This window comes from Mesorhizobium sp. WSM4847, from assembly GCF_055811335.1.
The window spans coordinates 308,149-363,835 of sequence record NZ_JBVVPY010000003.1 but is presented as its reverse complement, the minus strand read 5'-3'; the positions used below and the strand labels follow the sequence as shown (position 1 = coordinate 363,835).

The 55,687-nt window shown below is 63.3% G+C and carries 54 protein-coding genes, 1 tRNA gene and 4 pseudogenes (1 of these 59 cut by a window edge); 17 read left to right on the top strand and 42 right to left on the bottom strand.

Features of this window, described 5'->3' with window-relative positions; genetic code table 11:
* From AC0L28_RS06295 to msrB, 3 genes are all read left to right on the top strand, one after another.
* On the top strand, positions 1-359 hold the 3' end of the coding sequence (locus AC0L28_RS06295) for a vWA domain-containing protein (protein ID WP_473476240.1). Its footprint begins 832 nt before the window's first position; only the last 359 of its 1,191 coding nucleotides appear in the window; the start codon falls outside the window, past its left edge; it ends in the stop codon at positions 357-359.
* Entirely contained in the window at positions 360-1,181 is an 822-nt protein-coding gene (locus AC0L28_RS06290; protein WP_473476236.1) for an MBL fold metallo-hydrolase, read from the top strand.
* A gap of 108 nt (positions 1,182-1,289) precedes the next feature.
* Complete coding sequence (gene msrB, locus AC0L28_RS06285; protein ID WP_473476233.1) at positions 1,290-1,694, top strand: peptide-methionine (R)-S-oxide reductase MsrB; 405 nt, start codon at positions 1,290-1,292, stop codon at positions 1,692-1,694.
* Positions 1,695-1,754: 60 nt separating this feature from the next.
* On the opposite strand, the gene AC0L28_RS06280 is transcribed toward msrB, so the two are convergent.
* Positions 1,755-2,099, bottom strand: a complete 345-nt coding sequence (locus AC0L28_RS06280) for a hypothetical protein (protein ID WP_287050848.1) — start codon at positions 2,097-2,099, stop codon at positions 1,755-1,757.
* A 217-nt stretch (positions 2,100-2,316) separates the two neighbouring features.
* Here AC0L28_RS06280 and AC0L28_RS06275 point away from each other — a divergent pair, with 217 nt between their 5' ends.
* Entirely contained in the window at positions 2,317-2,826 is a 510-nt protein-coding gene (locus tag AC0L28_RS06275; RefSeq protein WP_473476231.1) for an arsenate reductase ArsC, read from the top strand.
* A 22-nt stretch (positions 2,827-2,848) separates the two neighbouring features.
* Here AC0L28_RS06275 and AC0L28_RS06270 read toward each other — a convergent pair whose 3' ends face one another.
* From AC0L28_RS06270 to AC0L28_RS06215, 12 genes and pseudogenes are all read right to left on the bottom strand, one after another.
* Positions 2,849-3,304: a hypothetical protein gene (locus AC0L28_RS06270; RefSeq protein WP_027152867.1), complete on the bottom strand. Its 456-nt coding sequence runs from the start codon at positions 3,302-3,304 to the stop codon at positions 2,849-2,851.
* 48 nt (positions 3,305-3,352) lie between these two features.
* On the bottom strand, positions 3,353-3,613 hold the full coding sequence (locus AC0L28_RS06265; protein WP_023800031.1) for a DUF2312 domain-containing protein: 261 nt from the start codon (positions 3,611-3,613) through the stop codon (positions 3,353-3,355).
* Between the two features lie 160 nt (positions 3,614-3,773).
* On the bottom strand, positions 3,774-7,232 hold the full coding sequence (gene pyc, locus AC0L28_RS06260) for a pyruvate carboxylase (RefSeq protein ID WP_473476228.1): 3,459 nt from the start codon (positions 7,230-7,232) through the stop codon (positions 3,774-3,776).
* 239 nt (positions 7,233-7,471) lie between these two features.
* Positions 7,472-8,590, bottom strand: a complete 1,119-nt coding sequence (locus tag AC0L28_RS06255; RefSeq protein ID WP_023800033.1) for a branched-chain amino acid ABC transporter substrate-binding protein — start codon at positions 8,588-8,590, stop codon at positions 7,472-7,474.
* Between the two features lie 139 nt (positions 8,591-8,729).
* Positions 8,730-9,077, bottom strand: a complete 348-nt coding sequence (locus tag AC0L28_RS06250; protein ID WP_027152865.1) for a DUF6867 family protein — start codon at positions 9,075-9,077, stop codon at positions 8,730-8,732.
* Between the two features lie 17 nt (positions 9,078-9,094).
* The gene (locus AC0L28_RS06245) at positions 9,095-9,823 is read right to left on the bottom strand and encodes an ABC transporter ATP-binding protein (protein WP_027152864.1); all 729 of its coding nucleotides are present in this window, start codon (positions 9,821-9,823) and stop codon (positions 9,095-9,097) included.
* A 17-nt stretch (positions 9,824-9,840) separates the two neighbouring features.
* A pseudogene (locus tag AC0L28_RS06240) lies at positions 9,841-10,971 on the bottom strand (ABC transporter ATP-binding protein); the annotation flags it as partial.
* Positions 10,971-12,464: pseudogene (livM, locus tag AC0L28_RS06235) on the bottom strand (high-affinity branched-chain amino acid ABC transporter permease LivM); the annotation flags it as partial. The pseudogenes AC0L28_RS06240 and livM, both read right to left, overlap by 1 nt.
* Positions 12,465-12,570: 106 nt before the next feature.
* Positions 12,571-13,473, bottom strand: coding sequence for a branched-chain amino acid ABC transporter permease (locus AC0L28_RS06230; RefSeq protein ID WP_023800038.1), 903 nt, complete (start codon positions 13,471-13,473; stop codon positions 12,571-12,573).
* Between the two features lie 337 nt (positions 13,474-13,810).
* Entirely contained in the window at positions 13,811-14,812 is a 1,002-nt protein-coding gene (locus AC0L28_RS06225; RefSeq protein ID WP_473476225.1) for a 4-hydroxyproline epimerase, read from the bottom strand.
* 12 nt (positions 14,813-14,824) lie between these two features.
* Complete coding sequence (locus AC0L28_RS06220; RefSeq protein ID WP_473476224.1) at positions 14,825-16,162, bottom strand: NAD(P)/FAD-dependent oxidoreductase; 1,338 nt, start codon at positions 16,160-16,162, stop codon at positions 14,825-14,827.
* 48 nt (positions 16,163-16,210) lie between these two features.
* The gene (locus tag AC0L28_RS06215; protein ID WP_027152859.1) at positions 16,211-17,104 is read right to left on the bottom strand and encodes a dihydrodipicolinate synthase family protein; all 894 of its coding nucleotides are present in this window, start codon (positions 17,102-17,104) and stop codon (positions 16,211-16,213) included.
* Between the two features lie 69 nt (positions 17,105-17,173).
* Between AC0L28_RS06215 and AC0L28_RS06210 the strand changes: the two genes are divergently transcribed.
* Positions 17,174-17,866: a GntR family transcriptional regulator gene (locus tag AC0L28_RS06210; RefSeq protein WP_473476222.1), complete on the top strand. Its 693-nt coding sequence runs from the start codon at positions 17,174-17,176 to the stop codon at positions 17,864-17,866.
* A 67-nt stretch (positions 17,867-17,933) separates the two neighbouring features.
* Here AC0L28_RS06210 and AC0L28_RS06205 read toward each other — a convergent pair whose 3' ends face one another.
* The 3 genes from AC0L28_RS06205 to AC0L28_RS06195 all read right to left on the bottom strand — a co-directional run bounded on the left by AC0L28_RS06205 (position 17,934) and on the right by AC0L28_RS06195 (position 20,669).
* Positions 17,934-18,248, bottom strand: a complete 315-nt coding sequence (locus AC0L28_RS06205) for a hypothetical protein (RefSeq protein WP_473476220.1) — start codon at positions 18,246-18,248, stop codon at positions 17,934-17,936.
* A gap of 293 nt (positions 18,249-18,541) precedes the next feature.
* Complete coding sequence (locus tag AC0L28_RS06200) at positions 18,542-18,841, bottom strand: hypothetical protein (RefSeq protein WP_128171137.1); 300 nt, start codon at positions 18,839-18,841, stop codon at positions 18,542-18,544.
* Positions 18,842-19,172: 331 nt separating this feature from the next.
* Positions 19,173-20,669: a CoA-acylating methylmalonate-semialdehyde dehydrogenase gene (locus AC0L28_RS06195; RefSeq protein ID WP_027152855.1), complete on the bottom strand. Its 1,497-nt coding sequence runs from the start codon at positions 20,667-20,669 to the stop codon at positions 19,173-19,175.
* A 370-nt stretch (positions 20,670-21,039) separates the two neighbouring features.
* Between AC0L28_RS06195 and AC0L28_RS06190 the strand changes: the two genes are divergently transcribed.
* Positions 21,040-21,921, top strand: a complete 882-nt coding sequence (locus tag AC0L28_RS06190; RefSeq protein ID WP_473476218.1) for a LysR family transcriptional regulator — start codon at positions 21,040-21,042, stop codon at positions 21,919-21,921.
* A 95-nt stretch (positions 21,922-22,016) separates the two neighbouring features.
* On the opposite strand, the gene AC0L28_RS06185 is transcribed toward AC0L28_RS06190, so the two are convergent.
* From AC0L28_RS06185 to rsfS, 8 genes are all read right to left on the bottom strand, one after another.
* Positions 22,017-23,273: a D-amino acid dehydrogenase gene (locus AC0L28_RS06185; protein WP_473476215.1), complete on the bottom strand. Its 1,257-nt coding sequence runs from the start codon at positions 23,271-23,273 to the stop codon at positions 22,017-22,019.
* A 148-nt stretch (positions 23,274-23,421) separates the two neighbouring features.
* Positions 23,422-24,570, bottom strand: a complete 1,149-nt coding sequence (gene alr, locus AC0L28_RS06180) for an alanine racemase (protein ID WP_473476212.1) — start codon at positions 24,568-24,570, stop codon at positions 23,422-23,424.
* 90 nt (positions 24,571-24,660) lie between these two features.
* A complete protein-coding gene (locus AC0L28_RS06175) occupies positions 24,661-25,182 on the bottom strand; it encodes an RNA pyrophosphohydrolase (protein WP_023800048.1) in 522 nt (173 codons plus the stop codon).
* A gap of 2 nt (positions 25,183-25,184) precedes the next feature.
* Complete coding sequence (locus tag AC0L28_RS06170) at positions 25,185-26,396, bottom strand: divergent polysaccharide deacetylase family protein (protein ID WP_023800049.1); 1,212 nt, start codon at positions 26,394-26,396, stop codon at positions 25,185-25,187.
* 130 nt (positions 26,397-26,526) lie between these two features.
* Complete coding sequence (locus AC0L28_RS06165) at positions 26,527-27,852, bottom strand: S41 family peptidase (RefSeq protein WP_023800050.1); 1,326 nt, start codon at positions 27,850-27,852, stop codon at positions 26,527-26,529.
* A 1-nt stretch (position 27,853) separates the two neighbouring features.
* The gene (locus tag AC0L28_RS06160) at positions 27,854-29,260 is read right to left on the bottom strand and encodes a murein hydrolase activator EnvC family protein (RefSeq protein WP_287260517.1); all 1,407 of its coding nucleotides are present in this window, start codon (positions 29,258-29,260) and stop codon (positions 27,854-27,856) included.
* Positions 29,261-29,406: 146 nt separating this feature from the next.
* Positions 29,407-29,889 carry a 23S rRNA (pseudouridine(1915)-N(3))-methyltransferase RlmH gene (gene rlmH, locus AC0L28_RS06155; protein WP_023800051.1) on the bottom strand — a complete coding sequence of 161 codons (483 nt, stop codon included), beginning with the start codon at positions 29,887-29,889 and terminating at the stop codon, positions 29,407-29,409.
* A 79-nt stretch (positions 29,890-29,968) separates the two neighbouring features.
* Positions 29,969-30,346 (bottom strand): ribosome silencing factor, encoded by a 378-nt coding sequence (rsfS, locus tag AC0L28_RS06150; RefSeq protein ID WP_023800052.1) that lies wholly within the window; start codon positions 30,344-30,346, stop codon positions 29,969-29,971.
* Positions 30,347-30,586: 240 nt separating this feature from the next.
* Here rsfS and AC0L28_RS06145 point away from each other — a divergent pair, with 240 nt between their 5' ends.
* On the top strand, positions 30,587-31,444 hold the full coding sequence (locus tag AC0L28_RS06145; protein ID WP_473476208.1) for a mechanosensitive ion channel family protein: 858 nt from the start codon (positions 30,587-30,589) through the stop codon (positions 31,442-31,444).
* Between the two features lie 7 nt (positions 31,445-31,451).
* Positions 31,452-31,680 (top strand): annotated as a pseudogene (locus AC0L28_RS06140) (sigma factor-like helix-turn-helix DNA-binding protein); the annotation flags it as partial.
* Between the two features lie 168 nt (positions 31,681-31,848).
* Here AC0L28_RS06140 and AC0L28_RS06135 read toward each other — a convergent pair.
* The 5 genes from AC0L28_RS06135 to obgE form a co-directional block, all read right to left on the bottom strand.
* A complete protein-coding gene (locus tag AC0L28_RS06135) occupies positions 31,849-33,147 on the bottom strand; it encodes an MFS transporter (RefSeq protein ID WP_473476205.1) in 1,299 nt (432 codons plus the stop codon).
* Between the two features lie 160 nt (positions 33,148-33,307).
* Positions 33,308-33,895, bottom strand: a complete 588-nt coding sequence (locus AC0L28_RS06130) for a nicotinate-nucleotide adenylyltransferase (protein ID WP_027152843.1) — start codon at positions 33,893-33,895, stop codon at positions 33,308-33,310.
* Positions 33,896-34,160: 265 nt separating this feature from the next.
* Complete coding sequence (locus AC0L28_RS06125) at positions 34,161-35,447, bottom strand: glutamate-5-semialdehyde dehydrogenase (RefSeq protein WP_023800057.1); 1,287 nt, start codon at positions 35,445-35,447, stop codon at positions 34,161-34,163.
* A 3-nt stretch (positions 35,448-35,450) separates the two neighbouring features.
* The gene (gene proB / locus AC0L28_RS06120; RefSeq protein ID WP_023800058.1) at positions 35,451-36,647 is read right to left on the bottom strand and encodes a glutamate 5-kinase; all 1,197 of its coding nucleotides are present in this window, start codon (positions 36,645-36,647) and stop codon (positions 35,451-35,453) included.
* A gap of 2 nt (positions 36,648-36,649) precedes the next feature.
* A complete protein-coding gene (gene obgE / locus AC0L28_RS06115; protein ID WP_128168566.1) occupies positions 36,650-37,678 on the bottom strand; it encodes a GTPase ObgE in 1,029 nt (342 codons plus the stop codon).
* Between the two features lie 147 nt (positions 37,679-37,825).
* Between obgE and AC0L28_RS06110 the strand changes: the two genes are divergently transcribed.
* Positions 37,826-38,695: an endonuclease/exonuclease/phosphatase family protein gene (locus AC0L28_RS06110; RefSeq protein WP_473476201.1), complete on the top strand. Its 870-nt coding sequence runs from the start codon at positions 37,826-37,828 to the stop codon at positions 38,693-38,695.
* A gap of 10 nt (positions 38,696-38,705) precedes the next feature.
* On the opposite strand, the gene AC0L28_RS06105 is transcribed toward AC0L28_RS06110, so the two are convergent.
* The 3 genes from AC0L28_RS06105 to AC0L28_RS06095 all read right to left on the bottom strand — a co-directional run bounded on the left by AC0L28_RS06105 (position 38,706) and on the right by AC0L28_RS06095 (position 40,462).
* Complete coding sequence (locus AC0L28_RS06105; protein ID WP_128173597.1) at positions 38,706-39,293, bottom strand: GNAT family N-acetyltransferase; 588 nt, start codon at positions 39,291-39,293, stop codon at positions 38,706-38,708.
* 116 nt (positions 39,294-39,409) lie between these two features.
* On the bottom strand, positions 39,410-39,679 hold the full coding sequence (gene rpmA, locus AC0L28_RS06100) for a 50S ribosomal protein L27 (RefSeq protein WP_023678077.1): 270 nt from the start codon (positions 39,677-39,679) through the stop codon (positions 39,410-39,412).
* Positions 39,680-39,778: 99 nt separating this feature from the next.
* On the bottom strand, positions 39,779-40,462 hold the full coding sequence (locus AC0L28_RS06095) for a 50S ribosomal protein L21 (RefSeq protein ID WP_023800062.1): 684 nt from the start codon (positions 40,460-40,462) through the stop codon (positions 39,779-39,781).
* Between the two features lie 319 nt (positions 40,463-40,781).
* On the opposite strand from AC0L28_RS06095, the gene AC0L28_RS06090 reads away from it, so the two are divergent.
* Together AC0L28_RS06090 and AC0L28_RS06085 are read left to right on the top strand one after the other, a co-directional pair.
* A tRNA-Ser gene (locus AC0L28_RS06090) sits at positions 40,782-40,871 on the top strand.
* 468 nt (positions 40,872-41,339) lie between these two features.
* Entirely contained in the window at positions 41,340-42,056 is a 717-nt protein-coding gene (locus AC0L28_RS06085) for a pentapeptide repeat-containing protein (RefSeq protein ID WP_023800063.1), read from the top strand.
* Between the two features lie 182 nt (positions 42,057-42,238).
* Here the strand turns inward: AC0L28_RS06085 and AC0L28_RS06080 are convergent.
* Positions 42,239-42,515 (bottom strand): annotated as a pseudogene (locus AC0L28_RS06080) (hypothetical protein); the annotation flags it as partial.
* Between the two features lie 201 nt (positions 42,516-42,716).
* Here AC0L28_RS06080 and AC0L28_RS06075 point away from each other — a divergent pair.
* The 3 genes from AC0L28_RS06075 (at position 42,717) to AC0L28_RS06065 (ending at position 45,334) form a co-directional block, all read left to right on the top strand.
* On the top strand, positions 42,717-43,829 hold the full coding sequence (locus AC0L28_RS06075; protein WP_128168571.1) for an alpha/beta hydrolase: 1,113 nt from the start codon (positions 42,717-42,719) through the stop codon (positions 43,827-43,829).
* Between the two features lie 66 nt (positions 43,830-43,895).
* Positions 43,896-44,306 (top strand): cyclophilin-like fold protein, encoded by a 411-nt coding sequence (locus AC0L28_RS06070; RefSeq protein WP_128168572.1) that lies wholly within the window; start codon positions 43,896-43,898, stop codon positions 44,304-44,306.
* A gap of 134 nt (positions 44,307-44,440) precedes the next feature.
* The gene (locus tag AC0L28_RS06065) at positions 44,441-45,334 is read left to right on the top strand and encodes a LysR family transcriptional regulator (protein ID WP_128173599.1); all 894 of its coding nucleotides are present in this window, start codon (positions 44,441-44,443) and stop codon (positions 45,332-45,334) included.
* A 121-nt stretch (positions 45,335-45,455) separates the two neighbouring features.
* Here the strand turns inward: AC0L28_RS06065 and AC0L28_RS06060 are convergent, their stop codons facing one another.
* The gene (locus tag AC0L28_RS06060; RefSeq protein ID WP_023800068.1) at positions 45,456-46,436 is read right to left on the bottom strand and encodes a Tim44 domain-containing protein; all 981 of its coding nucleotides are present in this window, start codon (positions 46,434-46,436) and stop codon (positions 45,456-45,458) included.
* A 188-nt stretch (positions 46,437-46,624) separates the two neighbouring features.
* Between AC0L28_RS06060 and AC0L28_RS06055 the strand changes: the two genes are divergently transcribed.
* Positions 46,625-47,518 carry an alpha/beta fold hydrolase gene (locus AC0L28_RS06055; protein ID WP_128168574.1) on the top strand — a complete coding sequence of 298 codons (894 nt, stop codon included), beginning with the start codon at positions 46,625-46,627 and terminating at the stop codon, positions 47,516-47,518.
* A 78-nt stretch (positions 47,519-47,596) separates the two neighbouring features.
* Entirely contained in the window at positions 47,597-47,920 is a 324-nt protein-coding gene (locus AC0L28_RS06050; RefSeq protein WP_473476194.1) for a hypothetical protein, read from the top strand.
* Positions 47,921-48,024: 104 nt separating this feature from the next.
* On the opposite strand, the gene AC0L28_RS06045 is transcribed toward AC0L28_RS06050, so the two are convergent.
* Positions 48,025-48,270: a type II toxin-antitoxin system PemK/MazF family toxin gene (locus AC0L28_RS06045; RefSeq protein ID WP_473476193.1), complete on the bottom strand. Its 246-nt coding sequence runs from the start codon at positions 48,268-48,270 to the stop codon at positions 48,025-48,027.
* Positions 48,271-48,372: 102 nt separating this feature from the next.
* Between AC0L28_RS06045 and AC0L28_RS06040 the strand changes: the two genes are divergently transcribed.
* Entirely contained in the window at positions 48,373-48,576 is a 204-nt protein-coding gene (locus AC0L28_RS06040) for an SEC-C metal-binding domain-containing protein (RefSeq protein ID WP_473476192.1), read from the top strand.
* A 36-nt stretch (positions 48,577-48,612) separates the two neighbouring features.
* Here the strand turns inward: AC0L28_RS06040 and recQ are convergent, their stop codons facing one another.
* From recQ to AC0L28_RS06005, 7 genes are all read right to left on the bottom strand, one after another.
* Positions 48,613-50,457 (bottom strand): DNA helicase RecQ, encoded by a 1,845-nt coding sequence (recQ, locus tag AC0L28_RS06035; RefSeq protein ID WP_473476190.1) that lies wholly within the window; start codon positions 50,455-50,457, stop codon positions 48,613-48,615.
* Positions 50,458-50,879: 422 nt separating this feature from the next.
* On the bottom strand, positions 50,880-51,218 hold the full coding sequence (locus AC0L28_RS06030; RefSeq protein WP_128173604.1) for a cupin domain-containing protein: 339 nt from the start codon (positions 51,216-51,218) through the stop codon (positions 50,880-50,882).
* A gap of 28 nt (positions 51,219-51,246) precedes the next feature.
* Positions 51,247-52,014, bottom strand: coding sequence for a 2-dehydro-3-deoxy-D-gluconate 5-dehydrogenase KduD (gene kduD / locus AC0L28_RS06025; protein WP_128173605.1), 768 nt, complete (start codon positions 52,012-52,014; stop codon positions 51,247-51,249).
* Positions 52,011-52,868, bottom strand: a complete 858-nt coding sequence (gene kduI / locus AC0L28_RS06020; RefSeq protein ID WP_287224973.1) for a 5-dehydro-4-deoxy-D-glucuronate isomerase — start codon at positions 52,866-52,868, stop codon at positions 52,011-52,013. Before kduI ends, kduD begins: the two co-directional genes overlap by 4 nt.
* Before the next feature lie 27 nt (positions 52,869-52,895).
* The gene (locus AC0L28_RS06015; RefSeq protein ID WP_473476187.1) at positions 52,896-53,672 is read right to left on the bottom strand and encodes a FadR/GntR family transcriptional regulator; all 777 of its coding nucleotides are present in this window, start codon (positions 53,670-53,672) and stop codon (positions 52,896-52,898) included.
* 9 nt (positions 53,673-53,681) lie between these two features.
* Positions 53,682-54,962, bottom strand: coding sequence for a TRAP transporter large permease (locus AC0L28_RS06010; protein WP_473476184.1), 1,281 nt, complete (start codon positions 54,960-54,962; stop codon positions 53,682-53,684).
* 4 nt (positions 54,963-54,966) lie between these two features.
* Positions 54,967-55,494, bottom strand: coding sequence for a TRAP transporter small permease (locus tag AC0L28_RS06005; protein WP_031255309.1), 528 nt, complete (start codon positions 55,492-55,494; stop codon positions 54,967-54,969).
* Positions 55,495-55,687: the final 193 nt, after the last annotated feature.

Genomic DNA, 55,687 nt, shown 5'->3' with positions numbered 1-55,687 from the left:
AGGGCGTGTGGAAGGACAATCGCCGCCGCCATGCGGAGGTGATTCCGACTTTCGACCTGCTCCACAAATACGGTCCGGACTACAAGGTGATCGTCGTCGGCGATGCCTCGATGAGCCTCTATGAGATCCAGCATCCCGGCGGCTCGGTCGAGCACTGGAATCCGGAGGCCGGCGTCGTCTGGCTCGGCCGTCTGCTGCAGCAATGGCCGAACGCGGTATGGCTCAACCCCGAAAGCGAAAAGCACTGGGGTTTTACCCATTCGATCGCCATGATCCGCGACATCTTTGGCGGCCGCATGTTTCCGCTGACGCTCGCCGGGCTCGAGGCCGCGACGAAACAGCTTTCAAGGAAGCACTGAATGGATCCACGCAAAACAGGACGGCCGACCTGTTTCCTCTGCCTGCAATGTGGCGTCCAGTTCGCGGCGGCAGCGACGCCGCCGCAACATTGCCCGATCTGCGAGGACGAGCGGCAATATGTGCGCTGGGAGGGCCAGGCCTGGATCACGCCGCAAGAGCTCGCCGCCGGGCATCGGATCGTGATGAAGGACGACGCCGGCGTGCTCGCCTTCGGCATCGAGCCGCGCTTCGCCATCGGTCAGCGGGCGCTGCTGGCACAGACGCCGCACGGCAATGTGCTGTGGGACTGCATCTCGATGGTCAGCGACGAGGCGGTGGCCGAAATCAACCGACGAGGCGGTCTGGCCGCGATCGCCATTTCGCACTGCCATTATTATTCGGCGATGGTCGAGTGGAGCGAGGCGTTTGGCGGCGTGCCGATCTATCTGCATGCCGATGACCGCAAGTGGATCATGCGGCCGCATCCGGCTGTTGTCAGTTGGCAGGGCGAGACGCGCGCCCTCAACCCCTCGCTGGCACTTATCCGTTGCGGCGGTCACTTTGCCGGTGGCCAGGTGCTGCACTGGAAGCGCGACGGCGACGACGCCATCCTGGCCGGTGACATCTTGCAGGTGACGCCAACCCGCCGCCATGTCAGCTTCATGTACAGCTACCCGAACTACATCCCGCTCAATGCGCCGAAGGTACTCCACATCGCGTCGGCACTGGAGCCTTTCGCGTTCGACCATATCTATGGCGCATGGTGGAACCAGAACGTCATCGGCGATGCAAAGACGGCATTTGCAAGATCTGTTGCGCGGTATCTGGCAGCGATCGCCTGAGGAATTCTTCGCGGCAGGATTGGAAACACGGGCAAACGCCGTAACAAATGCCTATTTTAGGCGAACTTGGGAAAGCAGCCCAATAGCAGCATGAGCTAAGAGGCAAAGATGGATAGTCACACCTACCCTGTTACCCGAACAGATGCCGAATGGCGCGCCCGGCTGACGCCGGAGCAATTCGCGGTGATGCGCAATCACGGCACCGAGCGGCCGGGCAGTTGCGCGCTGCTCCACGAGAAGCGCGCCGGCACTTTTTCCTGCGTCGGCTGCGACCAGCCCTTGTTCGAATCCAAGCTGAAGTTCGAGAGCGGCACCGGTTGGCCAAGCTTCAACGATCCGGTGCCCGGTTCGGTCGAGACGACCGTCGACCGCAGCTACGGCATGGTCCGCACTGAATGCCACTGCGCCCGCTGCGGCAGCCATCTCGGCCACGTCTTCGAGGACGGCCCGCCGCCGACTGGCCTGCGCTATTGCATCAACGGCGTCGCGCTGAAATTCGAGCCGGCTGCTTGACTGGAATCCAGACGTTGTCAAAGGACGGCTTCCGCCGGCCGTTGCCGGCAGCACTGTCCGTCAGATCACCACCACCAGTATCAGCCACAGCACAGCCCCCAGCGTCATCAGCGAAGCCTTGACGCCGCCGGATTTCTCAGCGGTCCGCCACACCGCAAAAGTCAGGAAGAAATTGTACGGCACCGGCGCGAAATGCACCGCCAGAACGAGAGCGAGCGGCAGCTTCAGCCCGAGCAGGATCAACGCCAGCACCGACACGGCGATGTTGATCGCCGTGCCGACAAGGACAAGATCGCGCCAGAACAGCCGGTCTAGCGGCGCCGTGCCTTGCCAGCGCGAGCGGAAGAAACCCGCCGCACGGCCTGCCTTGCCGTCTTCGCCTTCGAAAGTCTCTGGCGCACTCATCGATGCGGCTTTCCCTCATTCGACAGCCGCAGAGACTTCCAAAGCAGCAAGCCTGTCAACGCAAATCGATCATCGGCACGCAAGCGTATGATTTGACAAATTGTCATCAAACGGTCGTGAAACCTTTCTACGTCGCCCTTGTCGGCGTCTCGGCAAAGACACCTTGCCGGACTCTGCCGCCCCCATCATCCAGTCGCCTGCCAAGGGAGGTCTTGAGATGAGCGATAATGTCTACAACGTGCTGTTTCTTTGCAACGCCAATTCGGCGCGATCGATCATGGCGGAAGCCATCCTCAGCCGGATCGGTGGCGGCAGGTTCAAGGCGTTTTCCGCCGGTTCGCAACCGAAGGGCGAGGTCAATCCCTACGCACTGCAGCTGCTCGAAAGCCTCGGCTACGATACGAGCTTCGCCCGTTCGAAAGGCTGGGACGAGTTTGCCGAGCCCGACGCGCCGGAAATGAATTTCATCTTCACGCTTTGCGACAGCACCGCGAATGAATCCTGTCCGATCTGGCCGGGTCATCCGATGACCGCGCTCTGGTCGATACCGGACCCAGCCAAGGCAGACGGCACCGAAGCCGAACTGCATCTTGCCTTTGCCGATGCCTATCGCATGCTCAACAACCGCATCTCGCTGTTCACCAATCTGCGGGTGGATGCGCTCGACCATCTGGCGCTGCAACAGCATCTCGATCGGATTGGCCGCGACACGGCGAAGCCGACCTAACTCAAGCCACTGCGACGCGAATTCACGGTCCGGCTTCGCCACCCCCGCCCAGCACCTCGGCAACGGCCCGCTCGAAACGCGATGCTTCCGTCACCAGCCAGTCGGCCATGGCCGGCCAATTGTCCTCGGCAAAACAGTTCACGCGCCACAGCGAATTGATGCCGAGGCCCTCGCAGCTCTGTTCCGGCCTGAGCTTCAACCTGTCTTCGATCGCCGGCTGGAACGGCTTCAACCGCGACCAGGCTTGCGTGGCGCCGAACTTCTCGTTGCGGCCGAAGAAGACGCCGACATGGTTCTGCGCCGGCGCGACATACATGGAAAGGACCAATGCGAAGTCGGGCAGCCCGCGCTGCCAGAACCAGGGTCCGCGCCGCGCCATCAGAGGCCTTTCTTCCGGATGCCGTTCCGCGAACAGCGTCCAGAAGCCGCGTTGGCGGAACTCAGAGGCGCGGCGGCCGCCAAAGTCGAATTCGCTCATGGTTCGACCCGTTGCGGGCGCAACCGGCGCCCAGGGCTGTTACCAGCCTTACACCATGCCGAGTGCGGCTTTGTAGAGGTCGAGGATGGTTTCCTCCTCTTGCCGCTCAGCCTGGTCCTTCTTGCGCAGCCGGATGATCGACCGCATCGCCTTGGTGTCGAAGCCGGTGCCCTTGGCCTCGGCGAACACTTCCTTGATGTCGTCGGCGATCGTCTTCTTCTCTTCCTCGAGCCGCTCGATGCGCTCGATGAAGGCTCGCAGCTGGCCGGCGGCAACAGTCTGGCTGGTCTCGGTGATGTCGTCGGCCATTTTCTCTCCGCGTCGTTTTCCATGCCGCGACTCACGAACCGTCGCGGCGAATTTGCAGCGGTTCGATGCCCGACCGGAGCCGACCGGTCAAGCTGTTATCGATGCGGCATGAAGGGCTGCCGCCAGACGCAGACAACTCTGCCTGGGCAACATTTCTGTCTCATCCGAATGCGATCAGCAGATCCTTGGCGTCGATCTGATCGCCGGTCTTGACCAGCACTTCGGCGACAACCCCATCACGCTCGGCATGCAATGCCGTCTCCATCTTCATCGCCTCGATCGACAAAAGCACGTCGCCGGCCTTGACCGCTTGGCCGGCGGCAACGGCGAGCGCCGAGACGACGCCCGGCATCGGTGCGCCAACATGCGCCTCGTTGCCGGGCTCGGCCTTGCGCCGCGCCTTGGCGGCGGAAGCGCCGTGCGCCCGATCCGGCACTTTGACCCGGCGCGGCTGGCCGTTGAGCTCGAAGAACACGGTGACCATGCCCTTCTCGTCGACATCGCCGATGGCCAGGCAGCGCACCACCAGCGTCTTGCCCTTCTCGATGTCGACAAAGATCTCGTCCTCCGGCTTCATGCCGTAGAAATAGGTCGGCGTCGGCAGCACGCTGACCGGCCCATAGGTTTCCTGCGCTGCGGTAAAGTCGGAGAAGACCTTCGGGTACATCAGCCACGAGGCGAATTCGAATTCGCTGAGCTTGCGCTCGAGCTTGTCTTCGATCTCCTTGCGGCTGGCCTTGAGATTGGCTGCTTTCAGCAGCGAACCGGGCCGCACGGTGATCGGTTTGTCGCCTTTCAGCACCTTCTTCTGCAGTGCCTCCGGCCAGCCGCCGGGCGACTGGCCGAGGTCGCCGCGCAGCATCGACACGACCGAGTCGGGGAAGGCGATATCCCTGGCCGGATTTTCGACATCGGCAACCGTCAGGTCCTGGCTCACCATCATCAGCGCCATGTCGCCGACGACCTTGGACGACGGCGTCACCTTGACGATGTCACCGAACATCAGATTGACGTCGTGATAGGTCTGCGCCACTTCGTGCCAGCGCGTCTCCAGCCCGAGCGAGCGCGCCTGCTCCTTGAGATTGGTGAACTGCCCACCCGGCATTTCGTGCAGGTAGACTTCCGAGGCCGGCCCCTTCAGGTCGCTTTCGAAGGCAGCATACTGGTTGCGCACCGCCTCCCAGTAGAACGAGATGTTCCTGATCCATTGCGGGTCGAGGCCCGGATCCCGCTCGGTGCCCTTCAGCGCCTCGACGATCGAGCCCAGGCAAGGCTGCGAGGTGTTGCCGGACAGGGCATCCATCGCGGCGTCGATGGCGTCGACACCGCTGTCCACCGCCGCCAGCACCGTCGCCGCCGACAGGCCTGACGTGTCGTGCGTGTGAAAGTGGATCGGTAGGTCGGTCGCCTCGCGCAGCGCCTTGAACAGTGCGCGGGCGGCATTCGGCTTCAAGAGCCCGGCCATGTCCTTGACCGCGACGATATGGGCGCCGGCCGTCTGCAACTCCCTGGCCAGCGCGACGTAGTATTTGAGGTCGTACTTGGCTCGGGCCGGGTCGAGTATGTCGCCGGTGTAGCAGATCGCTGCTTCGATCAGCTTGCCTTCGGCGCCGACCGCGTCCATGGCGACGCGCATGTTGTCGACCCAGTTCAAACAGTCGAAGACGCGGAACAGGTCGACGCCGCCGCTTGCTGCCTGTTTGACGAAATGCTGGACGACATTGTCCGGATAATTGGTGTAGCCGACGCCGTTGGCGCCGCGCAAAAGCATCTGCAATAACAGATTGGGCGCTGCCTCGCGCACCAGCGCCAGCCGCTCCCACGGGTCTTCGGTGAGGAAGCGCATGGCGACGTCGAAGGTCGCCCCGCCCCAGCATTCGAGCGACAAAAGCTGCGGCAGTGCGCGCGCATAGGTGCCGGCAATGCCGGCGATGTCATAGGTGCGCACGCGCGTCGCCAGCAGGGATTGGTGTCCGTCGCGCATCGTCGTGTCGGTGACCAGCACTTCTTTGCATGCGCGCATCCAGGCCGCGAATTTCTCCGGCCCAAGCGCGTCGAGCTTCTGCTTGCTGCCATCGGGCACATTGCCGTTGAGATAGGGCACCATGGGCGCCGCCGCATCGGCCTTCGGCTGCGGCCGGCCGCGGGTTTCGGGATGACCGTTGACGCTGACATCGGCCAGGTAGTTGAGCAGCTTGGTCGCGCGATCCTGCCGCTTCACGCTCGCGAACAGTTCCGGTGTCGTATCTATGAACTTGGTCGTATAGGAATTTTCGGCGAAACTCGGGTGATTGATGATCGCCTCGAGGAAGGTGAGGTTGGTCGCCACCCCGCGAATACGGAACTCGCGTAGCGCCCGGTTCATGCGGGCGATGGTCTCGGCCGGCGTCGGCGCCCAGGCCGTCACCTTCTCCAGCAGCGGATCGTAAAAGCGGGTTATGACCGCGCCCGAATAAGCGGTTCCGCCATCGAGGCGGATGCCGAAACCGGTGGCGCCGCGATAGGCGGTGATGCGGCCATAGTCGGGGATGAAATTATGCTCGGGATCTTCCGTGGTGATGCGGCACTGCAGCGCGTGGCCGTTGAGCCTGATATCCTTCTGCGCCGGCACGCCCGATTCCGCCGTGCCGATGGCAAAACCATCGAGGATATGAATCTGCGCCTTGACGATGTCGATGCCGGTCACCTGCTCGGTGACGGTGTGCTCGACCTGAATGCGCGGATTGACTTCGATGAAGTAGAATGTGCCGGTGTCGGCATCTTGCAGGAACTCGACCGTGCCGGCGCCGATATAGCTCGTCTCGCGCGCGATCTTGAGCGCGTAGCCGCAAAGCTCTTCGCGCTGCGACATTTCGAGATAGGGCGCCGGCGCGCGCTCGACCACCTTCTGGTTGCGGCGCTGGATCGAGCAATCGCGCTCGAACAGGTGCACGGCGTTGCCGTGTGTGTCGCCCAGCACCTGCACCTCGACATGGCGGGCGCGCTCGATCAGCTTTTCGAGATAGACCTCGTCCTTGCCGAAGGCAGCTTTCGCTTCGCGCTTGCCCTCCGTCACCTCGCGGGCGAGATCGGCTTCCGAGCGGATGGCGCGCATGCCGCGGCCGCCGCCGCCCCACGACGCCTTCAGCATCACCGGGTAGCCGATCGTCCTGGCGAGCGCCTTCACCGTCTCGATGTCGTCCGGCAAGGGATGGGTGGCGGGAATTACCGGCACGCCGACCTCGATCGCCAGGTTGCGTGCGGCGACCTTGTTGCCGAGCCTGCGCATCGTATCCGGCTTGGGTCCAATGAAAATAATGCCGGCCTTGACACAGGCTTCGGCGAATTCAGGGCTTTCCGACAACAGCCCATAGCCCGGATGGATGGCATCGGCGCCGGAAAGCCTGGCGACGCGGATCACTTCCTCTATCGACAGATAGCTTTCGATCGGCCCCATATCCCTGGTCAGATGCGGCCCGCGCCCGACCTGATAGCTTTCATCCGCCTTGAAGCGGTGCAGCGAGTACTTGTCCTCCTCGGCCCAGATCGCCACGGTTTTGAGGCCGAGTTCGTTGGCCGCGCGGAAGACGCGGATGGCGATTTCGGACCGGTTGGCGACAAGGATCTTCGTGATTGCCAAGGACAAGGCTCCGGACGCTGACGGAAGGGGGACTGCGCCATGATTAACGCGAAAATGCTGCAGCGCAAACAAAATCGGGCGACGACGATTAAACCGATTTAAATCCACTCATTGGGTAGAGCGCCGCGCGTTCCCTCGAATGCGCAAAGGGTGCTCCGACGAAAGGTAAAACGGCACACACGAAAAATGCCCGGCGCGAGGCGCCGGGCATTCCGGAATTGTCGTCGTCGTCGACAGGCTTACATCTTCTGGACGTAGGTGTATTTGCCGTCGTCGCCCTTCTTCCATTCGTACATGACGTAGCCAGGCAGCGTCGGATCGCCCTTCTCGTCGTAGGAAAGATCGCCCAGCACGGTCTTGAACGGGCCGTTGGCCTTGAGAGCCTTGGCAACTTCCATCGGATCGTTCGACTTGGCGGCTGTGGCGGCTCCCACGATCGCCTGCATGGCGGCGTAGGAATAAAGCGTGTAGGCCTCCGGCTCGAAGCCCTGCGCGCGGAACTTCTCGACCAGTTCCTTGTTCGCCGGGATCAGACGCGGATCCGGGCCGAACGTGTTCAGCGTGCCCGCAACCGCGTCACCGGCGATTGAGGCCAGTTCGTTCGACACGATGCCGTCGCCGGAAACCAGCGTGGCCTCGAGGCCCTGGTCAGCCACCTGGCGGATGATCAGTCCGGCTTCGGTGTGCAGACCACCCCAATAGATGATGGAAACGCCGGCTTGTTTCATCTTGGCGATCAACGCCGAGAAGTCCTTGTCGCCGATATTTACGCCTTCATACATGACTTCCGTCACGCCGGCAGCGTTCATCGCCTTCTTGGTCTCGTCGGCAAGGCCCTGACCATAGGTCGTCTTGTCGTGGACGACCGCGATCTTGGCATCCTTGAAGTTCTCCGCGAGATAGGCGCCGGCGATGCTGCCCTGCTGGTCGTCGCGTCCGCAGGTACGGAACGTGTTCCACAGGCCGCGCTCGGTGAACTGCGGGTTGGTCGCGGCCGGCGTGATCTCGAGGATGCCGTTCTCCGCGTAGACTTCCGATGCCGGGATCGAAACGCCCGAGTTGAAGTGGCCGACCACGAACTTGACGCCGTCGCCGACGAACTTGTTGGCGACCGAAATCCCCTGCTTCGGATCGGAGACGTCGTCGCCGACCGTGAGCTTGACCTGCTCGCCGTTGATGCCGCCGGCCGCATTGATGTCGGCGACAGCCTGTTCGGCGCCCTTCTGCAGCTGCGCGCCGAAGGCGGCATTCGGGCCGGTGATCGGACCGGCAACTCCGATCAGGACGTCAGCCCACGCGCTTCCGCTGAACGCGACGAGCGCGGTCAGGGCGACGGCGGACAAAAGTGATTTTCTCATGTAAAACGCTCCCATTTACAGAGTGGGCGTGGATGATGCTTTCATGCGATGCCCACCTTTACTCGCAGAAAGCGTACTTTGCCGATTTTCAGGCACTTGTCACGCCGATTCATCCCCGAAACGGCGTTAATGATGAACGTCAACCTTTTGGTTTCCAACTCAAAAGCGATGCTCTTTCGTAGAGCCAGCTATACTGTGTCACCATCTGGTTCGTGCGCGTGTATTGATAGCCGATGAAGCCCAATATCATCAGGACGATGGTGTCGACGATGTAGTAGTGCAGCGAGAACATCGTGCCGCCGAACAGCGCATGATGGATGAACCTTACGGCTATACCGAGGCCGAGCAAATAGGCGAACAATTGGACGACGCTGCGCCATGTCTGGGCGCAGGCCTTGCCCGTCATCCACGCCGCCCAGCCGCCAAGCAGGCAGGTGACGAAGAAGAACTGCCAGACCGAGGGTTCCTCATAGAGAATGCCCTGCATGATGAAGACTCCTGAACTCAGTGATGGCCGCCTTCGAGATAGGCGGCGCGCACGTCCGGATCGGCGAGCAGCTCCTTGCCGGTGCCGCTCATCGTCACGTTCCCGTTGACCATGACATAGCCGCGCGTGGCGAGCTTCAGCGCGCCGAAGGCGTTCTGCTCGACCAGGAACACGGTCAGCCCCTGCGTGCGGTTCAACTCGCGGATGGCGTCGAAGATCTGCTTGACGATCAGCGGCGCCAGGCCCAGCGACGGCTCGTCGAGCAAGAGCAGTTTCGGCCGCGCCATCAGCGCACGTCCGATCGAAAGCATCTGCTGCTCGCCGCCCGACAGCGTGCCGCCGCGCTGGGCAATGCGTTCCTTCAGGCGTGGAAACAGCGTGAATACCTTCTCGACGTCCTCGTCGTAGTGCTTGAGGTCGTCGAGGCTGGCGCCCATCTGCAGGTTTTCCATCACCGTCATGCGCGGAAAGATGCGCCGGCCCTCCGGCGACTGGGCGATGCGCATGCGCGCGATCTCATGGGTCGGCAACTGGGTGATGTCGGTGCCGGCGAAGGTGATAGTGCCCGCCCGCGCCCGTGGTGCACCAAAAATGGTCATCATCAGCGTCGACTTTCCGGCGCCATTGGCGCCGATCAGCGCCACGATCTCGCCCTGCTTGACGGTGACATCGACGCCGTTCAGCGCCCTGATGTTGCCGTAATAGGTCTGGACGCCCTTGATGTCGAGCAGCGTTGTGCCGGCCATCATTCATTCCCTCCGCCCCGGTTGGAGTCGCCCGGTGTCTTGGGCTTTGCCGGAGCCTTGGCGTCCGGCTTTGCCGCGGAGGATTTCGCGTCGGCTTCGGCCGGCGATGCGGGCCTTGCCGCCGCGCCCGACCTTGCATCGACCTGCCCGGCTTTCGACGCGCCCTTCGACACCGTGACGCGTTCGCCCTCACTGTGTCCGACCGTGTCGGTCACCGGTCCGGCGAAATACGAGGACGACGAGCCCGGACCGTGCGTCGAATCCGGGCCGGTGTCGAGTTGCTCGATGACGTCTTCGTCGCCGACCTCGATCAGCACCGTCTCGACGTCCTCGTCTTCAACGCCGAGATAGGCGGCGATGACACGCGGGTCGGTGCGCACCGCATGCGGACTGCCGTCCGAGATCTTGCGCCCGTATTCGAGCACCACGACATGGTCGGAAATCTGCATGACCACCGCCATGTCGTGCTCGATCAGCAGGATCGAGGTGCCGGTGTTGTCCTTGATGTCCATAAGGAGCGCGTTGAGCGCCATTGATTCCTTCGGATTGAGCCCTGCCGCCGGTTCGTCAAGGCAGAGCAGTTCCGGACCCGTGCACATCGCCCGCGCGATCTCCAGGCGCCGCTGCGCGCCGTAGGGCAAGTCGCCGGCCGGATCGTCGGCTCGATCGACGAGGTCGGCCTTTTCCAGCCAGTGCCTGGCGAGATCGATCGACTCGGCCGACGCCGTCCGGTAGCCGCTGAAGCCAAACAGGCCGAGGACAGTGTAGCCGGACGCCTTCATCAGCTTGTTGTGCTGCGCCACCAGCAGGTTCTCCAGCAGCGTCATGCCGGAAAACAGGCGGATGTTCTGGAAGGTGCGCGCCACCTTGGCTCGCGCCGGAATCTCATGGTTCGGCAGCCGTTCGAGCAGATAGCTCAAGCCGTCGCGCCGGTTGAGCGTGAGCATGCCCTCAGACGGCTTGTAGAAGCCGGTGATGCAGTTGAACACGGTTGTCTTGCCGGCGCCGTTCGGCCCGATCAGCGCGGTGATCTCGCCGCGCCTGGCCTGGAAGGACAGGTCGCCGATGGCGACCAGACCGCCGAACTTCATCGACAGATGTTCGACCTGCAGGATGGCATCGTTCACGGATGGGTTCGCATCGCTCATCAGCCGTGGCCCTCCTTGGTGAAGGAGCCGGATACAGCCCTGCTCTCCTTGAGAAAGGCTGTCGGTTCACGACTGCCGACGAAGCCGCGCGGCTTCCACAGCATGACGATGACCATGGCCATGCCGAACAGCAGCATGCGGTAGAGTTCCGGCGTGAAGTCGGGACCGAAGACCTGTTTCAGGAAATCGAGCTCGCGCAGCACCTCGGTGCCACCGATCATCACCATGGCGGCGACGGCGATGCCGACCAGCGAACCCATGCCGCCGAGCACGACGATGGCGAGGATGATAGCCGATTCCAGGAAGATGAAGGATTCGGGGCTGACGAAACCTTGCCGCGCGGCGAAGAACGAGCCGGCGAAGCCGCCGAACATGGCGCCGGTGGCAAAGGCGGTGAGCTTGGTGGTGGTGGTGTTGATGCCGAGCGAGCGGCAAGCGATCTCGTCCTCGCGCAGCGCTTCCCAGGCGCGGCCGACGGGCATGCGCCTGAGCCTTATGGTGACGAAGGCGGTGAGCAGGCAGAGCCCGAGGATCAGGTAGTAGAGGAAGATCTTGTAATAGGCGCTCGACGTGGCGATGTCCAAGACCTTGGCGATATAGTTCGGATCCGAGACGTTGAACGACATCAGTCCGAAAAACGTGACCTTGGGAATGCCGGAGATACCGGCCGAGCCGTTGGTAACCTCACGCCAATTGATCAGCACGAGACGAATGATCTCGCCGAAGGCCAGCGTCACGATCGCCAGGTAGTCGCCGCGCAGGCGCAGCACCGGAAAGCCGAGCAGCACCCCCCAGAAGGCGGCCATGGCGCCGGCGGCAGGCAGCAGGATCCAGAACGACAGGCCGTATTGCGTGCCGAGCAGCGCATAGGCATAGGCGCCGACTGCATAGAAGGCGACATAACCAAGGTCGAGCAGGCCGGCGAGGCCAACGACGATGTTCAGCCCCCAGGCCAGCATGACATAGATCAGGATCTGAATGCCGTAATTGTCGACCCATTTCAGAGAACCCTGGAACCCGGCGGCCACCGATCCTCCATACACAGCAAGCACCAGCACAACGATGATCGGGTAGAGCGCCAGTGCGGTTATGCCCAACGCCGAGAAATGGGCATGAATGAAGGTTCGGAAATAAAACATCACCGAGGCGAGGGCGTAGATGGTCGCCAGCGCTCTCAGGAACCGTGCATAACCGGCCAGGCCGGGCCCCAGCAATCCGTCAAGGGAGCCGGCAAGGAAAACCAGCACGGCCACTGTGACGATGGCAGCGATGAAATACGGCAGGCGGAAGAACCGCGCCGCCATGCTCTGCGGCAGCAGGCCGGTGGCGACGTCGACGATCTTCTGATTTGCCAGGAAAGGCTGTCCGTAGGCGACATAGAGAAAACGGCCGGCCATGGTCAGCACGACCACGACTGCAAGAAGCCACCAGCGCTGTACAAGGATCAGCTCGTTGGAGATGTTCTGATCGGTCCTCAGGCCGATGAACAGCACGAACAGGCCGAGCGCGATGGCGCCGGCATAAAGCGCTTCGCGGGTAGCGCGCTGCATGGGAGTGGCGACGATGTCGCGCTCCGGAGACGTGGTGACCGCCATGAACTCAGACCTTTTCGACTTCTGGCCGGCCGAGAATGCCGGAAGGCAGGAAGATCAGCACGATCGCCAGGATGGAGAAGGCCGCGACGTCCTTGTAGTCGATCGAGAAATAAGCCGACCACATGCTTTCGATGAAGCCGATCATAAGCCCGCCGAGCACGGCGCCGGGCAACGAGCCGATGCCGCCGAGCACGGCCGCGGTGAACGCCTTCACGCCGGGCGTGAAACCGTCGGAGAAGGCGATGACGCCATAATACATCAGGAACAGCGTGCCGGCGACGGCTGCAAGGGCGGCACCCATGACGAAGGTGATCGAGATGGTGCGGTCGACGTCGATGCCGAGCAACGCCGCCATCTTGCGGTCCTGCTCGCACGCCCTTTGGGCTCGACCCAGCGAGGTCTTGTTGACCAGGTACCAGAACAGCGCCAGCAGCAGCGCGGTGACGATGACGATGACGATTTGCTTCAGCGACACGCTGACGCCCTCGATATTATAGACCTTGGACACCATCGGCGGGATCGGCTTGTTGCGCGGCCCTTGCGTCACCTGGACGAAGTTCGACAGCGCGATCGACATGCCGATCGCGGTGATCAGCGGCGCCAGCCGGAACGACCCGCGCAACGGCCGGTAGGCGACCTTTTCGATCGTCCAGTTGTACAGGCTGGTCAGCAGCATCGCGACGATCATCATGACCAGCAGCGCGATCACCACCGGCACCGAATAGAACATCGCGCCGAGGATGAGGAAAACGATGAGGGCGGCGAAGGCGCCGACCATGAAGATGTCGCCATGGGCGAAATTGATCATGCCGATGATACCGTAGACCATCGTGTAGCCGATCGCGATCAGTCCATAGATCGATCCCAGCGTCAGCCCATTGATAAGCTGCTGGACAAAATACTGCATGCTGTCGTGGCTCCCCTGGAATGTCGCCCATGCAGACGCATTCCTTTTCGTATTTCCCCTAGTCGTAAAGTTTCGAGCCCGGATTGCAACGTCATTCTTTAATCGGCATGCGTGATTTTGAAGCACGCAATCGGATTGCCCGTTCTTCCCTTCCCGGCCTCTGGACTATCGCCGACCCTATCATTGGCCTAACGCAATGTCTTTGGCGATTCGTCGTCAAAATGCACGATGCTTCGAAGGAATCGCCGTAAAAATAAGTTGATGAGCGGGATCGTTGCGCCGTCTGGGCAATCGATCCTTGCATTCTGTTCGATTCCCCTGCGTCAGGATTCTCTCTCTATTTGACGACGAATCCGTGCGCGAACGGATCGCGATCGTCGATGAAGATCGTGTTCAATCCGGTCATGCGCGCCCAGCCGCCGATCGAGGGTATGATCGCCGGCTTGCCCGCCACCGTGACTTCCTTCTCGACCCTGCCCTTGAACAGCGAACCGATGATCGATTCGTGGACGAATTCGTCGCCGGTCCCAAGCTTGCCCTTGGCGTGAAGCTGCGCCATCCGCGCCGAGGTGCCGGTGCCGCAAGGCGAGCGGTCGATCGCCTTGTCGCCGTAGAAGACGGCGTTGCGTCCATCAGCCTGGCTGTCGGTCGGCGCGCCCGTCCACAGTATGTGCGACAGCCGTTCGATGCCGGGATTCTCGGGATGCACGAAGGCGTATTTTTCGTTGAGCCGCTGCCGCACCACCGGGCTCCAGGCGATGAGGTCGCCGGCAGAGTGGTCGGCCATGTCGCGATAGGTCTTCTGCGGCTCGACGATGGCGTAGAAATTGCCGCCATAGGCGACATCGACGCTGATCTCGCCGAGCTGCGGGCATTCGACAGTCAGACCCTCGGCATGGAGGAAGGACGGCACGTTGGTGATGCGCACCTCCTCGACATAGTCGCCGACCTGCCTGTACTCGGCGGTGACCAGGCCGGCCGGCGTGTCCAGCCTGAGCAAGCCCGGTGTCTTCGGCTTGACCAGCCCGTGCTCGATTGCCATCGTCACCGTGCCAATGGTGCCGTGACCGCACATTGGCAGGCAACCCGAGGTTTCGATGAACAGGATGGCGATGTCGCAATCGGGCCGCGTCGGCGGATATAGGATCGAGCCGGACATCAAATCATGGCCGCGCGGTTCGAACATCAGCCCGGTGCGGATCCAGTCATACTCGGCCAGGAAATGCGCGCGCCGCTCCATCATCGTCGCGCCGTTGAGCAGCGGTCCGCCGCCGGCGACCAGCCGCACCGGATTGCCGCAAGTGTGACCGTCGATGCAGAAGAAGGAGTGGCGCGCCATTTCTAGATCCCGTCAGAAGCGGTTCGGAGAAAACGGAGACAGATCAAACACCGGATTTTGGCCGAGAATGAGATCGCGAACCAGGCGTCCGGTGGCAGCCGCCTGGGTGAGGCCGAGATGGCCGTGGCCGAAGGCATAGACTATCGTGCCGGCCTGCCTGGCGCCACCGATCACCGGCAGCGAATCCGGCAGCGACGGCCGCAATCCCATCCATTCGCGGCCGCCGGCCGGGTCAAGCCCCGGCAGGAATTTCTGCGCCTTGTCGAGCAGCGCTTTCGAGCGGGCGTAGTTGGGCGGCCGCTCGATGCCGCCGAGCTCGACCGCGCCGCCGACGCGCACGCCGGTTTTAAGCGGCGTGACGACGAAGCCGTGGCCGGAGAAAATAAGTTGCCGCTTCACGTCGAATGCGGTCTTCGGCAGCGTCGTGTTGTAGCCGCGCTCGGTTTCGAGCGGGATGCGGTCGCCGATATGTTTCGCCAGGAGATGCGACCAGGCGCCGGCGGCGATGACGAGGCGTTTTGCCTGCCGTACCGTGCCGTCGGCCAGCGTCAATGTCGCGCCGTCCTGTCCCGCCCCGACGTGGTCGATCCGAGCCTTTTCGAAACGCGCGCCCTTGGTCTCGGCATAGGCCCAGATCGCTTTGCCCAATAATTTCGGATCCGTAACGGTCTTCCATCCCGGCACGAAAGTGCCCTTGACGAAACGCGGCGACAGGCCCGGCTGCAAGGCGGCGAGCGCATCGCCCTCGACATGGCTGAAGCCGATGCCGAACCGTTGCCTCGCCGCCCAGCCGGGCAGCGACGCCTTGAACTCGGCCTCGCTCTCGTAAAGTTCGAGCGAGCCGTCCTCGCGCAGCATATTTCCGGTGCCCGAGCGCGCCATCAGCCCGGCCCATTCGGCCTCGGCGAGCCGCATCATCCCGGCCTGCGCCGCGAGGCTGCCCGCGTAGCGGTCGCTTCGTCCGGCGCGCCAGAAGCGGATAAGCCAGGGCAGCAGCTTCGGCAGATAGGCCGGCGGGATGCTGAGCGGGCCGAGCGGATCGGCAAGCCATTTCGGCAAGTGCCTGATCATGCCCTTGTGGGCCAGCGGCAGCACATCGGAAAAGGCCAGGGCGGCGGCATTGCCGGAACTCGTTTCCTCGCAGATCCCCGTCCGATCGAAGATCGTGACGTTTCGCCCCGCCTCGGCCAGATAGGCGGCGACACAGATGCCGATGATGCCGGCGCCGATAATGGCGATGTCCTCACCTTCTCCCCGTTCACGGGGAGAAGGTGCCCGAAGGGCGGATGAGGGGCGGCGCCCCGCTTTTGCCGACTTGGAAATTCCTTGCACGTGGGCGCTGCCCCTCATCTGGCTGCCGCCATCTTCTCCCCGTAAACGGGGAGAAGAGAGCCTGCCTCAAAACCTCGGCAGCTCCGGCCGCGCCGCCAGCGCATCCCGGACGATCTTCTCGACCATCTTGCGGCGCTCGCCCGACAGCGGCTGGCGCGGCATGCGCACGCGGTCGTTGGTGTTGATCGCCAGGACTTCGGCGAGCTTGATGTTCTGCACCAGATAGGTCGACACGTCGAGGTCGAGCAGCGGCCGGAACCAGCGGTAGATTGTCAGCGCCTCCTCGCGGCGGCCCTGCTTCATCAATTGGTAGATCGCGACCGTCTCGCGCGGGAACGCGGTGACCAGCCCCGCCACCCAGCCGATGGCGCCGACCGACAGCGCCTCGAACGCCAGATTGTCGACGCCGGTGAACAAATCGTAGCGGTCGCCGAAGCGGTTGATGATTTCGGTCGAACGGCGGATGTCGTCGGAGGATTCCTTGATGGCGACGAAGCGCTTGTCCTTCGCCAGTTCCTCCATCTGATCGACGGTGACGTCGACGCGATAGGCAAGCCGGTTGGAATAAATCATCACCGGCAGGTCGCCGGCCTCGGCGACGGCGCGCAGCGCGGCGACCGTCTCCTCCGCATTGGTGTGGTAGATCGGGCTCGGCACCACCATCAGCCCGTTTGCGCCCTCTCTGGCGGCGCGGCGCGCGATCGCCACCGCCTCGCGGGTGCCGGCTTCGTTGACAGTCAGCAGAACCGGCTTGTTGCCGGCGATCTTCTGCGCGGTCTTCAGCACGTCGATCTTCTCGTCATGCGAGAGCATCGGCCCCTCGCCGAGCGAGCCGCAGACGATGATGCCGTCGCAGCCAGCCTCCATCTGCAGCGCAAAGCAGCGCTCCATCTCGGCGTGGTCGAGGCTGTCGTCCTCAGTGAATTTGGTCGTGACGGCGGGGAAAACTCCGGTCCACATAGCGGTCGCTCCATCTGATATATCAGTCGTATATTTATTAGGAAACGGACTGTCAACACGGATTTTGCTATGATATACCAAAAATATATCAGGAGCCCGCCGTTGATATTCAATGAATCAAGCCCAGCATTCGAGCCAGTGGCGGCGAAAGCCTACCGCGTGCTCGAGCACATGATCGTGACGCTCGAACTGGTGCCTGCAAGCTTCATCACCGAAGGCGCGCTGATCGACAGGCTGGGGCTCGGCCGCACGCCGGTGCGCGAGGCGATCCAGCGGCTGGCATGGGAGGGACTGCTGGATGTCCGGCCGCGTGCCGGCATCGCCATTGCCCCGCTGCATCCCGGCGACTGGTTGCGCGTTCTCGATGCGCGGCGTGGCGTCGAGGTGGTTCTTGCCCGCTCGGCCGCCCGCTTCGTCACCCGCGAGGCCGCCGACTTGTTTCACGACGCGGCACTGGCCATGCAGAGGGCGGTGATATCGGGCAATGTGCTGGCCTTCATTCAGGCCGACAAGGCGCTCGACGAGGCGCTGGCGCTGGCGGCCGACAATCCCTTCGCCGCGCGGCTGGCGGCCCCGTTGCAGACCCACAGCCGCCGCTTCTGGTTCCGCTACAAGGCCGATACCGGGCTTGCCGAATCGGCCGAGCACCATGTCGCGCTGATCCGCTCGATCCTCGACGGCGATGAAGACGCCGCCGCCAAGGATGCCAAGCGCCTGATGGCGCTGCTGCGCGGTCATGCCGCGGCGGCCGCTACGCGATAGAGATCGGCAGCAAGCTTCGGCAGGCTCTTTGAGTTCCGCCCACAGGCGCTGAGCATCGCTCAATTCGTCATGCGTCCTGGTCGGTCGGGATCACCACGTTTTCCCAATGTTCGCCGGCCGCGACGATGCAGCTTCTGCCGGCGACGTCGGTGACGATGATCGTCCAGCTTCCGCTGTCGGCGACATAGACTTCCACAATCGCCATCTGACCGATCAGCCCGAAAGCAAACTGTCTTTCCTGGAACTGCTCGCTCAGGTGGGCGACGAGATCGCGATGTTCAACGCAGTATTGATATTGGGCGCTTGCGGCGTTCGTACCCACCGCCAATGCGCCAGCAAGAATGAGGGTTTTCAACCCAACCAACAGCGATTTGCGCGCCATAGGGCATCTCCTTTGCCATCACGTCCGGCAAAGGAAGAGCCCTCATTTTGCCGGAACGATCCAGGCCGGTCCCGACGTCATCATCATCGCGTCGTTCCTTTCCGTGTTCCGGTCTGTCATCAGCGGGGACGATTCAAAATGTTCCCACTATGTTCCATATATGGTGTCGGCAACAAAAAAGCGCAAGCAGGCGCCCGCTCGGGGCGCCTGTGGATCCGTTTCATGGTCGTCGCCGAGAACCGAGGCCTGCGCGCGCGCGGCTATGCTAAGGCGGCTGCCACCCGCTAGGCGGCTCAGGTCCCTGGCAGCGCCGCTGTCTTCACCGCGCTCTCCCAGCCTTCACCCACCGAAACCACGCAGCTTTGACCGCGTGTGTCGCTGGCGAGGATGGTCCAGGTGCCTTGGTCGGAAACGAAGACTTCAACAATCACATTCGGATTGACGACGCCGAGCGCGGTTGGATTTTCCTGGAACTTCTCGCCGAGCGCCCTGATCATGTCGGCTCGTGGCGCGCATTGTTCGGCCGCTGTTGCCGGGGCCGCGGAAAACGCGGCAGCCGCCGCGCCAAGTATCGACACCATGAGACGTGTCATCTCACACCTCCTTGCGCCGGCAATAGCCCCCGAAGCTGTCGCCAGCGCCGTTGGTCGATCTGCCGCGTCTCCTTCGCGGCAGGATTGCAAGTTAAGGCTTCTGCTGTCCGCCTGGTTCCATCACATTAGCGTTCAGGCATACACGCGGCCGCGACCGGTCAGCAAAAAGGCCCGGTTTCTGGCCGGGCCTTTTTCGTCTTCAATCATAAAATCTGGAGCTCTTTGTCGACTGGCTAGTTCATCGTCGGGATGACGAATTCGGCGCCGTCCTTCACGCCTGCCCGCGCGCCCGCAGCCGAAGGCGAGGACGCGCAGACAAGCAACCGTCCGGCTAATTCATCGTCGGGATGACGAATTCGGCGCCGTCCTTCACGCCGGACGGCCAGCGCGAGGTCACCGTCTTGGTCTTGGTGTAGAACCGGAATGCGTCCGGTCCGTGCTGGTTGAGGTCGCCGAAGGAAGACGCTTTCCAGCCGCCGAACGTATAGTAGGCGATCGGCACCGGGATCGGCACGTTGATACCGACCATGCCGACCTGGACCCTCGAGGCGAAATCGCGGGCCGCATCGCCGTCGCGGGTGAAGATGGCGACGCCGTTGCCCATTTCGTGATCGTTGGCGAGCTTGATCGCGTTCTCGTAGGTCGGCGCGCGCACCACGGAGAGCACCGGCCCAAAAATCTCTTCCTTGTAGATGCGCATATCGGCGGTCACGTTGTCGAACAGGCAGCCGCCCATATAGTAGCCGTTCTCATAGCCCTGCATGGAAAAGCCGCGCCCGTCGACGACCAGCCTGGCGCCTTCCCTGACGCCGATGTCGACATAGCCCTTGACCCGCTCCAGCGCCTGCGCCGTCACCAGCGGGCCGAAATCGGCGGACGAATCCGTCGATGGGCCGACCTTCAGGCTTTCGACGCGCGGCACCAGCTTTTCCATCAGCCGGTTGGCGGTATCGTTGCCGACCGGGACCGCCACCGAGATCGCCATGCAGCGCTCGCCGGCCGAGCCGTAGCCGGCGCCGATCAGCGCGTCGACGGTCTGGTCCATGTCGGCGTCGGGCATGATGATCATGTGGTTCTTGGCGCCGCCGAAGCACTGCACGCGCTTGCCGGCCGCGCAGCCGCGCGAATAGATGTACTGGGCGATCGGCGTCGAGCCGACGAAGCCGATGGCCTTGATGTCGGGATCATCGAGGATGGCGTCGACCGCCTCCTTGTCGCCGTTGACGACGTTGAGGATGCCGGCTGGCAGGCCGGCCTCGATGAACAGTTCGGCGATGCGCATCGGCACGCCTGGGTCGCGCTCCGAAGGCTTCAGGATGAAGGCGTTGCCGCAAGCGATGGCCGGCGCGATCTTCCACAATGGGATCATCGCCGGAAAATTGAACGGCGTGATGCCGGCAACGACGCCGAGCGGCTGGCGCATCGAATAGACGTCGATGCCGGGGCCGGCGCCGTCGGTGAACTCGCCCTTCATCATGTGCGGCGCGCCGATGCAAACCTCGACCACTTCCAGGCCGCGCTGGATGTCGCCCTTGGCGTCAGCGATGGTCTTGCCGTGCTCGCGCGCCAGAATGTCGGCCAGCGCATCATACTCCCGGGCGACCAGTTCGAGGAACTTCATCAGGACGCGCACGCGCCGCTGCGGATTGGTCGCCGCCCAGCCGGGCTGCGCCGCCTTGGCGTTTTCCACCGCCGCGCGCAGTTCCGCCTGCGAAGCCAGCGCCACGGTGCCGCGCACCGTGCCGTCCATCGGCTGCATGACGTCCTGCTTGCGGCCGCTGGTTCCAGCGACACGCTTGCCGCCGATGAAATGACCGTAGTCGATCATGGTTTCTCTCCCTGTATTTGTGATGCGGCATTGTCCGCCTTTGCGCCGCCGATGGCAACGTGAGCGGAAACGCAACCGTTGTGCGGCAAATAGAGTGCGCTTGACTGAGGAGCATCAATTCCCGCAAATGATAGTGCCACCTCAAGGAATGACAGGTTGAGTTCCTTCGCGCCCCCCTCTGTCCTACCGGACATCTCCCCCTCTAGGGGGGAGATTGCGCTGTCATCTTTGCCTTCGCCAAACATCGACGCTGTTAAGGAAGAGCCGTCAGCGGAGCTGCCAATCTCCCCCCTTGAGGGGGAGATGTCCGGCAGGACAGAGGGGGGTGCCACGGAACGCAACGTCGACGATTGTCATCCGGACCCTCCTCATGAACTGGGATGACGTCCGCATCTTTCTTGCGGTGGCGCGTGCCGGCCAGATACTTGGCGCGGCCAAGCGGCTGGAGCTGAACCACGCCACTGTCTCGCGCCGCGTCGCCGCGCTCGAGGATGCGCTGCGCACAAAACTCTTTCGCCGGCTAACTACCGGCAGCGAGCTGACGCCGGCGGGCGAGCGCTTCCTCGACATCGCCGAGCGCATGGAAGGCGACATGATCGCCGCGCGCTCGACCGTGGCGGGCGAAGGCGACGACGTCTCCGGCACCGTGCGCATCGGCGCACCAGATGGTTTCGGCGTCGCCTTCCTGGCCAAACGCCTCGGCGCACTGACGGCGCTTCACCGCGAACTCACCATCCAGCTGGTGCCGGTGCCGCGTTCCTTCTCGTTGTCCAGGCGCGAGGCCGACATCGCCATCACCGTGGAGCGGCCGACCGAAGGCAGGCTGGTGGCGGGAAAGCTGGTCGATTACACGCTCGGCCTGTTCGCGTCCCGCGCCTATGCCGACGCGCATGGCCTGCCGCAGACGCCGGCCGAGCTTGGCCGACACACGCTGATCGGCTATGTGCCGGACCTCATCGTCAGCCCCTCGCTCGACTATGCGGCCGAGTTCAGTGCCGACTGGCGCACGAGCTTCGCCATCTCCTCGGCGCTCGGCCAAGCCGAAGCGGTGCGCTCCGGCGCCGGCATCGGCATCCTGCACACTTTTGTCGCCCACTCGATGCCGGAACTGGTGGCCGTCGACATCGTCGCGCCCATTCGCCGCGCCTACTGGCTGGTCTATCACGAATCGGTCAGGCCGCTGCGCCGCGTCCAGATCGTCGCGAGCTTCATCACCAGGGCGGTGGAACGGGAGCGGAGCCTGTTCGTCTGACGATATTTTCTCTGACGCGGCGAGGTGTGCTGGAGACTGATCCCGAGTCACGCGGCAAGTTCCTCCGCTCAAATGCATGAAGAATCCTTCCGATCCTACCGCTGGTATCGCTCCGGTCCGAGATCGCGGACATCGATGTCCGGCACCCGGCTGGAAATGATGTCGGCGAGGACCTTGGCCGAGCCGCAGGCCATGGTCCAGCCGAGCGTGCCGTGGCCGGTGTTGAGATAGAGGTTGGAAAACTCGGTGCGGCCGATCAGCGGCGGTCCGTCCGGCGTCATCGGCCGCAACCCGCACCAGAAGGTCGCCGACCGCATGTCGCCGCTGCCTGGAAAAAGGTCGCCGAGCGAATGTTCGAGCGTGCGCCGCCGCGATTCATTCAGCGTCAGGTCAAAGCCGGAAATCTCCGCGGTGCCACCGACCCGGATGCGATCGCCGAGCCTGGTGATCGCCACCTTGTACGTCTCGTCCATCACCGTCGAGACCGGTGCTGCGGCAGCATCCTTGATCGGCACGGTGATCGAATAGCCCTTGACCGGATAGACCGGGATGGGTCGTTTCAGGCTGCGCATGAACTTGGCCGAATAGCTGCCCATCGCCATCACATAGGCGTCGGCGGCCTTCCATCCCTTTCTCGTAGTGATGTTGGCGATCTGGTTGCGCTTGCGCACGATGCGCCTGATCGACGTGTCGTACTCGAAGGTGACGCCGCGCGCTGCGCAGAGCTCTGCCAGACGGTCAGTGAACATCTTGCAGTCACCGGTCTCGTCGCCCGGCAGCCGCAGGCCGCCGACGAACTTTTCACGGATCCCTGCCAAGCCCGGCTCGGCCGCGATGCAGCCGTCGGGATCGAGGATCTCGTAGGGAACGCCATATGTCTTCAGCACCTCGACATCGCCGGCTGTGCCGTCGAACTGCTGTTGCGTGCGAAAAAGCTGCAGCGTCCCCTTGCTGCGCTCGTCATAGGCGATGCCGGTCGCCTCGCGCAGCGCTTTCAGCGTGTCGCGGCTGTATTCGGCCAAAGGCACCATGCGCGCCTTGTTGACTGCATAGCGCTCGGCCGTGCAGTTGCGCAGCATCCTGACCAGCCATACCCACATATGTGGATCGAGGGTCGGCCGTACCACCAGCGGGCCATGCTTCATCAGCAGCCATTTGATCGCCTTCAGCGGGACGCCGGGACCGGCCCAGGGCGAGGCGTAGCCTGGCGAGATCTCGCCGGCATTGGCAAAGCTGGTTTCCAGCCCCGGGCCCTTCTGGCGGTCGATCACCGTCACTTCATGGCCGGCCTCGGCCAGGTAATAAGCAGTGGTGACCCCGATGACGCCGCCGCCCAGCACGCAGATCTTCATCGCATAGCTCTCCAGAACGATGTCTTGTCAGCGGGCGGCATCGTGGCTTTCTGTCTGCCGGATTTTACCGCGTCCGCCAAGTGCCCAAGCATGTCGCCCCTACGCAGAAGGTTTTGGGACGACGACATGCCTAAAAAAAGCCCGCGCGCTATCCATTCACATAGCGCCGGTGAAAGCGGTGCCCGAGGCTGGTCAGGATTTCATAGCCGATGGTGCCAGCATGGCCGGCCGCCTGGTCGACCGTCTGCGACGGGCCAATCAGTTCGACGAGGTCGCCCGCCTTCAGCCTGCCGGGCGGCAGGGCCGAAATGTCGAGGACGATCGAATCCATCGACACACGGCCCAGGAACGGCAAGCGCACATTTTCGAACCAGGCGGCCGAGGTCGCACGTCGATGCCAGCCATCGGCATAGCCAAGCGAGATCGTTGCGGCGATCAGCGAATCGGTGACGTGAAAAATATGGCCATAGCCGACGCCGGCTCCCCTCTCGAGGCTGCGCGTCTGGATGATTTTTGCTTGAAGCCGCACCACTGGCAGCATCGGATTTTCCACCGCTGGCGTCGGATTGATGCCGTAGAGCGCCGCACCGGACCGGGCGAGGTCGTAGTGAAAGGACTGCCCAAGAAAGATGCCGGAGGAATTGGCGAGCGAGGCCGGCGCCTTTGGCAGCACCTTGCGCAACCGCTCGAATTCCAGCCGCTGCTGCTCGTTGGCCGGATGTTCGGGCTCGTCGGCGCGAGCGAGATGGCTCATCACGATGGTGACGTCGATACCATCGAAAGCCTGCGGGTCGGCAGCGACGGCCTCCACCTCGGCTGCCGCCATGCCGAGCCGCGACATGCCGCTGTCGACCTGGATTGCAGCCTTGAGCTTGTGGCCGGCCCGCTGCGCCGCCGCGCGCCAGGCGGCGAGCTGGCCGGCGCTGTTGATGACCAGGCCCAGCTCCGCTGCGACGGCTTCGCTTTCGGCGCCCGGCTGAATGCCGTTCAGCACATAGATCGCCGCCCGTGCGCCGAGCGCCTGGCGCAGCAAGGCACCCTCGGCCAGATGCGCGACAAAAAAAACGGCGCAGCCTTCGGCCGCCAGCGCCGCGGCCACCTGCGGCCCGCCGAGCCCGTAGCCGTCGGCCTTGACGACACCGGCGCAGCCGACACCGCCCAACCGCGCCTTGAGCCGCCGGTAATTTTCGCGGATGGCGCTGAGATCGACGGTCAATATGGCGCCGGCCGCCGCTTCGCTGATCGGCGCGGCTTTGACGGCCCTTTCAGAAAGAGATTTTTTGGAAGTGCCGTTCATGCCAATCCCGTCTGCAGCGGATCGGCCATCAATAAGGCCACCGCGCCGACGCGGCAACCGTGGTCGGCGCGAGCGCGGCTTGCGCCAGGCCTATGCAACCAGATGCCGGAATGCCGCAACCACGTCCTCATAGACCTGACGCTTGAACGGAACGATCAGGTCGGGCAATTCCTCCATTGGCCGCCAGGCCCATCTGTCGAACTCGGCGGTGTGGCCGCCCGGCGGGGGATTGATTTCAATCTCGCTCAAATCGCCGTGAAAGCGGAAGGCGAACCATTTTTGCGTCTGGCCACGATACTTTCCCTTGAAGGCGACGCCGACCAGATGGGCCGGCAGGTCGTAAAATATCCAGTTCGGCGCCTCATCCAGCAACGAGACGCTGCGCATGCCGGTTTCTTCGTAGAGTTCCCGCTGTGCCGCCTGCAGCGGCTCTTCGCCCTTGTCGATGCCGCCCTGCGGCATCTGCCAGAGCTGCGTCGTGCCGGCGAATTCGCTGTCCGGCTCGGCAATGCGATGCCCGACCCAGACCAGCCGGTCTCCGTTGAGGACCATCGCTCCGACGCAGCGACGATAGGGCAGCGTCTCGGGGTCGACCGGTTTTTTCTTCGCCATGCTCAACCTTTTTCCGGATCCACCGCCACTGCCGAAATCGGCACGATCTCGATGCCGCGCTTCTTGGCCTCGATCACCCAGGACGACACGGTGTCGACCGTCAGGTCGAAGGCCGAGCCGATGCCGACGGCAAAGCCTTTCGCCCGCGCGGTTGCTTCCAGTTCGTCCAGCTTCTTCAATATGGCGCCGCGGTCACGCACGGCGTCGATCGACGTGTCGCCGGCGGCGAACGGCACACCGTTCTTCAACGCCAGTTCGGGCGCCAGGCTGCGTGCCGACGAACCGTCGTCGACATAGGCCAGGCCGCGCCTGCCAAGCTCGGCCATCAGTGGCCCCATCGCCGCCGCATCGGCCGAAAAACGAGCGCCCATATAGTTCATGACGCCGGTGTAATTGGTCGTCCGCGACAGCGCCCAGCGCAAATTCTCCAAATTCTCGTCGGGTGTCGCCACGACCGTCAGCGTGTTGCGGCCGGGATTGACATTCGGATAATCGAACGGTTCGAGCGGCACCTGCATGACGATCTCATGGCCGCTCTGCCGCGCCGCCTGCATCCAGCGGCCGATGCTGTTGCCCTGCGGCGCGAAGCCCAGCGTCACTTCGGCCGGCAGCTTGGCGATGGCAGCCTGCGTGCCGGTCTGTGACACGGCAAGCCCGCCGATGACGATCGCCACGCGCGCACCGCGCGCGCCGGACCATGGTCGCGCATAGACATCGAACGGCCGCCTGCCGTCGGCAGCACGAACCGGCAATGGACCGGTTTCGCCAGACTCGACCAGTGCCCTGTCGGGAATATGCGCGATCCTCAGGTTCTGGCCGGTCGTCGAAGGGTCGTGGATGACGATGGCCCCGGGCGGACCGTCGCCCGCTTCGGTCTGCATGTGGATGATCTGCGGCCCGCCCGTCTTGGATCCGCTTGCCTTGGACCCGCCCGTCTTGGGTATGCTCGCCTTGGACGCTGCTTCGGCCTTCGGCGCCGGTTCAGTGACCGGCGCTGCGGGTTCGACCACGGCTGTCGCCTTCGGCGTCGAAACGGCGACTTCTTCCGGCTTTCGAAACGGCCTTTCACGCAGCGCAATCGCCCCGGAGACGCCGATCACGGCCAGCGCCACGACAGTGGCCGCGACCACGCCAGCGCTGATCCTGCGGGCCGCGCGCGGCGGCCGGACGGCCTGCCCGAGTGGGCGTTCGATGTCACTACCGATGTCAGCCAAGCCGCATCCCCAGCCGCGGTCCCCGAATCAAACTGCCGAGGCCTTGCAGCCCCGGCAGCATTACATCGCTTCGATCAGGCAGCCAGACCTGTTGTCCGGCTGATCGACTTTTACTGGTTCAGCACGGCACCTACTGGTTCAGCACAGCCTTGTCCGGATTCGGCGGGAACGCCGGATCGGTCTTCTCGCCGCGCAGCAACTGCTGGGCGAAGATGAGTTGCAGATCGTCCTTCGGCTCCGGCGGCACGTAGGCTGCCGAGCCTGAACCGGCATCGCCCTCCTCGCTGCCCTTGATGTGGCCCTTCAGGTCCGACTCGCCGCGCGTCAGGTCCCTGCCCTGCAGGTCCGGCGGCAACGGCTGGTCGACCTTGATGTCGGGCGTGATGCCCTTGCCCTGGATCGACTTGCCGGACGGCGTGTAATAGAGCGCCGTTGTCAGGCGCAGCGCGCCGTTCTCGCCGAGCGGGACGATGGTCTGCACCGAACCCTTGCCGAACGACTGCGTGCCGACGACCGTGGCGCGGCGCAAATCCTGCAGCGCGCCGGCGACGATTTCGGACGCACTGGCCGAGCCGCCATTGACGAGCACGACCAGCGGCTTGCCGTCGATATCATCGCCCGGCCGCGCGTCGAAGCGGGTGACGTCCTTCGGATCGCGGCCGCGCGTCGAGACGATCTCGCCACGGTTGAGGAAGGCGTCGGACACGCTCACCGCCTGATCGAGCAGCCCGCCCGGATTGAGGCGCAGATCGAGCACGTAGCCCTTGAGCTTTTCCTTCGGCACCTGCTTCTCGATGGTTTCGATGGCGCTCTCGAGATCATCATGGGTCTTTTCGGTGAAGGAGGTGATCTTGATGTAGCCGATGTCGTTCTCGACCCGGAACTTGACCGCCTTGACCTTGATGATGTCGCGCACCACCGTCAGTTCAATCGGCTTGTCGGCGCCCTGACGCAGGATGGTGAGCTTGATCGGCGTGTTGACCAGCCCGCGCATCTTCTCGACCGCATCGTTGAGGCTCAGGCCGCGAACCTCCTCGCCGTCGATCTTGGCAATATAGTCGCCGGCAAGCACGCCCGCCTTGGCAGCCGGCGTATCGTCGATCGGCGTGATCACCTTGACCAGGTCGTTCTCCATGGTGACCTCGATGCCGAGGCCGCCGAACTCGCCCTTGGTCTGCACGCGCATGTCCTGCGCCTCTTCGGCGTTCATATAGGAGGAGTGCGGGTCGAGCGAGGTAAGCATGCCGTTGATGGCGTTTTCGACCAGCGACTTGTCGTCGGGCGGCGTCACATATTGCGCCCGCACCCGCTCGAAAATATCACCGAAGATCGCCAGTTGCTTATAGGTCTCGGAGCCCGCAGCGTTCGCCGTCGAGCCGGGCGCGCCATAGACCAGGCTCATCGCGGATGCGCCCATCAGCGCACCGGCAAACAGAAGCGACAGTTTCCGCATCATCTCACGTCCTTCCAGACAAACGGTCCGCCCACCATGGGGTCGGATCGACGGGTTTTCCATCCTTGCGGAACTCAACATAGAGTTCCGGCGTGGCATTTCCATTCTTCGATGCCGAGGTGCTCGCCACCCGGGCCTCTCCCATCGCGCCGATCGGCTCTCCTGCGAGCACCGACTGGCCAGACGCGACGCTGATTCTGCTCATCCCCGCGAGAACGACATGATAGCCGTCACCTGCGTTCAGGATCAAGAGTTGACCATAAGAGCGAAAAGGTCCCGCATAAAGTACATTTCCGTCCGCCGGCGCGGTGACGATGGCTCCCGATTGTGTCGCAACCATGTCACCGAGCATCACTGCGCCGTTACCGTCGCTGGCCCCGAACCGCCGCTTGATCTTGCCGGTGACCGGCAACGCGATCTGCCCCTGAAGCGCCGAAAACGGCGCAGCGGCGGTGAGCCGGTTGGCTTCCGGCACCGGCAGGGCCGCCAGTTCCGTCTGTTCCGGGGCCTTCTGTGCCGGAGCCGTCTGCGCCGGAGCCCCCAGTGCCGGGGCCTTGTCGGCACCCGCTGCCTTCTGCTCCGCGGCTTTCTGTTCGGCGGCCTTCTGCTCGGCTGCCTTCGCCGCGTCCGCAGCCTTGCGGGCCTTGTCGGCCTCGAGCGAGGCGATCAGTTCCTTCAGGCTGCCGGCCTTGGCCGCCAGTGCTGCGGATCGCTGCTTTTCCGCCGCCAGGGCCGTTTGCGTCTCGGCCTCAAGCTTCTGCTTGGCTTCGAGCAGCATGCCGAGCCGCTTCTTTTCCGCCGTCTGCTCGGCGACTGCCGCCGTCAGCCGCGCCCGCTCCGCCTCGATCGAGGCCGTCACCCGTGACTGCTCCTTGAGTTCCGCCAGCAATATCTCGGTCTGCTGGCGCAGTTCCGGCACTACGGCGCCGAGCAGAATGGCGCTGCGCACCGACGACAGCGCGTCCTCCGGCTTGACCAGGATGGCCGGCGGCGGATTGAGCCCCATGCGCTGCAGCGCGGCCAGCACCTCGGCCAGAACGTCGCGTCTGGCGGCCAGTGAGGCACGGATTTTCTGCTCGTCGCCCTTCAGCCCTTCCAGCTTGGCACCGATGTCCTCGATGTCCTGGCCGAGTTTCTGCTCGGTCATCGCCGACTGGATCAGCGCCGCGGTGATCGAGGCATGGTCCTTCTTGACCGTCGCCATGTCGGCGGCGAGCTTGGCCAGCCGCTCCGACGACAGTGTGATCTCCTGCGATATCCGTTCGTATTCGGCGCGGCTCTGGTCCGGGTCGGGCGCCATGTCGAGCCTGCTCTGCGCCCGCGCGGCACCGAGCGACAGCATAAGCACCGCCGCTGCCAAGCCGCAGCCTGCGCGCCAAAAGCCCGTTCGCGATTTCCAACCTTCAGCCATTGAAGCCCGACTCTATGCGTGGCTTCGTTAACGAACAATCAACCATGTTCGAGAGCCCGCCGACCGAAAACAGCGTCGTGACGCATTGAGGCGAAAATCCGGGCGGCTCACGCCAATCCACCGGTTTCGGTCGAATCTGCAACGGCTCACGAGCGATGATAGGGATGGCCGGACAGGATTGTGGCCGCCCGGTAAAGCTGCTCGCCCAACATGACACGGACCAGTTGGTGCGGCCATGTCGGCGCGCCGAACGACACCATCAGGTCGGCCTGGTCGCGCAGCGACTGGTCGTGACCGTCGGCGCCGCCGATGGCGATGACCAGCGCCTTGCGGCCGCTATCACGCAGCAGCCCGATGCGCCCGGCGAAATCCTCGGAAGAAAAACTCTTGCCGCGTTCGTCGAGCAGCATCAGCGCGGCACCAGGCTGCAACTGCGCCTGCAGTTTCTGGCCCTCTTCGCGGCGACGCTCGTTGGCGGTCTGGGCGCGGCCCTCCGGGATCTCGACGACCCCTGAGAATTCGAGGCCCACGGCCTGCCCGCTCCTGGCGAAGCGCTCGAAATACCGCTCGGCGAGCAGCTTCTCGGGGCCGGCTTTCATCCGGCCCACGGCATGAACGGTGATTTTCATCCCTGCCTCGAAGAGCCGCTAATGCATGTCACCAAAAGTGGTCACCGGTTTGGGAACGACATGCATCAACCAATACGGCTCAGTGGAGGGTCTCTTCCTCGAGGTCCGGCGCCTGCCACATCTTTTCAAGATTGTAGAAGTCGCGGACTTCGGGGCGGAAGACATGGACGATGATGTCGCCCGAATCGATCAGGACCCAGTCGGCGCCGGCCAATCCCTCGACGCGCGCCGTGCCGAGCCCGGCATCCTTGAGCGCCTTGAGGAGATGATCGGCGACAGCCGAGACATGACGGTGCGATCGGCCGGACGCGATGACCATATAGTCACCGAGGCTCGATTTTCCCTGAATGTCGATTGAGACGATGTTTTCGGCCTTGGAGTCTTCCAGACTGGCAAGGACTGTCTTGATGGCGCGAGACACGGCGTCGTTTACGCTGATCCCGGCCGGCGAAGGCACGATGTCGGCCTTCTTCCAAAGTGCTGTTCTCAGTGTATTTCCTTTCGCAGCAAGAACAACCAAATCACCCTTCAAAGCAGGTGACACCCCTTAGATAGGCAGAGTTGCGTTGCAGTTTCAAGACGGCAGCCCTACCGTAGCCAACGAAGAACCGTTCTTCCGGTTCCGCTGTTGAAGAAAAATCGGAACTCTTGCCGCCCGGCGAGGGTTATCGGCGCATTGACCAATCGGATCCCCCTCATGCCTGTCGACCCTCAGAACGCTCTCCTCACCGTGCAGTCCGGCCTTGCGCAGCTCAGCGCTCTGATCGTCTCGTACTCGTTCTCGGCCATTGGCGCCGTCATCCTGCTGGTTCTCGGCTATATCGTCGCCGGCCTTGCCCAGCGCTCGATCTACGCCGGCCTCGGCCATATCCATGGCTTCGACACGACGCTGCGCCACTTCTTCTCGCGGATCGTCCGCTACGCCATACTGATCCTCGTCGTCGTCATGGTGCTCGGCCAGTTCGGCGTCCAGACGACCTCGATCATTGCCGCCATTGGCGCCATCGGCCTAGCCATCGGCCTGGCGCTGCAGGGCACGCTGCAAAACATTGCCGCCGGCATCATGCTGCTGGCGCTGCGGCCATTCCGCATCGGCGAATATGTCGAGGTCGGGGCCATTTCCGGGACCATCGAGGAAATCGGGCTGTTCGCCACCACGCTGCGAACGGTCGAAGGCGTTTACGTGCTCGCTCCCAATTCGACGCTGTGGAACCAGCCCGTCCGCAATTTTACACGCAACGGCGTCCGCCGCGCCGATATCACCCTGACCATCGGCTCGTGGAACGATATCGATCTCGCTCAAAAGACCATGCTGGGCGTCGCCGCCATGGAGCGACGCGTCAGGCGGGAGCCGGCGCCGATTGCCTTTGTGGCGACCGTCGGCGACAGCAACGTCGCCATAACCTTGCGCTACTGGACCTCGGCTGCCGATTTCTTCGCGACCCAGATCGATCTCACCAAACGCGCCAAGCAGGTCTTCGACAGCGAAGGCATTTCTATACCCGCGCCACCACCGGAAGCACCGCGGCAGGAAGCCTCGGCCACAAGGCAATAGCCGGAACGAGCGCGCGGCTTTTCTGCTGCACGAATGTGTTCGGGCTGGAGTTTGGGGAGGTCGCAGCCGCTATCCAGCGCGACCCCGCGGCTTGTCGCCAGCTCGCTGCCCGTGCGCGCAGCCACGTGCGCGAGGCGCGCCCTCGCTTTCGGGTGGAAAAACAACATGGCCTTGAGCTTGCCGAAGCTTTTTATGCCGCCTCGCGCAGCGGCAATATGAAGGCGCTTGGTGCGATGCAAGATTGCGGCGATCCATGTCGTGCGGAACCCTGACAAGCTCAGGCATCTGCACTAATGCATGTCGCGCAAGCGCGCGGCGGTTTTGCGATAACGACATGCATAAAAAAGAAGCCAAGGCGCGAACGCGCTTTAGAGCCTCAACCTGTAGCCGATTGAGTACGGACTTCAATCGTCGGAGCGACCGCGCTGTTCCTCAGGGGCGAAGGCCAGCTCCACCGGCAGCGGTGCCTGCGCCGTCATCGGCGCGAAATTGCCGGTCTCGGCGGCGGGAACAGGCGACATCGCCACGACGCGCCACAGCACGAACAGGCAAAAAACGGTGGCAATGACGACGGCCACATGGATGAAGGCCTGCGTTCCATAGACAGCGGAAAGCCCGGTCACGATGCCGGGCACGATGAAGCCGGACAGCGACCACGCGAACAGCAGTGAACTGGACAGCGCCACCATGTCGTCCTTGCCGGCGCGGTCGGCGGCATGGGCGCTGGCCAGCGAATAGATCGATTCCGACGCGCCGGCCCAGACCACATAGATGACGACCAGCGCCGCCAGCGCACCACCATCGAAGCCCAGCGCGAACAGGCCCGCCACCATGGCAAGCGCCGAAGCGGCGACCAGCACAAAGCGGCGATCGGTGCGGTCGGAAATCCAGCCGAGCGGGATCTGCAGGATCAATGTGCCGATCGGCATCGCCGACAAAAGCAGTGCCACATCGGCCTGGCTGTAGCCCTTGGCCGTGGCATGGATCGGCGCAAAGCCTGAAATCGTCATCGACAGGCCGCCGACGGCAAGCATGCCGGCGACGCCGACCGGCGAAATCCGCCAGGCCCGGCCAAGCGCCACCGACGCCGCCTGCGGCGGCGGCGGCTGGGCAAGCCGCGTCAACCCGACGGGGAGGATCGACAGCGCGGTGAAGGCGATGCCGACCAGCGGCGCGTCCGCAGCGCTTATGTCGATCAGCGCCAGTGTGGAGTAGCCGACACCGAGCCCGGCGACATAGGCGACGTAGAAGAAGGCCATGACCCTGCCGCGTATGGCGTTGGCGATGACGTCGTTCAGCCAGCTCTGCGCAACGATGAACAGGCCGCATATGGCAAAGCCGTAGAGCGCGCGTGCCGCGATCCACGACAGCGGGTGCGGTCCGGCCCCGACGGCGGCGTTCGACAGCACGATCAACGCCGACAGCACCATGAATGCGCGCGCATGGCCGACGCGTCGTACCAGCGGACCGGTCAGGATGCAGCCTGCCAGGCCGCCGGCCGAGAGGCCGGTGACGATCAGCCCGGCCCAGGTCGGATCGAAGCCTTCGGCACCGAGCCGGACCGGGATATAGGCGAACATCAGTCCGTTGCCGACCGCTACCAGCGCCATCGACAGGACGACGCTGGCGATGGCGATCGCCGGGGCCGGCGGGCTGCCCTGTGCCGGGTCGCGTCTGGTCTGGTTTCGCTCGAGAATCGCCATGCCCGCGCAGGATCGCTCACGAACCGAGGAAAGGCAGCCGCAAATGCGACATCGCCGTAAGTGCTTAGGTCTTCAAGGTAGCGATCCTTCCAGCACCCCTCATCCGACCGAGCTTCGCTCGGCCACCTTCTCCCACAAGGGGAGAAGGAGAAAGAGACTCCTATCCCTGCGCCATCTTGCGGATCGCGGTCGACGACAGCGACGAGCGCGGGCCGTGAATGAAAGTCCAGGCCGGCGCCTTCATGCGGGCGAGCCGCGGCGCGTCGCCCTCGTCGACACGCGCGTAGTCGAAGGTCTTGGCGACAACCGACGACAGGAACGACAGCGTCGCGCCAGGGCGATCGATCACCGCGATCGGAAACGTCATGACGATCTGGCGCCAGCGCTGCCAGCGATGAAAATCGCGCAGCGAATCGGCGCCCATGATCCAGACGAAGTCGACGCCCGGGTTGCGCGCCTTGACCAGGGCCAGCGTGTCGGCGGTGAAGCGGACATAATGGCTCGCCTCGAAGGCGGTGACCTTGACCTTCGGGTTCCGGGCAATCTGCTCGGACAGGCGTAGCCGCTCGGCCAGCGGCGCCAGTTCCCGCGCGCTCTTGAGCGGATTGCCCGGCGTCACCATCCACCACAACTGATCGAGCGCCAGGCGCCTGAGCGCGATCTCGGCGACCAGCGCATGGCCGGCATGGGCAGGATTGAACGAGCCGCCGAACAGTCCGACGGCCAGGCCCTTTTCGGCATGCGGCATATGAAGGTAGCGAGAGGGGACGGGTTGTTCGGACGGGGATAGCATGTGTCAGGCACCCCCCTCTGCCCTGCCCTCTTTTCCAAAACTTGGCACCTCCCCCTCTAGGGGGGAGATTGGCGGCTTCATCCCTGGCGCCCTTACTGCGACGCCGGAGGTTGGCGAAAGTCCATGCGACAGCCAATCTCCCCCCTTGAGGGGGAGATGTCCGGCAGGACAGAGGGGGGTGGCTGGGCGCACGCCTCTCAGGCTCTAACCGCGAATAAGCTCAAGGCCTCACCTGTCCCGTCCCGCGCACGCGGTACTTGAACGAGGTCAGTTGCTCGACACCGACCGGGCCGCGCGCATGCATCTTGCCGGTGGCGATGCCGATTTCGGCGCCCATGCCGAATTCGCCGCCATCGGCAAATTGCGTCGAGGCATTGTGCAGAAGGATCGCCGAATCGATCTCGTTGAAGAACCGTTCGACGGCGTTCGTATTCTCGGCGACGATCGCCTCGGTGTGGTGCGAGGAGAAATTCTCGATGTGCTCAATCGCACCGGCAACGCCATCGACCAGTTTTACTGCGATGATGGCATCGAGATATTCGCTCACCCAGTCGGCGTCGGTCGCAGGCTGGGCGTCGGCAAACACTTTCAGCACCTCGGCGTCGGCGTGGATTTCGCACCCTGCCGCGCGCAACGCCCCGAGGATCGGCACCAGATGAGTGGCGGCAACAGCGCGGTCGACCAGCAGCGTCTCGGCCGCGCCGCAGACGCCGGTGCGCCGCATCTTGGCGTTGACCGCGATCCTGGCCGCCATGTCGAGATCGGCCGAGCGGTCGATGTAGAGATGGCAGATGCCTTCGAGATGAGCGAAGACCGGCACCCGCGCCTCGTTCTGGACGCGTTCGACCAGGTTCTTGCCGCCGCGCGGAATGATGACGTCGATATTGCAGGAAAGTCCTTTCAGCATCTCGCCGACGGCGGCGCGGTCGGCGGTCGGCACCAGCTGGATGGCATCCTGCGGCAGCTTGGCCGCTTTCAGCCCTTCGACCAGGCAGGCATGGATCGCCGCCGAGGAGTTGAGCGAATCCGAGCCGCCGCGCAGGATCACCGGATTGCCGGCCTTGAGGCACAGCGCGCCGGCATCGGCGGTCACGTTCGGCCGGCTTTCGTAGATGACGCCGACAACGCCGAGCGGCGTGCGCACGCGCTCGATATGCAGGCCGTTCGGCCGGTCCCATGCGGCAATGACATCGCCGACCGGATCGCGCAGCCCGGCGATTTCACTGATGCCGTCGGCCATGGCACGGATGCGGCCGGGATCAAGCTTCAGCCGGTCCATGAAAGAAGCCGAAAGCCCCGACTGCTCGCCATTTTTGATGTCGATGGCGTTGGCGTCGAGAATATCCTGCTCGTGGCGAAGGATCGCCTGCGCCATACCGATCAACGCGGCGTGCTTGCGCTCGGCTGTGGCGACGGCCAGCGGTCGGGCGGCAGCGCGGGCGCGGCGGCCGATATCGGCCATCAGCGCCACCGTATCGTCCCGGGATTTTTCATGCAGCTTCAGCATGGCTCACCCTCCGCTATTCACCTCGTCACCGACCGCTTGGTCAGCGGCCTGTACTTGGTCGCCGGCCTGTACTTGGTCATTAGAATGGCTCACCACAAGGTCGTCGCGGTGGATCATCGCCGATCGCGCTTCATAGCCGAGCACCGTTTCGATCTCGGCTGTTTTCAAGCCAGCGATCCTTACGGCATCGGCGGCATCGTAGGCAACCAATCCGCGCGCGATCTCGCGGCCTTCGGGCGACAGGATCGCCACCGTGTCGCCGCGCGAGAAATTGCCGCTGACCAGCTTGACCCCGGCCGGCAGCAGCGACTTGCCCGACAGCAGCGCGCCGATGGCGCCGGCATCGACTGTCAGCCGGCCTGCCGGTTCGAGCTGCCCGGCGATCCATGTCTTGTAGCCCTTGACCGGATTGGCGCTCGGCCGGAAGAACGTCGCCCGCTCGCCACGCTCGATCGCCAGCAGCGGCGACAGCCGCGTGCCTGATGTGATGATCATGGCAGTGCCGGCGGCGGTGGCGATCTTGCCGGCGTCGAGCTTGGTGCGCATGCCGCCGCGTGAAAACTCCGAAGCGGCCGCACCCGCCATCGCCTCGATGTCAGGCGTGATGCGGTCGACGACAGCGACGAACCTGGCATGCTGGTCGCGCGCCGGCGGCGCCGTGTAGAGCCCGTCAATGTCGGAGAGCAGCACCAAAAGGTCCGCGCCCATCATCGTCGCCACCCGCGCCGCCAGCCGATCATTGTCGCCATAGCGGATTTCGGAGGTCGCCACCGTATCGTTCTCGTTGATGACCGGCACCGCCTTCATCTTGAGCAGCGTCGAGATCGTCGCGCGCGCATTGAGATAACGGCGGCGCTCTTCGGTGTCGCCGAGCGTCAGCAGGATCTGGCCCGATTTCAGGCCGCCCTTGCCGAGCGCATCCGACCAGGCGCCGGCCAGCGCAATCTGCCCGACGGCCGCCGCCGCCTGGCTTTCCTCGAGCTTCAGCGCCCGCTTGCCGAGGCCCAAAATGGTGCGGCCAAGCGCGATGGCGCCGGACGACACGACGAGGATCTCGGCGCCATTCTCGGCCAGCACTGAAATGTCGTCGGCAAGCGAAGCCAGCCAGTCGCGCTTCAGCCCCGCCGTGCGGTCGACAAGCAGCGCCGAGCCGATCTTGACGGTGATGCGCCGGTATTTTTTCAGCGACTGCGCGGCCATCGCTATCTCCAGCGCGTCTCGACTGGAGCGGCGACAGCTTCGCGCGCCTCGGCGACGACCGTCATCAGTGCGCGCAGAACCGCCTCGACGCCTTCGCCGGTGACGGCGGACAAAAGCATCGGCGCGCGGCCGGCGGCGCGTTTCAGCGAAGCGACCTTCTTCTTGCGCGCGTCGGCATCGAGCGTGTCGACCTGGGAAAGCGCGACGATCTCGACCTTCTCGACCAGCCCATGGCCATAGGCGTCGAGTTCGGCGCGCACGGTCTTGTAGGCCTTCCCCGGATTTTCTTCCTGCGCCGAGACGAGGTGCAGGAGGACCCGCGTGCGTTCGACATGTCCGAGGAATCGGTCGCCGATGCCGACGCCTTCATGCGCGCCTTCGATCAGGCCGGGAACGTCGGCGATGACGAACTCGCGCCCGTCGATACGGGCCACACCGAGGCCCGGATGCAGCGTGGTGAAGGGATAGTCGGCGATCTTCGGCTTCGCTGCGGTGACGGCGGCGAGGAAAGTCGACTTGCCGGCATTGGGCAGGCCGACCAGGCCGGCATCGGCGATCAGCTTGAGCCGGAGCCAGATGTTGAGCTCTTCGCCCGGCTGGCCCGGATTGGCGCGGCGCGGCGCCTGGTTGGTCGAGGTCTTGAAATGCTGGTTGCCGAAGCCGCCATTGCCGCCCTTGGCCAGCAGGAAACGTTGGCCGACGACGGTCAGGTCGCAGATCAGCGTGTCGTTGTCCTCGGCAAAGACCTGCGTTCCCGCCGGCACTTTCAGCGTCACGTCGGCGCCCTTGGCGCCGGTCATGTTGCGGCCCATGCCGTGCGTGCCGGTCTTGGCCTTGAAATGCTGCTGGTAGCGATAATCGATCAGCGTGTTCAGCCCATCGACCGCCTCCACCCAGACGTCGCCGCCGCGGCCGCCGTCGCCGCCGTCGGGACCGCCGAATTCGATGAACTTTTCGCGCCGGAACGACACCGATCCGGCACCACCATCGCCGGAACGGACATAGACCTTGGCTTGATCGAGAAATTTCATCGTATTGCTGAGTTTCTGCTAACGGCCTTGCGGCATTGCTCTAACGTTTGGCACTGCTCTAAACCAAGGCGGGGCGAAGGGCGAGGCTGTTTATCAACATGGCCCGAGTCTGAACATGGTCCGAGTCTGAACATCGCCGGAGTCGCAATGAAGCTTGTAACCTACAACATCCACTACGGCGTCGGTCTTGACGGCCGCTACGATGTCGGCCGCATCGCCGATGCCGTGCGCGGCGCCGACGTGATCGCGCTGCAGGAGGTCTCGCGCAACAACCCCAACAATGGCGGCCGCGACATGGTGGCCGAGCTCGGCGACGCCCTGCCCGAATATTTCGCCGTCTACGGCAGTAATTTCGAGGCCGATGTCGGCTCGCGCCTGGAAAACGGCCGCGCCATCACCACCACCTTCCAGCTCGGCAACATGGTGCTGTCGAATACCCCAATTCATCTGTCGCGCAATCTGCTCTTGCCGCGCAGCCGCAGTTTCGAAGTGATGAATTTCCAGCGCGGCGCGCTGGAGGCGCTGATCGAGACGCCGATTGGTTTCATCCGCTTCTATTCCACCCATCTCGATCATCGCAGCCCGGTCGAACGCGCCAGCCAGATCCGGTTTCTGCGCCGGCGCTTGTTGAACTATGCGATCGAGGGCGGCGCGCTGTCGGGCGTCGCCGAGGTCGGCCTGCCCGACCTGCCTTGTCCCGAAGGCTTCGTCGTCATGGGCGACTTCAACATGCTGGCCGGATCGCCGGAATATGTCGAATTCGCCGGCCGCCTGGACCACGAATTCGGCATGCCGGTGACCGCGGATCTTGCCGTCGATGCCGCCCTGCGCCTTGCCGCCGCAGGCGCCGATCTCGCCACCTGGGTCGACCCCAAGCGGCCTGACGACGCCAGCCGCCACAAGCGCATCGACTATGTCTTCACCAGCGCCTCGCTGACCAAATCGCTGAAGCGCCTGTGGGTCGACCGGCAAGCTGTCGGTTCGGACCACTTGCCGGTCTGGGTCGAGATGGTTTGACCAGCGTCCGTCAGAAATGCACCCAGTTCCGCAGGCTCGTCCAGGTCTTGCGATCGAGACGGTAGCGCTCGACCGGCACCTGGCCGGCGACGATCGAGTTCAGCATGCCCTGGCCGGCATATTGGAAGCCGCACTTGTGGATGACCCGGCGCGAGGCCGGATTGATCACCCGCGTCGAGGCATGCAGCACCTGGATCGACGTCCTCTGGAAGGCGAGGTCGACCAGCGCATGCGCGGCCTCCGTCGCATAGCCGCGCTTCCAGTATGGCTCGCCGATCCAGTAGCCGAGCTCCAGCCCGCGATCGGTGGTGTTGAGGCCGGCGCATCCGACGAAGGTTTCGGTGCCGGCCAGGGTCAAGGCATAGGCAATGCCGGCCCGGCGCGATGCCGTCATCGCGAGGAAGGCGCGTGCCTCGGCCTCGCCATAGGGGTGCGGCATGCGGGCCAGCATTTCGGCGACATGGCGATTGTCGGCGAGCGCCACCAGTTGCTCGATGTCACTTTCGCGCGGCGCCCGCAGGACCAGCCGCTCGGTCACCAGGACCGGACAATCTATCGCGTAACTTTCACCGTCTGTGTCATCCGCTTCGGCAACCATGTCAGTCCTCCAGGCAAGAAAAAGGGGAGATGGAAACCCATCTCCCCTGATCCATTTCCTGGCTTGGCCAGACACCGGTTCCCGAGATGGGTGCCGGTGTTCTCGTGCGGAACCGGCTACTCCGCGGCCTTGGTCATCGGGTTCACCGATACGTAGGTTCGGCCATTGGCTTTTTTATTGAAGGTGACTGCGCCAGCTTCGAGCGCAAACAGCGTGTGATCCGTGCCAATGCCGACATTGGTGCCGGGATGCCACGTCGTGCCGCGCTGACGAATAATGATGTTGCCCGGAATCACGGCTTCGCCGCCGAATTTTTTCACGCCGAGCCGCTTGGAATGGGAGTCGCGACCATTGCGCGACGAACCGCCAGCTTTCTTGTGTGCCATCTAACTAACTCCGATGCGCCGCTAGGCGCTTAAAGGGTCTTATGAACGCGTTCGCGTTCCGTTTCAAGTCCGAACCGGCGACGATCGCGCCGGCCCGCTTTACTTCTTCGCCAAATCTTTGGCCTGCTCGCGCCAGTCCGTGATCTGGTCGGCGCTGAACGGCATATGCTCGTCGATCTTGGCGATATCCTTGTCCGACAGCTTGGCGATCTGGGCGAAGGTCGTGATGCCCTGCTCGTTCAACTGGCCGGCCGCAACCGGGCCGATGCCCTTGATCACGGTCAGATCATCCGGCTCGCCCTTCGGCGCTTTGAACAGCGGCGCGGCGGCGGTTTCAGTTGCCTTGGCTTCCTTCTTCGGCGCAGCCTCTGCCTCGGTCTTTGGCGCGGCTTCAGCCTTCATCTCAGCCTTTGCGGCAATCTCGGCCTTCGCCTCGGCCTTGGCCGCGGCCTTCTTCGTCGGCTTGGCGCCGCCCAGCAGGATCTCGGCGATCCGCACGGTGGTCAACAGCTGGCGATGGCCGATCTTGCGGCGCGAATTCTGCCGGCGGCGCTTCTTGAAAGCGATGACGGTGCGGTTCTTGCCCTGCTCGACGACTTCGGCGGTGACCAAAGCGCCGTCGACGAACGGCGCGCCGAACGTGACATTCTCGCCCTCGCCATGCGCGAGCACGTGGCCGATCTCGACGATGTCGCCGACCTGGCCTTCGACTTTTTCGATCTTCAGGAGATCGTTGGCGGCGACGCGATACTGCTTGCCGCCCGTTTTGATGACTGCGAACATTTTTTGCCTTTCGCTGTTCGGTCGGCCCACGAACCGCTTCAGCGGTTCGGCCGTCTTTTTGTCAGTCTGCGGGTTCAAAAAGCAAGCGGCGCGGAAGAGCCCTCCACGCCGATTGCGCGCTGTCCCTAGCCGAAGGTGCGGCGCGAGTCAAGGCAAACGGCCGAAAGCAAGCCGGTGCCGTTGGCACAAGCGGCAGAGGTATCGAGGGACGAGCCATACGGCCCGGAGAGAAGCCTGATATCAGGCAGATTGGCCCTTGTAACCTGTCCGTCCAGCCGTTATCTAGTGCGCCGCGCCGGCAACGGCGGACCATGACCCCGGAGAGGTGGCAGAGTGGTCGAATGCACCGCACTCGAAATGCGGCATGGGTGCAAGCCCATCGGGGGTTCGAATCCCTCCCTCTCCGCCATACGACATTGTTTACATTGATAAAAATCAAAGAATAGGTTGCGCGCCCGCCATAAAGCCCGCCTGCCGAAAACGCCGTATTCGCGGCACGTCAGCTTACGACACATGCGGGGTTCATGCTTCGACCTGGTAGATGGCAGAGATCAACTTCGGCCTCGCTAAGCGAAGTCGTGGGGTAGCGACAGCGGAATCAGGATACGCGACTAGCACCCCGTGCCGGGTCAACCTCGCCGTCGGGAAGTACCGATCGGTGCGGACCCAAGCGGATTCACCCTTGTCGGCGGCGGACGCCGGCGGTGGCGGTCAGCACCCGAGCAGGCTTCCCATTGTTGACGTCCGCTGCGCATCTGCGGCGACCGTCGCCATGTCCTCTGCTCCCGGGTTGACGGTGGTGTAGACGAGGAGCACTCTCGAGTGTCAGCAGATGTGGTCAGGTTGAGTGTCGGCGAGTAGCAGAGGTCCAGCAACCATGACTTTGAGGCGAACCAGAGCTTACGCCGCATCCGGCTTGGTTCTAGCGATTTGCACTGTGTTTGCTTGGCAGAATGCCACTGCTGCTCACAATTGCCACGCAGCCGCGACGCCTGGCGTCAATTGGCACGAGTGTGACAAGAAGCTTCTCATCCTAGAAGGACAGGACCTGAGCGGGGCGAACCTGTTCGGTGTTGATTTCACTTCGACCGACCTCAGGAACAGCAATCTCCTTGCGGCAAATCTTGAGAAGGCAACGCTTGTGCGTGCTTCCCTGGCCGACTCGACCGCCAAAGGCGCCCGGTTCGACAGAATCGAGGCCTACAGGACCGACTTCAGCCGTATGGACGCGCAGGGCGCTGTGTTCGCGAGCGCGGAATTGCAGCGCTCGAATTTCCAGGACGCCATTCTGACCAACGTTGATTTCACAAAGGCAGAATTGGGGCGTGCGCGGTTCCATGACGCCGATATCAGCGGCAGCCGCTTCTCGTTTGCCAATCTCGCACGGGCGGACTTCCGAGGAGCGACGTTCACCGCGTCGATAGACTTTGACCGCGCCTTTTTCTTTCTGACCCGTATCGAGGGCGTCGACCTTACCAATTCGGCGGGTCTGTCCCAGTGGCAGCTCAACATGGCTTGCGGAGACGCCCGGACCGAGTTGCCTTCTGGCTTGACGAGGCCTGAAGATTGGCCCTGTCAATTCCAGCAGGAATAGTTGTCGGCAAGCGAACTGCGGCAATGCTGCACCCGACAGGATTCGAACCTTTCGGCAAGCCGCCTAACCCGAATGCCCTGCCGTTCCCGAGCGGTTGGGATAAGCGTCTCGACATCCATGAACTCGTGCTTTCCGCACCGTTCGCAGAGGTGGCTAGTCCACCTCCTGCTCAGAAGAAAGGATCATAGCATGAGTGACGAACTGATCCGCCTTCCTGATGCAATGGAGCCCGTCACGCGCCCCGGCATTATACACCATAGGTGCGAGCATCCCGGCTGCGCCAAGAATGCGGGATGGGGCTTTGCCAATGTCCTCTGTTCCAGGTCGAAGTATCCAAGATCATAGGGCATGAGGCTCAAGGGCCAAATGCCATCGTCGAACTCGTTGACGCCGAACCTTTGATCGGCTGGGCACGGTGACGATCTTCTTCCTGTGCATGCAGACGCGGCCGGAGGCGGACGAATCTGTTCACCTTCGGGACGAGCCTGCGCTATTCGATTGATGAATCACCCTCATAACGACATGCGGATTTTGCCGCCTAATCGATCGCCGGCGTCGTCGCTATTCTATTTGAACATTCGCAACACTGCCGCACATGCCGAGGAAATGAGCATGGCCCGGCAGGCCTGCGACAGTTCAGGACGATCAAAGGAGACAGGCATGACCAAGCAGAGCGGAATCGAGAACACCGCGCAGTCCAGTGTCGACTTTGGCCGGCGTGATCTCCTGAAGCTGACCGGCGCCGGCGTTGCCGCGCTCGGTGCGGCGTCGCTGTTCAACATCCCCTTCGCAAAGGCTCAAGACATGTCAAACGGCGCCAACAACTTCTACACCAGTGATCGGGTGACGCTGGAAAAGATCGCCTTCAAGAGCCAATACGAGATGAACGTTGTGGGCAATCTGTTCATTCCCAACAAGCTCGACCGCAATGCGCGCCATCCGGCGCTCGTCGTCGGGCATCCGATGGGTGCGGTGAAGGAGCAGAGCGCAAATCTTTATGCCACCAAGATGGCCGAACAGGGCTTCGTCGCCATGTCCATCGACCTGCCGTTCTGGGGCGAAAGCGAGGGCGAGGCCCGCCAGATCGTTTCACCGGATGTCTACGCCGAAGCATTCAGCGCCGGGGTCGATTTCCTGGGGACACGGCCATTCGTCGACAGAAACCGCATCGGCGCGATCGGCGTCTGCGGCAGCGGCAGCTTCGTCATCAGCGCGGCCAAGATCGACCCGCGGATGCGCGCCGTCGCAACCGTCAGCATGTACGATATGGGGGCCGCCAACCGCAACGCGCTTAACCATTCACTGAGCGTCGAGCAGCGCAAGCAGGCCATTGCTGCAGCTGCCGAGCGGCGCTGGGCAGAGTTTGAAGGCGGCGAGGTCGAATATACCAGCGGCACGGTGCATGAGCTGACCGCCGACACCCATCCGATCCAGCGGGAATTCTATGACTTCTACCGTACGCCGCGGGGTGAATTCACGCCCGCCAGCGCAAACCCGCAGATCACCACGCATCCGACGCTGACCAGCAACGTCAAGTTCATGAATTTCTACCCGTTCAACGACATCGAGACGATCTCGCCGCGCCCGATGCTGTTCATCGCCGGCGATCAGGCTCACTCCCGCGAGTTCAGCGAGGAAGCCTACCAGCGAGCGGCCGAGCCGAAGGAGCTTGTTTGGGTTTCCGGCGCCGGGCACGTCGACCTCTACGATCGCGTCGACCTGATCCCGTTCGACAAGCTGACCAGCTTCTTCAATCAGCACCTCTCCGCGTGAGCGGCGCGATGGAGCCTGTACCGGACGGAACAGGCTCCATCAGCATAGATCGGGAGACACAAGGGCATGCTGAAACTGTTGCTGAACGCCGCTGTTATTGCACTCGGAACGGTTGGATCTGCCATGGCTCAAGAACGCATTCGCATTTTTTCGGATTGGGGCGAGGTCACAGCCGATCTCGCCGATAACGAGGCCGCAAGATCTCTGGCGCAGATGCTGCCGCTTACGATCGAGATGTCCGATCATCTGCGCCAGGAAAAGACCGGCAATCTGCCTTCCGCCTTGCCCGAGCTGGCGCGGCAGCGCGACTTCTCTGCCGGCACGCTTGGGTTGTGGAGTTCCGATCATTTCGTGATCTACTATCGGAGCGGTCGCCTCCCGGCGCCTGGCATCATCAGGCTCGGGCAGGTCACTGGCGATGTCTCGATCTTTGACCGTCCCGGTCCGGTCACCATCCGCGTTGAACGCGCCGACTGAAACCTGCGCAATCCGCTCGTAGTTCGTCGCCGGGGGCGAGCGGCGGATTGAATAGCTGCCGCTCAATGAAGTCTCTGTGTTCGCCTTCGATTTATCCGGTATAATCGAGTTCTGGCTATCACAAGGATTCATGAGTGTCGCGGCAGAATGTCAATGATCTGCTCGCGTTCCTGGCTGTTGCTCGGGAGCGTAGCTTTACGCGCGCCGCAGCCCGGTTCGGCATATCGCAATCGGCGCTAAGCCACACCATCCGTCAACTCGAAGCGCGCCTTGGCGTTCGCCTGCTCACCCGCACGACCCGCGCGGTGGCTCCCACCGAGGCGGGAGAGAGGCTTTTGCAGCGGATTGGGCCGCACTTTGACCAGATCGAAATCGAGGTCGATGCCCTGAACGAACTGAGGGAAAAGCCCGCTGGAACCATCCGGCTGTCAGCGCCCGACTATGCAATCAGCAGCATCCTTTGGCCCAAGCTGAAACGCTTTCTCCCGAAATATCCCGACATCAAGGTCGAACTCCTGCTCGACAACGGCCTCACCGACATCGTGACGGAGCGCTTTGACGCCGGGATCCGCATGGGCGAACAGCTTGCGAAAGACATGATCTCGGCTCGCATCGGACCGGATTTCCGCTTCGCGGTCGTCGGCGAAGAATCCTACTTTGCCGAGCATCCCGCGCCGGAGAAGCCGCAGGATCTCGTGCAGCACAATTGCATCAACTACCGTTTTCCAACGTCCGGGGCCCTTTATGTGTGGGAGTTCGAGGAGAACGGCCGCGAGATCAAAATTCGCGTCGATGGGCAGCTCGTCTTCAACAACATCTTTCATGTCCTGGACGCCGCGCTGGCCGGCCGCGGCCTCGGCTATGTTCCGGAAGAAATGGCCCTTCCCCACATCGCCAAAGGGCGGCTGGCGCGGGCCCTGGAAGGATGGTCGCCCTATTGGGATGGCTACCATCTCTATTATCCGAGCCGCCGGCAATCCTCGCCTGCTTTCGTTGCCCTGGTCGATGCGCTGCGCCATCGCGACTGACTATCGATGCCGCGGGCTTCGACGTTCTTGCCACTGAAAGCCCCGCAAAGAGGGCGACGACAACCGTCCATACATCATGGCTCGCCAGATGACGTGAACCGCCGAGGCTGCAGCATAACGGTCAGGGCTGCTGTATTGCCGCCAGCTTCCAGTCGCCGCCGTTCTGGCGCGTGAAGGTCCACAGTTCGGTTGTTTCCGTCGGCCGATCGGCTTCGCCGGCGACGATCTTGCCGCTGGCGCGATCGCGCATTACGTCAAGAGACTCGTAGCGCAGGGCAGCCGTCGCGTAGTCACGATCATCTTCCCGCCAGCTCTCCGCAATATCGGCCTCCAGCAGGCTGACGTTCGACACCTCGTTCCTGATGCCGTTCTTGGCATTGTCGGCAAGTTCTTCGGACAGGTACGACACCATCTCGGGGGTCGCCAGCCGGCGCAAGCCAGCATGGTCTTCACGCCCGAACGCTTCCTGAACTTCGGTCAACCGCTGCTGGAATGTATCGAGATCGGCCGGCGTCATCGTAATTTGATCGTTGGCTGGAGCCGTCCGGCCAAAGCCAGACCCGATGCCTGGAATGGGGAAAGATGTGACGTTGTCCGCCTCGCGCTGGGCTGCCGCGTTTCGCCCAAAATTGCCCATGCTCCGCGGAACACCGGCCATGGCAGGCGCTTGGTTGCGTGCCGATTGCGACCGGAAAAAGCGGATGATCAGCATGATCGCGCCGCCGATCAGCAGTCCTTGCAGCAGCAGGCCCAACATGCCAGCCAAGCCGCCGAACCCCTGGCCCAAAAGAAGTCCGATCAGACCGCCGAGCAGCAGGCCGCGCATCATCGAACCGCCGAGGCCGCTGAAGATCCCTGGTCGTTGGGCTGCCGGTCTCTGGCGCGCCGCATTGTTCGTTGCGGTGTTGGGCGTCATCGAGCGCTCGACCGGCGCGGCCGGCTGTGGCGCCGTCCTGGTCGGCGGGACCGACTGGAACGTGCGCGTGCCGCGGCTGCCGAAGCTGCCGCCACGCCGCGCCTCCGCGTAATCGGCCGTGACCATGGAAAAAGCCAGGAACAGTCCTGCAAACAAAACGGCAAACCGGCTCGAACGCGAAATCATCATGGCAAATCCTCAAGCGACACTTTGGCGCTATATGGGGTGCGCCGATCGAAATATCAGTGGCCGCAGCTTCCGTACCTGGCAATTGAGGAGAATTCCAGGACCGCCACAAATTCAGCAAAGCAGCCGACCGTGATCCTTCTGCCACCTTGTGCGTTGTCGCCTGAGGCACACCGAGGAGAAAAACGGTGTTTGCAGGTTTCAGGGCCACCAGCTTGCAACTGGACGACACGACCATTTTCGCAAGGGTCGGCGGAACCGGTCCGCCGCTGCTGCTGCTTCATGGTTTTCCAGAAACGCATCTGATGTGGAGGGATATTGCCGCGGCCCTGGCGCCCCGCTTCACAGTCGTCGCCGCCGATCTTCGCGGCTATGGGCAAAGCGGCTGCCCGGTCTCCTCGGCCGAGCATAGCCCATACGCCAAACGCGCCATGGCCGCAGACATGGTTCAAGTCATGCAGCAGTTGGGGTTTGAGCGGTTCATGGTTGCCGGACATGACCGCGGCGGGCGGGTCGCCTATCGCCTGGCACTCGATCACCCCGATGAGATATCCAGGGTCGCGGTCCTCGACGTCATCCCGACCGCCGCCGCGTGGGACAGGGCGGATGCCAGACTGGCTCTCCGATTCTGGCCCTGGAGCCTGCTTGCGCAACCGGAACCGCTGCCGGAGCGACTGATCGGCGCGGCGCCCGATGCCATCGTCGACAATGCGATTGTGCAGTGGGGATCGCCGGCAGAAATGTTCTCTGCAACGATCAGGGAGGCCTATGTCAGGGCGCTTCGCGATCCCGTTCATATTCATGCGATTTGCGAAGAGTATCGGGCCGCTGCCACGATCGATCGTGAACATGACGCGCTGGACCAGATAAACGGTCGTCGCATTAAGTGTCCGCTCCTGGCACTGTGGAGTAGCCAGGGCGGCCTGGAGACCTGGTATGCGGAGGAAGGCGGACCGCTGGCTATCTGGAGGAAATGGGCCGACAGAGTTGAAGGAGGTCCCGTTCCGGGCGGGCACTTCTTTCCAGAAGAGCACCCTCACCAGACCGCAGCGGCTCTCTCGAAATTCTTCGAGGTTGAATAGGGAATGACGCCCAGGGCAGAGTGTTGTAGAGCTTCACATGCCTCATTCGCCCGTCCGGCGTCAAATCTACTTGATAAAATGAAAGCCATCTCGCCAGCCATATCCCTGATATGCAGCATCGTGTTTGTCGGAGGTTGCGCATCGCCCTTCCATGCATCCTTTGATGCCGCGAAATACGACAGGATGAGTTGCGTCGAACTCAACGTCGCCATGGGTGAAGTCGCCAAGGAGCTGTCGGCGACAGCGATCACCCGGGGCAAAGTCGCGAAAACCAACATTCCGAACTGGCTATGGGGAGCCCGGCGTGTCGCCACTACCGTCACTGCCCGCCAGAACGCGAAAATCGAGCAATTGCAGCAGCAGGAGGCCGCGATCGCAGCTGTGAGACGAAGCAGGTGCTGATTGCGGCATCGGTGTGAGAGCCTGCTGCCGAAGGCTGAAAATGATCGATTTCGCAGTATTACAGCCGAGGCTCGACGGTTCCGTGGATTCTGTCATCCTCACCGTCACGGCTTCAGTCTCCGCGACACGGCCAAGCCGAGGAAAACGATAACGGCCTGATTGAGGCGCAGGATGTCCGCGTCGTCTAACCGCCCGATATTTGCGCCGATCTTGGACTTTGGGACCGTGGTGATCTTGTCCACCATCAGTCGGCAGACGGTGAGCAGCCCGTTGCGCTCGTTCGGTTCGACGGACAGACGGAACAATGGCGCGTCCGTCTCGTCGGACGACGGCCGCGTCCCATTGGGCATGCTGAACTCAGTGATTTCGAAGACGATCTCCTGGCAGCCGAGCAAAGCCCGAACGATATCGAGGACCGATTCAGGCGTGCCGGTCTCGGCTATATCGACGATGTGCTTGAAGCGTTGGAATGGAGCCGCCCCCTTGAGTATTTTGACGAGGAAGATTGGCAATCGCCCTTGACGGAACAAACCTGGCTCGACGAGTTGCCGAGCCTGACAGCGCCGGTCACAAATCCTTTGCGCCATGTCGGACGGAATGATCCGTGTCCCTGTGGAAGCGGCAAGGAAGCGAAGAAATGCTGTCTCGCAAACTGACCTGCTGCAGCACCGCGGATTTGATCTTTGGCTGTCTCAGACCGACACACCGGATTGGTGCGCAGCGATTGCGCCGAGGAAGATCTCGCCGAATTCCCTGAGTTTTGCGGCGCCGACGCCGTTGACTGCGGCGAAGGCATCGAGGTCGCGCGGGCAGCGTTCGGCCATATCGATCAGCGTGCGATCGGAGAAGATGACGAAGGCCGGCACCTGGCGCTCCCGGGCGAGACGCAGCCGAACCGCCTTGAGCGTGGCCAAGAGCGCGGTATCCAGGTCTTCCGTGCCCGCGGCAGCATTCGGGGTGGGACGAGTCTTGCCTCGTGCCGTGCGGTTCCGCACCTCTACGCGATACCGGAACGGGACCTCGCCACGGGCCAGCTCACAGCCCTTTTCGGCGATGGCAAGGCCGCCATGGCCGCCTGAGTCAAAAGTCAGAAACCCTCCCGCGACGAGTTGGCGGATGAGCGACTGCCAGACATCCTTCTTGTGCGCCACACCGGTCCCGAAGCTGGCAAGCCCGTGGTGGTTCCTGGCCAGAACCTTCTCGGTTTCATGGCCGAGCAGAACATCGACGACATGGGCGGCGCCAAAACGCTCGCCGGTCTGCGCGATGGCCGCGAGGACGATCCGCGCCTCCGCTTCGCCATCTTCATGCGGCGTCTGGTCAAGGCAGTTGTCGCAATTGCCGCAAGGCATTGCTGGTTCGCCGAAATAGCCAAGCAGGATCTTGCGACGGCACTGGGCCGTTTCGCAATAGCCGATCAGCATATCGAGCCGGCCATGCGCGCGCCTTTTATGCTCCGCCGGCGCGTCCTCGTCGTCGATGAACAGCCGCCGCATGCGGATGTCGCCGAGACCGAAGAGCATATGAGCCTCGGCAGGCCGCCCGTCGCGGCCGGCGCGGCCGATTTCCTGATAATAGGCTTCGAGGCTGCCCGGCAGGTCGGTGTGGAAGACATAGGCGACGTCAGGCTTGTCGATCCCCATGCCGAAGGCGATGGTCGCCACCATCACCACGCCCGACAAGGTCATGAAAGCGTTTTGATTTGCTTCACGCGCCTCCTTGCTCATGCCGGCATGATAGGCCAGGGCGCGCACGCCGTTCTTCTCGAGGAACGCCGCCATCTCTTCCGTCTTCCTGCGCGACAGGCAATAGACGATGCCGCTGCGGCCGGCATGACGCTGCACGAAGCCCAGCAATTGGCGCTTGCTGTCCTGCTTGGCCTCGACGCCAAGCTTGATGTTCGGCCGGTCGAAACCCAGCACCAGGGTTTCGACGCGCCCGGCGAACAGTTGTGCGGCGATATCGGTGCGCGTCGCCTCGTCCGCTGTCGCCGTCAGCGCAATGATCGGCACATCAGGGAAAATGTCGCGCAGCCGCGACAACTCTTCATATTCGCGCCGGAACGACGGCCCCCATTGGGAGATGCAATGCGCCTCGTCGACAGCGATCAGCCGGATGTCGAGCCTGGCCAGCGCCTCGAGCATCCGCGCGGTCATGAGCCGCTCCGGTGCAAGATAGAGCAGGCGCGTCTGGCCCGCCGCGACGCGGCGCCATGCGGCGACATTGGCATCGCGGTCGAGCGAGGAATTGATCGTATCGGCGGCCACGCCGGCAAGACGCAATGCGGCGACCTGGTCCTGCATCAGCGCCACCAGCGGTGAAACGACAATGGTGAGGCCGCCCAGGACCAGCGCCGGAACCTGGTAGCAGAGTGATTTGCCGGCGCCGGTCGGCATGACGGCCAACACATGACGCCCGGCCAGCAGCGCCTCCGTCACGGCGTCCTGGCCGGGACGAAAATCGTCGAAGCCGAACACGTCCTTCAGGACGCGCCGCTTGGGATCCTCCGCCGGGACGCTCGCCGCCGCTGCCTGCATCAGGGAATTTCTATGATCGGCGCTGCCCGAAAAGGCATTGGGGGAACGGCCCGAGTCAGCGACGACGTGACCTGCCAAAGCTCCCTGGCGAATCGTCGGGTGACCGCTTGGACAGCCGATTCGGACATTCGAACGCTCCTCAAGTCCTGTCTCCGTCGGCACCGTCTGAAAGGTATGCCCCTCATTGGCGGATATGCGAGCGTGATTCCAGCCTCTATTCACTTTGGCTGTGAATATCGCGCAACGGCTCGGGCCGATTAATCCTATCTTCACCATGATTCGGCATGTTCAGGTCCTGCGGTGATGTTTTGAGTACCGCGGCGCCACAAGCGCCCAGGCAACACGCCCGCGTCTCTCCGGAGGCGCGGGCTTTTTGCTTCCGAGACAGGCTGCCGCTGCGTAGTGACCTGCGGGGGTTCTCGTCAGACGAGGAAATCCGCGCGGTGCGGTGTAAAACTGTCGACCAGGCGGCCGGCCTCGAGCGCCTTGACGCCGTGGACCAAATTGGCAGGGACAATGAAGCTGCTTCCCGTTTCCATGATCTCGGTCGTGCCGTCGATGGTGACCTCGAAGCGGCCTTCGGCGACATAGCTCGCCTGGACATGCGGGTGCGAATGCAGCGCGCCGACACCGCCCTTGTCGAACCCGAATTCGACCATCATCAATTCGTCGGTGTGCAGCAGCACACGCCTGCGATTGCCATCCGGGGTCGGCGTCCACGCGCCCTCGCCGGCATGCGTAAAGATCTTCGTTCCGGTCATCGCCACATCCTCGTCATGGGCATGCGCCTCATCGCGCCAGCCAGCCGCCGTCCACCGGCACCACCGCGCCATGCATGTAGTTTGACGCCGGCGCCAGCAGGAAGACGGCCGCGTCGCCGATGTCTTCCGGCCCGCCCCAGCGCCCGGCCGGAATGCGCGCCAGAATGGCGGTGCTGCGGTCCGGGTCGGCACGCAGCGCCTCGGTGTTGTTGGTTTCGATGTAGCCGGGCGCAATACTGTTGACGTTGATGCCTTTCGACGCCCATTCGCAGGCGAGCAACCGGGTAATGCCGACCACGCCGTGTTTCGAGGCGGTGTAGGAGGCGACGCGGATGCCGCCCTGGAAGCTCAGCACCGAGGCGATGTTGACGATCTTGCCGCGCCGTTCGGGATCGGCAAGCACGCGCCGGGCAAAGCTCTGGCTGAGAAAAAACACCGTCTTCAGGTTGACGTCCATGACATCGTCCCAATCGGCTTGCCCCAAATCGACGGCGTCGGCGCGCCGGATGATGCCGGCATTGTTGACCAGCCCGTCGAGCGGCCCGGTTTCGTCCCAGACGCGATCGAGCATCGCCTGGGCGGCGGCGTGGTCGGCAAGATCGCAGCGCACCGCCTCGAAGCGGCCGCCGGACGCGCCGATCTTTTCCGCGGTCTCATCCATTGCAGAGCGGCCGACGCCGACCACCGCACCACCGGCGCGCGCGATCGACAGGGCGATGCCTTGGCCAATGCCGGTGTTGGCGCCGGTGACGAGAATGCGCTTGCCGGCCAGGCTGAAAGCCGAGAGGTCGCTCATCGCAGCTCTTCCATCGCTACCGGATCGACATCCGTATAGTCGACATTGTCGCCGGCCATCGCCCAGATGAAGGCGTAGTTGGAGGTGCCGGCGCCCGAATGGATCGACCAACCCGGCGACAGCACCGCTTCCTCGTTGCGCATGACGAGATGGCGCGTCTCGTCCGGCTCGCCCATGAAATGGAACACCCGCGCCGTCTCCGGCAGGTCGAAATAGAGATAAGCCTCCATGCGGCGGTCATGTACATGGCACGGCATGGTGTTCCAGACGGAGCCTGGGGCGAGCTGGGTCATGCCGACGACGAGTTGGCAGGTTTTGACGCCCTCGGCATGGATGAACTGGAAGATCGAGCGCTCGTTGCAGGTCGCCTGACTGCCGAGATCGAGGCGCTTGGCATCGCCGATGCGGATCAGCTGGCTGGGATGGCTCTGATGCGCCGGCGCGCTGAGCAGATAGAACTTGGCCGGCTCGGCTGGATTGACTGAGGCGAATGACACCTCATTGGCGCCCATGCCGAGATACAGCATGTCGCGGGGTTGCAGCTCGTAGGACTGGCCGCCGGCTTTGACGATGCCGGCGCCGCCAATGTTGACGGCGATCATTTCGCGGCGATCGAGAAAGTTCTTTGTTCCGGTCGGCTTGATCGCTTGCAGCGGAAGCGGTGTCCCGGCTGGCATGGCGCCGCCGACGATCATGCGGTCGTAATGCGTGTAGGTCAGGCCGATGCGGCCGAGCTGGAACAGGCCTTCGATCAGGAAATTGTGGCGGAGCTCGTCCGTCCCCATCGCCGCGGCGGTGACAGGGTCGATGGCGAAGCGCGAGGTGAAGTCGGTGTGGTTTTCAGTGTGATTCATTGCTGTCCCATTGGGCTGCCTCATTGGTCATTCGGTTGCCGCGGCCTTGACCGAATCGGCATAAAAAATCTGACGTGCGTGCAGGCGCTCGCGATAGCGCTGCTGGCTGGCGCTGAGATGCGCGCGCATCGCTTCGCGCGCGGACTCGGCATCGCCTGATGTAATGGCGTTCAGGATCACCAGATGCTCGTCTTGCAGGCCGCGCTGATAGGCGTCGGATTGGGCGAGTTCGGTCGACCACGGCGATGTCACGTCGCAAGGAATGGCGCGCCGGCCGAGCACGTCGAGCATCTCGACATAGAACGGATTGTTGGTGGCGCTGGCGATTGCCCGGTGGAAGGCGAGGTCGGCCGGACCTGTCGGCTCGCTGTTCAACAGCAGCCGCTCGAACTCGAAGAACGCCTCCTGGATCGCCGCTTCCTGCGCGGCATTGCGACGGATAGCGGCCAGCCCGGCGGATTCGATTTCGATCGCCAGGCGCACCTCCAGCACGTTGAGCGCGATCGAATCCTTGCTGCCGATGTCCGCAGCCAGCGTGCCGAACATCGTCGAGATGTGCTCGGTGACGAAGACCCCGGCGCCTTGGCGCGGCTCGACCAGACCGTCGGCGGCAAGCTTGGCCAGCGCTTCGCGGATGACGGTGCGGCTGACCCCGAAGGTTTCGGTCAGCCGACCCTCGGTCGGCAGCTTTCGGCCTGGCTGGATCTCGCCCGCCTGCAACTGCTTGCGGATTGCCGCGACCACGGTCTCCGACAGCTTGGGCTTGCGTTCGACCTTCAGGTTGATTGCCATATCCGATGCCATTGCCAGCCCTTATTTGAAGACGCTCGGCAACCATAGCGAGATGGCCGGAATGTAAGTGACGAGCCCCAGCACCACGATGCCGGCCCCATAGAACGGCCAGATCGAGCGCATCGCTTCCCAGACGGATATCTTGCCCACCGCGCACGCCACGAACTGCACTGCGCCCACTGGCGGCGTGTTCAGCCCGATGCCGAAGTTGAGGATCATGATGACACCGAAATGCACCGGATCGACGCCGTAGGCCTGCGCCACGGGCAGGAAGATCGGCGTGCAAATGATGATCGTCGGCCCCATGTCCATGAAGGTGCCGAGGAACAGCATCAAGAGGTTGAGCAGGAGCAGCACGACCAGCGGATCTTCCGAGATCGCGTTCATCGAGACTATCAGCGCTGCCGGCACTTTGAGGAAGGCCATCAACCACGAGAACGCCGCTGCCATGCCAATGATGAGCAGCACCATGGCCGTGGTGCGCACGGCGCCATGGGTGGCATGAACGAAACCTTCCCAGGTCATCTGCCGGTAGACCAGGACAGTCACGAGCAATGCATAGATGACGGCGATGCAGGAACTCTCGGTGGCTGTGAAAACGCCCGATCGCACGCCGCCGAAGATGATCGCTATCAGCAGCAGGCCTGGCACCGCGACCGCGAAGAGATGCGCGACGGCGGCGAAGCCAGGAAACGGCTCGGTCGGATAGCCGCGCGAGCGCGCCACGAAGTAGGCGGTGATCATCAGCGCCAGGGCCAACAGCAGGCCCGGGATGATGCCGGCGGTGAACAGGTCGGCGATGGAGATCTTTCCGCCTGCCGAGATCGAGTAGATGATCATGTTGTGCGACGGCGGCAGCAGCAGCGCGATCAGCGCCGCCATCGAGGTGACGTTGACGGCGTAATCCGCTCCATAGCCACGCGCCTTCATCTGCGGGATCATCAAGCCGCCGACCGCCGCGGCCTCCGCCACGGCGGAGCCCGAAATGCCGCCGAACAGTGTAGCGGTCGCGATATTGACCTGCCCGAGGCCGCCGCGCATGTGGCCGACCAGCGAGCCGGCGAAGGCAACGATCTTGCTGGCGATGCCGCCGCGCACCATCAGGTCGCCGGCGTAGATGAAAAACGGAATGGCCAGCAGCGAAAAGACGCTCATGCCGGAATTCAGGCGCTGGAACACGATGAGCGGCGGCAGGCCCATATAGAGAACGGTGGCAAAGCTTGCGACGCCGAGGCAGAAAGCGATTGGCGTGCCGATGAGCATCAGGACGGTGAAGACGCCAAAAAGTATCCAGAGTTCCATGGCGTCAGACCTTCACGTTGGCTGTGTCGAGTTCGGCTGCGACTTCCGCCGGCGGCAATTCGTCGAGCGCATCGTCGATCGGCGCACCGGAGAGGCGAAGCACGATGCGCTCCAGCGTGAACAGCACGATGAGCACGCCTCCCGCGACAAGCGGGACGTAGTCCCAGCCCCCCGATATGCCGAGCGACGGCAAGGTGGCGCCCCAGGTCAGCGCGACCAGCTGGCTGCCATACCAGATCATGCCGATGCCGAAGGCGAGCGCGACGAGATCCGAGATCATCCTCAGCCAACGCTTTCCGCCTTTCGGCAGCACGTAAAGCAGGACGTCGAAGCCGAGGTGATAGTTCTCGCGCACCCCGACGGCAGCGCCGAGGAAAATGAACCAGCTCATCAGCATCACCGAGCCCTGCTCGGTCCAGCTCGGCGAGCGGTTCAGAACATAGCGGCCGAACACCTGCCAGGCGACGAAAGCGGTCATCAGCACCAGCCCGATGCCGGCGATCCACAGCGCCGCCGTGCTGACGCGCGACATCACGCGCGCGATGCCGGACAGGGACGGTCTCTGTTCTGAGCTGGAGGTCACTGGTTCTCTCCGCAAGAGGGGCGGGGGGGGCGGGCCCCCCCCCCCCCCCCGCCCCCCCCGCCCAAAATGGTTAGCCCAAAGCCATAGACGTGTGGCGCATGAGCGGGGTTTTTTTTTACCGGGCCCAAGCGGCGAGTGAAGG

Bases quoted from the DNA above. Each gene is read 5' to 3' on its own strand.
- kduD (WP_128173605.1), bottom strand. From the start codon at position 52,014: ATGAGCGACCTCTCGGCTTTCAGCCTGGCCGGCAAGCGCATTCTCGTC.
- AC0L28_RS06070 (WP_128168572.1), top strand. From the start codon at position 43,896: ATGCTGAAACTGTTGCTGAACGCCGCTGTTATTGCACTCGGAACGGTT.
- AC0L28_RS06200 (WP_128171137.1), bottom strand. From the start codon at position 18,841: ATGACACGTCTCATGGTGTCGATACTTGGCGCGGCGGCTGCCGCGTTT.
- alr (WP_473476212.1), bottom strand. From the start codon at position 24,570: ATGAACGGCACTTCCAAAAAATCTCTTTCTGAAAGGGCCGTCAAAGCC.
- AC0L28_RS06225 (WP_473476225.1), bottom strand. From the start codon at position 14,812: ATGGCGCGCCACTCCTTCTTCTGCATCGACGGTCACACTTGCGGCAAT.
- AC0L28_RS06060 (WP_023800068.1), bottom strand. From the start codon at position 46,436: ATGATTTCGCGTTCGAGCCGGTTTGCCGTTTTGTTTGCAGGACTGTTC.
- recQ (WP_473476190.1), bottom strand. From the start codon at position 50,457: ATGCAGGCAGCGGCGGCGAGCGTCCCGGCGGAGGATCCCAAGCGGCGC.
- rlmH (WP_023800051.1), bottom strand. From the start codon at position 29,889: ATGAAAATCACCGTTCATGCCGTGGGCCGGATGAAAGCCGGCCCCGAG.
- AC0L28_RS06190 (WP_473476218.1), top strand. From the start codon at position 21,040: ATGAACTGGGATGACGTCCGCATCTTTCTTGCGGTGGCGCGTGCCGGC.
- proB (WP_023800058.1), bottom strand. From the start codon at position 36,647: ATGGCCGCGCAGTCGCTGAAAAAATACCGGCGCATCACCGTCAAGATC.
- AC0L28_RS06145 (WP_473476208.1), top strand. From the start codon at position 30,587: ATGCCTGTCGACCCTCAGAACGCTCTCCTCACCGTGCAGTCCGGCCTT.
- AC0L28_RS06205 (WP_473476220.1), bottom strand. From the start codon at position 18,248: ATGGCGCGCAAATCGCTGTTGGTTGGGTTGAAAACCCTCATTCTTGCT.
- AC0L28_RS06250 (WP_027152865.1), bottom strand. From the start codon at position 9,077: ATGCAGGGCATTCTCTATGAGGAACCCTCGGTCTGGCAGTTCTTCTTC.
- AC0L28_RS06015 (WP_473476187.1), bottom strand. From the start codon at position 53,672: ATGGCATCGGATATGGCAATCAACCTGAAGGTCGAACGCAAGCCCAAG.
- AC0L28_RS06110 (WP_473476201.1), top strand. From the start codon at position 37,826: ATGAAGCTTGTAACCTACAACATCCACTACGGCGTCGGTCTTGACGGC.
- AC0L28_RS06005 (WP_031255309.1), bottom strand. From the start codon at position 55,494: ATGTCGCGCGTCAGCACGGCGGCGCTGTGGATCGCCGGCATCGGGCTG.
- AC0L28_RS06135 (WP_473476205.1), bottom strand. From the start codon at position 33,147: ATGGCGATTCTCGAGCGAAACCAGACCAGACGCGACCCGGCACAGGGC.
- AC0L28_RS06230 (WP_023800038.1), bottom strand. From the start codon at position 13,473: ATGCAGTATTTTGTCCAGCAGCTTATCAATGGGCTGACGCTGGGATCG.
- AC0L28_RS06125 (WP_023800057.1), bottom strand. From the start codon at position 35,447: ATGCTGAAGCTGCATGAAAAATCCCGGGACGATACGGTGGCGCTGATG.
- AC0L28_RS06105 (WP_128173597.1), bottom strand. From the start codon at position 39,293: ATGGTTGCCGAAGCGGATGACACAGACGGTGAAAGTTACGCGATAGAT.
- AC0L28_RS06010 (WP_473476184.1), bottom strand. From the start codon at position 54,962: ATGGAACTCTGGATACTTTTTGGCGTCTTCACCGTCCTGATGCTCATC.
- AC0L28_RS06270 (WP_027152867.1), bottom strand. From the start codon at position 3,304: ATGAGCGAATTCGACTTTGGCGGCCGCCGCGCCTCTGAGTTCCGCCAA.
- rpmA (WP_023678077.1), bottom strand. From the start codon at position 39,679: ATGGCACACAAGAAAGCTGGCGGTTCGTCGCGCAATGGTCGCGACTCC.
- kduI (WP_287224973.1), bottom strand. From the start codon at position 52,868: ATGAATCACACTGAAAACCACACCGACTTCACCTCGCGCTTCGCCATC.
- AC0L28_RS06215 (WP_027152859.1), bottom strand. From the start codon at position 17,104: ATGTGGACCGGAGTTTTCCCCGCCGTCACGACCAAATTCACTGAGGAC.
- obgE (WP_128168566.1), bottom strand. From the start codon at position 37,678: ATGAAATTTCTCGATCAAGCCAAGGTCTATGTCCGTTCCGGCGATGGT.
- AC0L28_RS06130 (WP_027152843.1), bottom strand. From the start codon at position 33,895: ATGCCGCATGCCGAAAAGGGCCTGGCCGTCGGACTGTTCGGCGGCTCG.
- msrB (WP_473476233.1), top strand. From the start codon at position 1,290: ATGGATAGTCACACCTACCCTGTTACCCGAACAGATGCCGAATGGCGC.
- AC0L28_RS06290 (WP_473476236.1), top strand. From the start codon at position 360: ATGGATCCACGCAAAACAGGACGGCCGACCTGTTTCCTCTGCCTGCAA.
- AC0L28_RS06030 (WP_128173604.1), bottom strand. From the start codon at position 51,218: ATGACCGGAACGAAGATCTTTACGCATGCCGGCGAGGGCGCGTGGACG.
- AC0L28_RS06210 (WP_473476222.1), top strand. From the start codon at position 17,174: ATGATATACCAAAAATATATCAGGAGCCCGCCGTTGATATTCAATGAA.
- AC0L28_RS06160 (WP_287260517.1), bottom strand. From the start codon at position 29,260: ATGGCTGAAGGTTGGAAATCGCGAACGGGCTTTTGGCGCGCAGGCTGC.
- AC0L28_RS06075 (WP_128168571.1), top strand. From the start codon at position 42,717: ATGACCAAGCAGAGCGGAATCGAGAACACCGCGCAGTCCAGTGTCGAC.
- AC0L28_RS06280 (WP_287050848.1), bottom strand. From the start codon at position 2,099: ATGAGTGCGCCAGAGACTTTCGAAGGCGAAGACGGCAAGGCAGGCCGT.
- AC0L28_RS06185 (WP_473476215.1), bottom strand. From the start codon at position 23,273: ATGAAGATCTGCGTGCTGGGCGGCGGCGTCATCGGGGTCACCACTGCT.
- AC0L28_RS06275 (WP_473476231.1), top strand. From the start codon at position 2,317: ATGAGCGATAATGTCTACAACGTGCTGTTTCTTTGCAACGCCAATTCG.
- AC0L28_RS06265 (WP_023800031.1), bottom strand. From the start codon at position 3,613: ATGGCCGACGACATCACCGAGACCAGCCAGACTGTTGCCGCCGGCCAG.
- AC0L28_RS06045 (WP_473476193.1), bottom strand. From the start codon at position 48,270: ATGCCCAATGGGACGCGGCCGTCGTCCGACGAGACGGACGCGCCATTG.
- AC0L28_RS06165 (WP_023800050.1), bottom strand. From the start codon at position 27,852: ATGATGCGGAAACTGTCGCTTCTGTTTGCCGGTGCGCTGATGGGCGCA.
- AC0L28_RS06255 (WP_023800033.1), bottom strand. From the start codon at position 8,590: ATGAGAAAATCACTTTTGTCCGCCGTCGCCCTGACCGCGCTCGTCGCG.
- AC0L28_RS06195 (WP_027152855.1), bottom strand. From the start codon at position 20,669: ATGATCGACTACGGTCATTTCATCGGCGGCAAGCGTGTCGCTGGAACC.
- AC0L28_RS06175 (WP_023800048.1), bottom strand. From the start codon at position 25,182: ATGGCGAAGAAAAAACCGGTCGACCCCGAGACGCTGCCCTATCGTCGC.
- AC0L28_RS06220 (WP_473476224.1), bottom strand. From the start codon at position 16,162: ATGAGGGGCAGCGCCCACGTGCAAGGAATTTCCAAGTCGGCAAAAGCG.
- AC0L28_RS06095 (WP_023800062.1), bottom strand. From the start codon at position 40,462: ATGTTCGCAGTCATCAAAACGGGCGGCAAGCAGTATCGCGTCGCCGCC.
- AC0L28_RS06085 (WP_023800063.1), top strand. From the start codon at position 41,340: ATGACTTTGAGGCGAACCAGAGCTTACGCCGCATCCGGCTTGGTTCTA.
- AC0L28_RS06245 (WP_027152864.1), bottom strand. From the start codon at position 9,823: ATGGCCGGCACAACGCTGCTCGACATCAAGGGCGTCCAGACCTATTAC.
- AC0L28_RS06050 (WP_473476194.1), top strand. From the start codon at position 47,597: ATGAAAGCCATCTCGCCAGCCATATCCCTGATATGCAGCATCGTGTTT.